The following is a 57,671-nucleotide window of genomic DNA, read 5'->3' on the forward strand; positions in this document are numbered from 1 at the left end:
ATGGCGTCTGCTGCCTCTACGGCTCCGATCAAACCCTTGGTCTCTACCATACCGAGTGCCTGTGTAATGTTGGACATCTTATCCTCCTGTTGTTTGCGTACCTATGTGTACGTTGTTGCCCTACTTAATAATCTGTACGACAGAACCATTAGCTATATGCAATGCATTTGCCTCTTCAGTGTCGATATGACAATCCAATGCTGAGTTTTCCGTCACACGTATAGCTACGTTGTCAAGCTGCCCTGCACGCTCTCCATCAAAACGTATGGAAACTATCTGACCGTCACGTAAACCACGCTCAGATGCCTCAGCGCAAGACATATGAATATGGCGTGCTGCCACAATGACACCTTCGGAAAGAACTACCGTTCCCTTAGGACCAACCACCGTAATGCCTGGGGTTCCCTTAAGCTTTCCAGAAAGACGAATCACTTGCGGTATGCCCAGTTTAAAAGTATCGCCAGCAAGTACTTCAACCTGCGTTTGCTTACGGGTTGGTCCCAGCACACGAACGTTTTGAATAACACCCTTGGGCCCCACGAGGGTTACACACTCTTTAGCGGCATACTGTCCAGGCTGAGAAAGCTCTTTTGCAACGTTTAGTTCGTAGTCCTTGCCAAATAACCGATCAAGATGTTCTTGAGACAAATGAATATGACGACCAGATACCCCTATGGTCACACTGTCTAAATCCACCTTGTTCGTTTTAGTCCAAAGCTGATGCAAACTTTCTTCAGTCCAAATACCACGCTTGAGACCAGCTGTTACAATGCGCTCGATTTCCTCAGCAGAAACGGCGGCTTCATTCTTGTTGTCATGCAAAGTAGCATGCTGGTTTGTATTGCTGGTGCAATCGCCTTGCTCTGCATGCACAAAAGCTACTCCACACTCTTTGGCAACATCTGCAGCCTGAGGTGTGACAATAGTGTTTGAATCCACCACGAGGTTCTCATGCTTTTTGGATGCCGTAAGCACATCCTGAGCGCAAATAAGCCTCTTCATCTCACTCTCCTTTCTACAGAGCCACATCTTCATCAATAATGCCAACGATAACCGCATCTACCGGCACGTTTTTACCAAACTCATCTTTAATAAAGTGATAGGCGGCGCTACCCGTAGTCACCAAGACCCTGTCGCCACAACCTGCGCTTATCGTATCCACACAGATGAGGTGATGTCCTTTTTTGTCTTCATCCAAGATCTCCACACGCATAAGTTTCATGCCTTCAAGTTCCTCATATTTACGCGTGGCCCAGATGGAGCCAATAAGCTTACCCACAATCATGAGTGCCGTCACCTCCGTTCTTGATGTTCGTAAGACAAGCCATAACCTCTGCAGTATTACCAGCAATAGCCAGTAGCACCATGTTTTGAGGACAAGAGCCTCGAATGTCGGTTACTACAACGCCCGCTGTTTTCTCGGCAATATCACTAGCCACTATCATTTCTATGAGCTTGCCTTGAATAAGTCCTACGGCAGCAGGTTTAAAATTTTCATCCCAACGTGCACCGCTTCTTTGGCGAATGATTGCCATAGTTCCAGCGGAGGGGGCTTTGATTATCTTGATATCAAGCATGATTAGCCTCCTCAAGCATGTGCAAACGGCAACCCAAGGCAATGCCTAAGGGTGTCACAAACATCGGATGATGAGGCTTATGCACCGGTATATTCAGGGTCTTCTCGATATGCCCTTCAATACCCGAAAGCTCGCTTGTACCACCTACGAGAATGATCTCAGGTACCTCACGGTTGCGGCATGCGCTCCGAATAATAGAGCTTACCTTGTCAACGGTTGGTGCAACGATGGGCAAAACTTCTGCATGATGAGCAGCATCTCTCTTATAGAGCTCAGCATCGTTAAATGACATGTTCTTAGCTCCGGCAAGAACGAGTGAGAAATGCGTTCCACCGGTAGATTCATCAATGCACTCAACAAGCTTGCCATGTTCAAAGATGGATATGCCAGTAGTGCCACCACCAATATCTACCACGGCACCATCTTGGGTATTGATTACAAGGTTAGCGGCTGTGGGCTCGTCAAACACAGCTACAACATTCATTCCGGTACTCTCGGCAACGTTTTTTACTGCACCGCCATCAAGCTGCTCAGTTCCTGGAGGAATGGCAACAGCACAGTGAATAAGCTCGGTACCTAAGACCTTTTCTAAGTTCTTTTTTAACGTAGCTGCTATGTCACATGCGCCCACATAATCCACCACAAGACCATCGCGCACAACATTGGCAAACTGATAAGCACAGGCCACGGGATCACCGTTACCGTTTATAACGGTAAGCACGATAAAAGCAGTACCCAAGTCTAAACCACAATAGAGCTCGTCAGTTTTAACAGGCTTGGGAGCATCTACCGTTTTAATAAGAGCGTCCAACAGCTTATTTGCGCATGTAATATTAATCACAGGACGTCTCCTCCTCCACCTGCTCCATACTTTCTTTGAGAGCATAAAAAACTGTAGAGGCCTGGCAGGTCCACGAGCTAATGGCTGAACAAACATGCTCGTCAGAACAAGTCATGTTCCAAAAATGAATAAAACGTAAAAGCTCACCACACATGACTGCCATTTCAAAATACACAGGATGAACGCACGCATTAAGAGGAAGTGAAGGAATTACCTCAGGCATTGTCTTACAGACAGATTTTTCCTGCTGATCATCAGAGCAACACTCTGCCTGCGCAAGCTTGCCTTTTTGCCAAGCACTACCAACACACTCCAAGAGATGTGCTGTATCGTTATTAATACCTAAGGCCTTGCGCGATAAAAGCCTAAGACGTGCACCCAAAATACGCATATCATCTTTAAGTGCCTGTGTTTGATGAGAATCTTCATGCGCAACGTGCTTCTCTTTATTTACTGCATTCTTTTTGTAATAAAGCGATTCGAAGTCAATCCTAAAATCTATGAGAAATTGACGAGCGCTCGGTGTAAGGCGCGCGCCAGCTGGAAGTTTGAACGTATCAAAATGCTCTTGCGCATATGACCTGCGTAGTTCTCCTTCTGTTATATAATGCATGGCTGCCTCCTCTCGTTTCCGCTCTGTTTCATGGTCAATTGCACATCTTGTTTTTGCTTTGCCACCCATTGTTTAAATTCACATATTCCTTCACCTGTTTTGGTGGAAAGGAATAACAGGTCTTGGCAGCCAGTGTCAGCTAAGAGCGCTTGGGCCTCTTTGCGCTGAGCTTCATTCAAAACATCAGCTTTGGTAACCACAGCCAAGCTAGGCTTTCTTGTTGCTCTTGCAAAACCACTCGAATAATACGAAAGACGCGTTTCTCCATCTAAAAGCAAGACAAATGCATGTGCTTGATTTTGTAAAAGCATGAGAATGACGTTGTGCATCCAGTGGTTTTCTACATAGCGTCCAGGAACCTCAAGGGTGTTTTGGCGGTAATAACAATCTTCTCTGTGCTTATGGACAGACGTGCAACCCTCTACTATGTCGGCAAGCGTACTTTTTCCTGCCCCATCAAGGCCTATAAATGCAAAGTAAGCAGACATTAGGATTTCGTCACCTCCACAACACAGAAACCAAGGTTGTCATGGAGCATGTCACACACAACATGGAGCGACTCTTCTACACTCTGAACATCGCCCATAATGACAACCGAACCGGTAAAACGATCTAAAAACCCAATCTCAACCGATGCTGCTTTAGCGGCAGCATCTGCTGCAATAATGGCTGTCTCGGAAGGGCTCAGGGTAAGAATACCAATGGCATCACCCGCAGCAACACCAATTCGCTCATTTACGCCAGGACCTGGCGAAGCAATAACATGAGCAAGTGTTACCTGCTTACCTGGGACAGACTCTTGTATTATGCGATCGAGTTTTTCCATAGTCCCTAATGCCTCACAAGATTAACCTTGAAGTCTGCAGCTTCAATCCATTTCTCAATACGATTCAAATCGTCATTGCTTAGAGATGGATCACCCTCAATCTCGTAATCTCGACCAAGGGATTTATATTTACCAACTCCCAACTTGTGATAGGGCAAAAGATCAACGCCATCAAAGTTTTTTTGATATCGGTATGGATGGAAGAAAGCAATAACAGCATCGATTTCTTCCTTTGAATCGTTCACATCTTTCAAGAGTGGCATACGCACGCGTACGTTATATCCGTTTTCAAGCAGCCACTTCACGTTAGCGAGAATAAGCTCGTTATTTACGCCCGTCCAAAACTTATGTTTAACAGGATCCATCTGCTTAATATCGTATAAAAACAAATCAACGTAGGGGGCCACTTTCTTGAGCGTCTCTGTAGGTGTATATCCACAGGTCTCAAGAGCTGTGTGGTATCCCTTTGCCTGACTTGCCATAAATATCGCTAAAGCAGCTTCACTTTGTGCTAGAACTTCTCCACCAGAAAGCGTAATGCCACCATCTGACATCCGATAAAAACCTTCATCTTGTTCAAAGAAACAGACAAGATCATCAACGGAATAATCTTCTCCCATAATTTGTAGGGCGCTGTGTAAACACGCTTCCTCACACTGGCGACAGCCAATACAACGAGTACTGCGATCTACCACATGTTTGCCATCCACCATCTTATGAATGGACACAGGGCAAACTTCAACACAAGCGGCACAGTCTACGCAGTTATCAGCTTTGAACATGACTTCATGTTCCCGCAGCTGACTTTCTGGATTTGAGCACCACTTACAGCGTAGGGGGCAGCCTTTAAGAAAGGCCATGGAGCGAACGCCCGGTCCATCGTACATGTTGTACTTCTGAAGATTGAAAATACGTACCTTACGTTCAACCTTTTCCTGTTGAGACTCCATCTGTGTTTTGCCCCCTTTCTGCTTATCTCATTGTGAGCGTGCTAAACCACGCAAAACCGTTTTTGCTTGTACTAATCGTGCTTGTATTACTAGCGACTAAAGCCTAGTGAGCATGGTGCGGCTAATAATCTCGTCTTGAACGTCCTTGCATAGCTCATTAAAGAACGCGCTGTAGCCAGCAACACGTACCACAAGATCACGATGCTTCTCTGGATGAGCCTGGGCATCGATGAGTGTCTCATTGTCAAGGTAGTTAAACTGCATCTCGCCGTTACCAAACATTGAGGCTGTACGAAGCAGCGTAATAAGACCACGCTCGCCTTCAGGCGTATCGAGAATACCGCTCATAAGCTTAAAGTTATGAACCATACCGATATTCATAGAGTCGTTGGGCAATTTGCCTACGGACTTAATAATGGCGGTAGGACCATTGTGGTCGGCACCTTGGCTGGGGCTAATACCATCAGACAAAGGTGTCCATGCCTTACGACCATTTGCAGAGGCACCGGTCATCTCGCCAAATGGCGTGTTATTGGAAATGGAAAGCGTACCAACAGACAAGTGGGAGTACAGCGTCTTATACTTCACATGAATGTGCTCGGTGTAATGCAGAATATCTGCTGCAATGCTATCGGCGTAATCGTCATCGTTGCCGTACTTAGGAGCGTTGATGCAATCCTGCTGAATCTTCTCGTATCCTACAAAGTCAGCCTTAAGCGCCTCATTAAGCTCATCGAGTGTGTACTTATGGTCATCAAAGACAAGCTTTTTAATGGCAGCCATAGAGTCGGTATAGGTGCCCAAACCTGTCCATACAACACCGGGGCCGTAGTTATACATAGCGCCACCAGCTGCAACATCCTTGCCCTTTTCCATGCAGCCCTCAAACATAATGGACATCAAGGGTTTAGGTGCAATATCGCGGGCAACACGCTGAGAAATAACCGTAGCGACATTAGTCCACTTAGTAACATACTGAATAGTCTTCTTGACTGCCGCATCAAACTCTTCAAAGGTCTTGTATTGAGAAAGGTCACCAAGGTCTGGAGTTACCTGTTTGCCATACCACAAATCAACACCATGATTGAGGGTAAGCTCAATACACACAGGCCATTGCGTGTATGACGTAGAAGTCCACTGATACAGACGGCCAGACTTTTGAGGCTCAACGCAACCCATCATGCAGTAGTCACGAGAGTCCTCAACCGAAACGCCCTTGGCAAGCATCATCTTGATATGTGTATCGTCAAAGTGGCAAGCTGGGAAGCCCATTCCTGAACGGACAAGATCTACAATCTTACGCATGTAACGCTCGGGCGACTTGTTGTGAATACGGCATGCAATCGTAGGCTGATAAATCTTTACATGACGGGCAGCATCCATGAGCAGGTAAGTTAAATCGTTGGTTGCATCGTCACCCCTACGAGTAATACCACCCAGGGTCATGTTGATGAAGGGCTGATAACCTGCAAAGAATTCGGATTGACCGCGTGAAGTAACCCACATAACTTCACTCAACTTAATGAGCATGCAGCCTGCAATATCAAAAGCCTGATAAGGAGTGATGCGACCAGCCTTAATGTCTGCCTCATAGAAGGGATACATGTATTGGTCTACACGACCAATGGACATACCGGTTTGGTTCTCCTCCACTGGCAACAAGGATTCAATCGTAAATACTGCCTGCATAGCCTCATAAAAAGTCCTTGGTGCGTGAGCAGGAACATAAGCCAGAATTTCAGAAATCTTCTCTAGCTCACTCTTACGCTTTGGATCATGCTCAGCCGCAGCCTTTTGTGCTGCATACTCACTCAGGCGCTTTGAATAAATCATGACGCCTTCGGTAGTGTCAATAACCGACTTATAGAAGTAAATCTTATCTAGATCATCTGGGTTAGCATAATCAAGCTCGGCAAGATGCTCTTTTGCCTCAGCCTGAATATCGAGCATACCCTTGCGCATAAGAATAACGTCAAAACCAGGGTTAGAGTCGCCACCACCACTCATGGCATGATATGAGCAGTCAGATACATAGGACTCGCCAGAAAGCTCCCATACGCCTGCCTCACGATACTGGTCCTCACAAACCTCGTCTTGAGACTTACCAGCCCAGAAGGGGAAAAGCACCTCACGGCAATAACGCTTGTCCTCATCAGAAATATAGAAAGGATCCTGAGGACGATCGCCAATGGTATCAAGCTCTTCCTCAAGCCAACGCCATGCAAGATCGGGAGAGAAGGCACCAGCACGTGGAGCGCCACAAGGAGCACCTACGATAAGCTCATCATCTTGAATAACCAAAGGAGCAGTTTCGCAGCAGCGGCGGAATGCCTTAGCACGCAGCTCAATCTTAGGCATGCCTGGGTTTTCCTTCATAATTTCGGTAACCGCACGAGCACGGAACGTGGTAATGCTAGGAACCTGCTTGAGGTAGTTTTCCTTTAGGCGGGCATGACGCTGAGTAGGTCCCTCAGGGATGTCGGTAGGACCATCCTCTGTGCAGGGCTCACTATGAAGTGGCATATCCAGCTGATCGGAAACTTTCGCAAACATCTCGCGTACAGCGTGCTTTTCCTCAGCGCTCATTGTTTTGGTGGCCTCGGAAAGTTCTTTTGCAAACTCCTTGATATCCATCCTTACTCCTTTTTTAGTTATCTCTCATGGACTCTAGCAAGCCAGAGAACCAATCAATCGATTCCGCACAGTTGTCTTGCGACATATGAGCCTTATCGCTTAAAGACTTTGTTTTTGTTGCTACTGTAGGTGCATGATCAGACGAACTTGCACGTTTTATAAGGTCATGCTGCTGCATATCCTTGCCTACACCTACCTGGCGTTTTCTTACAAAATCGCCATACGTAACGCCTAAAGCTGAGGTAGTAGCACGATCCCAGCCTGTAATGGTTAATGTCTTAGGAAGTTCTGTGTGACTGCCAATGCTGCCAAGAGCGGTACTGACATTTACAAGTACACGTCCAACAGGCTTTTTGAGAATGAACTGCTGAACCACTTCGGGATTATTCGAAAAAATTGACAGTGCATTACCATGTCCACTGTTAAGAATGAGCTCAATGCACTTCTCGCAAGCAGTACGCCAATTTTCCTCAACATAGTAGGAAAGCACGGGACCATACTTAGCCTTAGAAAAGAAGCTCTGCTCACTCACATAGGGCTTACGCACTATGAGCACTTTGGTATGAGTTGGCACTGCAATAGCAGCTCTGCGAGCAAGATCTTCTGCAGACTTAGCAATGAGTTCCGGATAGGGTTTGCCATCAGGCATGAAAAGCAGCGCGCCAAGACGATCTGCTTCTTCATCGTCTAAAAAGTAACAACCCTTTTGCCGAAGAGCACCTTGGAGCTGTTTGTCCACCTGTGCTTCAACAACAATCGATTGCTCAGCTCCTGGAAGCATGCCATAACAAAACGATTTACCCAGCACAATTTCTTGAGCGCAAGCATCAATATCAGCTGTTGACTCAACAAAAACAGGGTTATTACCCAAAGATGCATAGTAAACATCTTTGCCGTACGCATTGTATGGATTCTCGCGTGTATTTTCACGAGAATCTATCAAGACACTTACACAAGGCTGCGAACAAACCCAGTCCTCACCCTCAGGACAACCCACTTGCAAGAAACTCAAAGCCTCTTCGGGATAATGGCATGAACGTGCAATAGCAAGTACATCTGCCATAACACGACGACAACTCTCATGCACCCGTGTACGCGCTGAAAAAACAATGGGACTTTTGGAGCGTACCGCATACAACAGTTGCGAAAGCAACGTAGGTATTGCCAGCCAATCTGGAAGCAGTGATACCACAACTCCCTTGGACAAATACACTGCCGCAGATTTATTATCCCAAACAATTTTTTGTACCGGCGTTTGCTTGCATACATCATCAAGCACATCCGTAAGAACCCACTCTATAAGCTGAGCCTCTTCTTGAGGATTACCATAATCGCTCTCGTCAAAAGCAAGTTCTGCATAAGCATGAGCATTCTGGTATAAACCCTCACGTAAACGTACAAGAAAACTCTCAACCAAAGTCATGGGCAAGCAGTCCAAAGTCTCAACAGACTCAGCAGCGTGCTCAAGGAGGATACGCGCCTCCTGTATGGATAGAAGATCATTATCGATAAGAGACACGTGACACCTCCTTAATAGGGCAAGAGCTTCTCGATAGTGTACTTATCGGTAATCTTCTTAAGGCTTGGATGAGGACGAGGAATAACAACGGAGCTGTAAACCTCTGCGCCCAAATCCTCTACAGCTTTGATGCCTGCAGCTACTGCTGCTTTGCAGGCAGCGACATCTCCTTCTACTAAAATGGAGATGTAACCCGAAGCCGTATTTTCATAGCCAATGAGTGTAACGTCGCCTGCTTTACACATAGCGTCGCCTGCCTCAAGCACCCAGACCAGGCCAAAGGTCTCTATGGCGCCCAGTGCATTTATGCCTTCGTGAGCCATACGTACCTCCTAGTTGTAATCCACGTCATGAACAGAAATAACGTCACCAACAGGTGGAACAGGACGGCGCATAACGTTATGTGCCGTAAGCGTGCCAATACTGGATGCAGCTTCACAACCCGCTTTAACCGCAGCTTCACAAGCAGCTACGTCGCCTTTAACAACAATAGTTACAAGCGTCGAGCCGATATTCTCATAACTAATGAGTTCTGTATTACCTGCCTTGAGCATTGCATCTGCTGCATAAAGTGCAGGTACCATACCCGTTGTTTCGATAAGGCCTATGGCCTCTTCTCCCTTATAGCGCATGAATACTCCTCACTACTTGATGTAGGAATTGATGGTGTCTCGCTGCTCGGAATCTGCGGCATAAAAGACACGTAAGTCCCCTTTATCGTCAAGGTCAACGCGAGACTCCCCAACCAGTCCATTTTTCTCGGCAGTCATAAGCGCTTCTTGAACCTTGTCGTGCGTGAAGGCAGAAAAGCCCGAGTACTCACTTTTAAGTGCCATGATTACGTCATCGGCACTGGCTTCTTCAACCTCAGTAAAGTATTTGAGAATTGCATAGTTAAGTGGACGCATTATGCCTCCTCCTTCTTTCCTAGATACTCAAGGGGATCTACGGCAATAATGACAATGCCAACAATCATGACAAACGCTGCAGCCCAAGCAATAGGTGCCAAGGCATAGCCGTCGATGTTCATGATGACACCCACGATAATCCAGGTTGTAAGAGGAGCAACAAAGGTATAAGTACCGTTGCAGGCCATACCCAAAGCAGTACCACACATCGAGTTGCCGCGGTACCAACTGGCAAAAGATTTATAAGCTGCAAAACCAGCAACAATAAAGCATGCAATCGTAGGCAAATCTGTAAGAGCACTAGTTACATAACCAATAGTGTCACCCATTGGTACACCACCAATAAGCGCCATAGCTGGAAGCAATACAAACAATTCTGAGATACCCGAAACGCACTGACGAATGGTAATACCAATTTGGGTATCAATCATGCAGCTAGCATAACCTGCAATGCAGCCTTCGGCACCCCAGCCTAAAGCAGCGATAAACGCAAGCATGAGACCAAATCCCAAATTGGAAGACGCATCGCCAGTAAGGCTCGTAGAGCCAATCATAAGACCCGCAAAGACGCAGACAGCAATGCCTATCATTTTGCGAAGCCCAAGTTCCTGTTTAAACAGGATACGCGAAAGAATTGCTCCAATTGCAGGATTAAGTGCAGCAATAGGAACTACAATGGTTCCCGCCTGAGACAGAGCAATGATGTAGGCAACGGTTGCAATGGGACCGCCTACAAGGGCACTTACAATCATAATAATGCCAGGCTTGGTGGGAACAGTACGACCAAAATCTGCAAGTTTTCCCTGTTTTGCCGTGATACCAAGCGCCCAAAGAGCACTGCAACTATCATTGATAGCACTTGCCACGGTAGGAAGAATAAAAATTGCTAAGAAGCCCGCAGGATCAATACTATCGAGCCATCCAAGCCACAAACTCGTACTTCCACCTGCTGTAATAAAAGCAGTATAGATGCCATACATAAGGCTAGAGAAAAGAGCGATTAAAATACCTTTTCGAAAAAACTCCTGATCAAGGCTACGCTTCTTTTGCTCAGCAGTAGTGCTTGCCACGGTAGCTGTGGTTGATGCCATGTGTTACCTCCTATGCGTGATATACGACAACGTTCGTGAGATACAGCAAAGCGCTCTGACAATCCTAGGTTGTGGTTGAATTACCTCCTCAATGAATAAATTGTCGGGAGTGACACAATGTGAAAGTAAATGACTTAACAATTTTGGTAACGCAAATGGCTTTTTTGGGGCGGTGAGCGGATTATTTAAACCATTCACCGATTTATTTCTACCGATTAGCCGTTCTTATTTAAACAACCTTATTGGATAGCATGCAAATTGCTACTTCATTACTAATAATTCCTATTCGCAATTTTGAATAAATAGTTTTAAAAAATGTATGAGAATTTCTACTAAAAGAGAAATAGAGTCGCAGAAATTTTATAGAGCTACAGATAATAGCGTATATCTTTTAGAAAATGAAATTTAACCTATTTTAAAAAGTTGCATATGACAAACATTTACGTAGTGTCACACTCATAACAAAGCAAGACAGTGTAGCATACCTTTAAAAAACGCAGAAGAAATAGCTTTGAAGTCTACTTCTTCTGCGTTTATATGCGCTCTTTCTACTAGCCTATTTCCAGCTATATTGCGAGCAAGCTGCTAAAAACTCACCGTATCCTTCAGCTTCCATACACTCATAGGGAATAAACTTTAACGCTAAGCTATCAATACAATAGCGCAGTCCACCCTGCTCTTGAGGACCATCATTAAACACATGCCCAAGATGAGAGTCTCCTACACGGCTGCGCACTTCGGTTCTTACCATTCCATAGCTCGTATCTTTATATTCCTTAATAACATCAGGGTCTATTGGTCGTACAAAGCTTGGCCAGCCACAACCCGAATTAAACTTATCCTTTGAAGAAAACAGAGGTTCGCCCGTAACAACATCTACGTAGATTCCAGCCTCATGATTATCGTGATACTCTCCAGAAAAAGCGGGTTCAGTACCAGCTTTTTGAGTAACCTCATACTGCTCTGGTGTAAGCATACGCTTAATTTCACTATCGGAGGGCTTGTGATAACGCGCTGCATCCACCTTAGGAACAGTAGAACCATCCACGTCCTTATTGAGTTTCACGTCTTTAAGTGAGCTAAAGTCTATATGACAATATCCATGAGGGTTCTTCTTCAAATAATCCTGGTGATATTCCTCTGCTGGATAAAACTCCGCAAGCTTTGTGAGTTCTACTGCAAGCGTTGTGCCGTACTGTTTTTGCTGTTCATCAAACACCGCTTGCAAGGTAGGTTTATCGGCCTCATCTACAAAGTACATTCCTGTCCGGTACTGACTTCCACGATCATTACCCTGCTGATTAACACTAAGCGGATTGATAATCTTAAAATACTGCTGGGTAAGACTTTCCAGACTCACTATTGAGGGGTCATAGCGCACTTGTACGGTCTCGGCATGTCCTGTCTTACCCGAACATACCTCCTCATAGCTAGGATTTTTGGTCGTCCCATTAGCGTAGCCTGACACAACATCATATACACCTGGAATGCGCGAGAAATACTCTTCGACTCCCCAAAAACAACCCCCTGCAAAATATATTTCATGCAGGTTATTAGTATCGATTTTTGCCATTGCAGCCTCCTGCTTTTTCTCAAGTTCACTATCATGCATCTGAGGTGGCTTGTTCGTCACATATATGGCAATACCAACCACAACCACCGCAACTAACACCAGTATTGGCAGAGAAATGTGTTTATTCATAGCCTTATCGCCTTATCTACGTTAACGAACTAAGAATTTTTTCCAGCTCAGCTGTAGGAACATCGCCAATGCGCTTATCAACAATCGTTCCATTAGAGTTGATAAATACAGACGTTGGATATGCTTGTATATCAAAGTCCTTGAGCAGCGTACCCGTGTTATCCATCAAGATAGGCGCAGTAATCTTTTGCTTGGTTACCCAATTAATAATTTGATCTTCAGAAAGCTCCGATCCAAGACCCGGAGAAAGCACCGAGACAACCTCTATATCGCCTTTCTTTTCGTGTTCGGCAGCAACGCGAGTAAATTCGTCAAGACCGTTAAGGCAGGCGGGACACCATGTTGCCCACATCTTTACATACACAGGTTTTCCCTTAAGAGACTCGAGCGTCAGTGTTTTACCATCCAGCGTTTTAAGCGATGTTTGCTTCCATTCAGTCATAGACTGTGCCACTTCACTATCATTCATACCATCACCTTGCTGCATCTTACTGTGGGAATCTTGTGTTTGGGTGTCCATGCTTTTCATAGGCATACCAAGGCCACCTACCTGAGAAATCACCATCCACGCTCCCAAAAGGGCAATGCATACACCGCCAATCTTCTTGAGAAGCTCGGTATATTTGTTAAGTTGGCGTACTTTTTCTAAAAGCACTGAAGAGCCAAGAGCAAGTACTGCAAAGGGTACCGATAATCCCAGCGAGTACACCACTAAAAGCAGTCCTCCCTGCAAAGCATTTCCTTGCTGAGCTGCTAAAGCCAAAACTGTGGCAAGAACAGGACCAATACAAGGTGTCCAACCAAAGGAAAAAGCAAGACCCAACAAAAAGGCGCCACCCACATGTTTGGCATCAATGTGTTGCATATCAACGCGTTTCTCGGTATCTAGAGCAGGAATAACAAGAATTCCTGCAAGATGCAGGCCAAACAAGCAGATAACAAAGCCAAGTCCCACTGACAGAAGAGGATTTGAAAGCACACCGCCAAAAAATCCCGCTCCAAAACCTAGGGCAAAAAAGGTTATCGAAATACCTGCAATAAATGCAAGAGTATTTGCAATACGGCGCTGTATCACCAAAGCAACTGTTCCATCCTCGGTGAGTAAAAGACCAATATATACAGGTAATACAGGCAAAATACAGGGCGAGAAAAACGAAAGCGCGCCCGCAAAAAATGTTGATGCAAACATTCCAATATCAGCCATACGAGTTCCTCTCAATACACTTCTCACACGTCGACGTTTCTGGTGTGTGAAAGCTAAGTTTTATTTTGCCGTTTTGCTACAGCAGACTAACGACAACGAGAGACTCTTCAGGATTCTTCAGAAATAGTTATTTAAACAACGGCTGTAAAAGGAATAGTAACTATAGCACTATAGTGCTCTACATCCTGTGAAACTACCAGTTCCCAACCACAAGACGAGAAAAGCTGCATGGCAGTAGCAACTCCCAGTCCTGTTCCTGCAGTATTTTCAATCTCAGGTGCAGGGGTATTTGTTATTGATACCACAGCAGCAGTCTCCAAACAGGAACACTGTATGCAAACCGGAGCCGTACGATTAGCATGCTGGATCACATTTGAGAAAAGATTGGAAAATGCTCGGCGCAGTATCCTTTGGTTAACGTGCACGCCCTTTGTGCAAGTAACAGGCAATTCTTTATATTCAATCTGAAATCCCGCACTCGTAAGTTCAAGGATTCCTTCATCCAAAACCTTTGGAAGAAACTCGTAACATGACTGTTGTTCTGTCTGGTTTTTCTCGATAGGTACCTGGGCAGAACAAGAGCTATCCATATCACCAATATGCTGCTTTAACACATAATCAAACAAGTCATCAGAAAGTTCTTTGATTTGATAGGCCTTCTCGCGACTACTTTGCAAATAACGCTGAGCGTCCTGCTTGTTAGTACACTTTCCCAAGCTTAAGATATCGAGATACCCAATCAAAGCTGTAAGTGGCGAACGCAAGTCATGTGACATCTCGGTCACAAGCTTATACTCCCGATTGCGCAAACGTTCCTCTTCAACAAAACGTTGGCGTATTGCTAAACGCATATCATCAATACTTTGCGCTAAACTTCCTAGCTCATCATTACCTTTAACACTTATGGCATGATCGAGTTCTCCGCCCTCAAGAAGACTCAATTCATAATCAAGCAAACGAATATACCGTACGATACGACGCATAAGTACCAGTAAAGTGATTATGCACACCACAAAACCCAACACAATTGAGATAATTGTGGCAACAAAGCGTCCTTGTGCACCAATATTGTCAAAAAATACCGCTGAGGCCTCTCCATCAGCAAAAACAATAGGATAACTCCTTTGCCACTTTGCCATATCACCACTCGAAATATTAAGTGACGATATATCGGTACTCATACTTGAGTCATACAGCGTCATGCCATCGCGATATATCTGCAAAGCCACATATCCAGCATCCTCAACCCACGCATCCAAGGCTTTCTTATCGGAAACAGAAATGTTCTTCTCGTTTACATAGCTTTGGAGTGTCTGTGCATCAGACTCAAGTCGCTGACAATACACACATTCACGTGAAAAATACGCATCAAATGCGTGTGAAGCAAGTGCATACACCACAACATAGGTGACAATACCAAAAAGCAAAGCTATAGTTGCATAACCCACTAAACGCCAGCCCAAGCCGCTGCCAGCATGTGGTGAAAAACGCTCAGTCAGTTTTGTAAAAAGAGAATGACGCTGCATCTGGATTGGATCTTTAGCCAATGGTGTAGCCCCTTCCCCAAACAGTACGGATATAGCGCGGGTTCTGAGGATTATCACCTAGTTTCCGCCGCAAATTTCTTATATGTACCATAACGTTATTAGCGGACTGCTCCAAAAATGGTTCATTCCAAACCGCTTCATATATCTCGCGAGCAGAGAAAATCTTATCTTTATTTTGAGCCAGCAATAACAAAACCGAAAACTCAAAGTCTGTTAACGCAATGGCACCAGCAGGACCAAAAATGCGACGACCGCTTACATCAATCGTTATATCCCCCACCATAAGCTTTGTTCGATTCTCTTGTATTGGTGAGCCACCATAACGATGGTACCGACGCAAGAGTGCTTTTACACGCGCCAACATTTCAACTGCCGAGAAGGGTTTAGGAAGATAATCATCGCCACCCACGGTAAAACCACGGACCTTATCGGCATCTTGTGAGCGTGCCGTAAGAAATAAAACAGGGGTATTTGACTGCTCCCGTATGTACTTACACACCTCAAGACCAGACAATCCTGGCATAAGGACATCAAGAATGATGAGGTCAAAGAACGCGTATGGTTGGTTGTGCGCTTCGTCGTAACAAGCGTTTGTTTGCACATTTTTAAAGAGTTGAAGCGCCTCATTGCCATCCGCTGCAGTCTGCACGTCATAACCCTCACTGGTTAGTAAGACGGATACAACCTCACGGATATGCGCATCATCATCTGCTAATAAAATACGTGCTTGCATAGGCGTTACTTTCGATTGATGTATAAATTTGTTTTATACATCCTTACGCTTTACCGCTACCGCAAGTGCAGCAGCTCCTGTAGCAGCTAAAAAGGGTGGTTAAACCCACCCTTTTTAATACAACTGCACTATATCACAATAAAAAATTAGAGTTTGGCTCATTAACCGCCCAGATATGCCTGTTGTACACGTTTATCATGCAAAAGCTCATCCGCATCGCCGCTCATAGAGACACGACCGGTCTCTAATACGTACGCACGATGAGCAATAGATAATGCCATTTGAGCATTTTGCTCTACCAATAAGATGGTTGTACCCTGCTCATTGAGGCTCTTAATAATGTCAAAGATTTCTTTAACCAGCAATGGTGCCAAACCCATAGAAGGCTCATCCAACATAAGCAGCTTGGGTTTTGACATAAGTGCACGCCCCATTGCTAGCATTTGCTGTTCACCACCCGAAAGTGTGCCCGCAAATTGATGTAGACGCTCTCGCAAGCGTGGAAAACGCTCATAAATCATCTTAAGCGTATCCTGTGCTTCTGCATCATCTCGAGTAAAGGCACCCATCTCAAGATTTTCTTTGACGCTCATCTGTGTAAATACATGACGACCTTCAGGGCACAGAGCCATACCCCGAGGCGTAAGTTTATGTGTTGGAATGCCAACTAAAGATTCTCCCTCAAACTCAATAGATCCTAAGCGAGGGTGAAGTAGACCAGCCACAGTATTAAGCGTAGTAGATTTGCCTGCACCATTAGCACCAATAAGGGTTACAATTTCCCCCTCCTCAACCGTAAAGGAAATTCCTTTTACGGCATGAATTGAGCCATAGTACACCTGTACATCTTTAACTTCTAACATTGCCATAGCACTTACACCTCCTCTTGCTTGCCTAAATAAGCTTCAATAACTTGAGGATTATTCTGAATTTCTTCTGGTGTACCCTTGGCAATAATCTTGCCATAGCTCAAAACAACAATACCCTCGCAAATACCCATAACCAGATCCATGTCATGCTCAATAAGCATAACGGCAATCTGAAAGCGATCACGAATAGCCAAAATGTTGTCCATAAGCTCAGAAGTCTCTGAGGGGTTCATACCAGCAGCAGGCTCATCAAGCAAAAGTACCTTAGGATTGGTTGCCAAGGCACGCACAATCTCTAAACGACGCTGAGCTCCATAAGGTAAGGAACCTGCAGGTACATTTGCCATATTCTGCATGTCAAAAATGCCAAGTAACTCCTTGGCTTTGGTATGAAAATCGCGCTCAGACAGCCAATGTTGAGGCAAGCGAAAAATCCCGGAGAGCATGCCGCTCTTAACCTGATTATGCAAACCAACCATGACGTTCTCCTCAACCGTCATGGTTGAGAACAAACGAATATTCTGAAACGTACGCGCAATACCTAGCTGAGATGCCTTTGCAGGGCCCATACCAGCCGTATCTGTACCATCCAATAAAACAGTACCACGTGTTGGCTGATACACCTTAGTAAGCAGATTAAAAACGGTTGTTTTACCAGCGCCGTTAGGTCCAATAAGACCAGCAATCTCTGTCTTGCCAACGGTCAAGTTAAAATCATCAACTGCATGCAAGCCACCAAAATCAATACCTAGATGGCGACATTCCAGTGCAGGAGTTGCATATAAATCACGCTCAGGGACAATACTGTCCGATGGAAAAGGAACCATTTTGGTGTGTACACGACGTTTATTAGCCATGTAAATCGCCCCCTTTCGCAGTGCAAACAGCTATTTCGTCTTCACCCTTATGAAGTACCTTATCGCGCAATTGATAAAACCAATTCTTAAGATGCTCATTATTGCCAATAAGCATGGTGGCAATAAGAACAACGGCATACATCAACAGGCGATAATCAGACAGTGAGCGAAGTGCTTCAGGCAACACTGTGAGCAAAGTAGCAGCAATAATAGAGCCACGGATCTTACCCATACCTCCCAAAACAACAAAAACCAAAATCATGATGGAAAGGTTAAAGTCAAACTTCTTTGGCACAATGGACGAGAAGTTCATGGCATACAGCGCTCCAGCCATACCAGCCAAAGCAGCAGAAACTACAAATGCCATGAGGCGATACTTGGTAACGTTAATGCCAACAGATTCTGCAGCAATGCGGTTATCGCGCACAGACATGATGGCACGTCCAGAACGAGAGTTCTTAAGATTGAGCACTACCATCAAACAAAACAACACCAGCAAAAAGCCCATCACAAAAGTAGATGCCTTAGTAATACCTGCGGCACCTTGCGGACCATTAATCAAAATAGTGCCGCCCTCCATACCAAGCGCTTTGGTAGATTGCATTGAGAAGTGCAGACCGGCCTTATCCATGCCTACATATAAATTGTTGAGCACATTCTTGATAATCTCGCCAAACGCAAGCGTAACGATGGCCAAGTAGTCACCATGCAAGCGCATAACTGGAATACCAATAAGAACGCCCGTAAGCGCAGCCAACATACCAGCTACAACAATGGCAATAACCAGACGTACTATAGGACTGGCCACGGCACCAGAAAGCGCAGCCATAACAACTACACCACAAAAGGCACCCACACTCATAAAACCGGCGTGTCCCAAGCTCAACTCACCAGAAATACCCACTACAAGATTAAGAGATACCGCCATGACAATGTAGGCGCAGATGGGTACCATCATGCCCGCCAACGAATGTGAAATTGCCCTTGAAGAAATTAAACCCTGTACCACAAAGAAAGCAATGACCACCAGTGCGTACGTAAGCAGATTATCCTTGCCCGTACGGGACATCTTTTTGAAAAAACTCATGCGCTACACCTTCTCATGAATTGTCTTGCCCAGAAGGCCAGCGGGCTTAACCAGCAGAACAATAATCAAAACAGCAAATACAACGGCGTCGGAAAGCTGCGTAGAGATGTAAGCCTTAGCAAAAATTTCGATAATGCCCAGAAGAATACCACCCAACATGGCACCAGGAATAGAACCAATGCCACCTAAAACGGCAGCAACAAAAGCCTTAATACCAGGCATCTGGCCTGTAGTTGGCATAAGCGTGGGATAGGCAGAACATAGTAAAACGCCTGCAATAGCAGCCAAGCCAGAGCCAATTGCAAATACCATAGAAATGGTCGAGTTTACATTGATGCCCATAAGTTGCGCTGCTGCTTTATCCTCAGACACCGCACGCATGGCCTTGCCCATTTTGGTGCGAGTAGTAAAGAAGGTTAAACCCAGCATGATAAAAATATTGGCCAAAACCGTCACAATGGAGACGGCGCTGATTACTAACTGACCACCAAAAAGACTAACAGACGGCAGGTCAATAACCGATATAAACGACTTAGGATCAGACTTCCAGACAATCAAAGCCATATTCTGCAGTAAATAGCTCACACCAATTGCCGTAATAAGTACATCAAGTGATGGTGCATTACGCAATGGTTTATATGCGAGTTTCTCGACCACTATTCCTAACAAGGTACAAACTACAATAGAAATAAGCACGGCAATAAGAGGGTTAAGCCCCAGATATGCCATAGCACAATAACTGGTATATCCGCCAACCATGATTACATCGCCATGAGCGAAGTTAAGCATTTTAGCAATGCCATAAACCATGGTGTAGCCCAGCGCGATGATGGCGTAAATGCTGCCCAACGAGATTCCATTTACCAGGTTGGAGATAAATCCCATCCCGCACTCCTTTCACCACAGAGGCTGCCTTAGATGTGCAGCTCTTTTCATATAAACAAATACATGCGCGGCACATATAATCGCGCCTTACAAGAAGCGGAGACTGCTCATGAGCAATCTCCGCTGTTCATCGGCTCTTACGTGAAACTACATTCCCACGTAAGCGCCGTTCTTAATGACCATACCCTTAGGCTGCTTGGAAACCTCACCGGTATCAGACCACGTCATACCAGTGCCCGTCAAGCCATCATAACTAAAATCGGATGAGGTAATAGCTTCAACCAATTTGTCACAGATATCCGAGAAAGACATATCGGCTGTTACGCCGCTTTTCTCGATAGCCTGCTTGATAACGTAAATGCAGTCATATGCATCGGCAGCAAACTGATTAGGGATTCCACCGTACTGCTCTTTGTATGTCTTTACAAAGGTCTGGGTCTTCTCGTCTGTTGCATCTGCCGTAAAGGGCGTAAGCAACATAACACCCTCTGCCAAAGAGGTGTCAAAACCTTCGAGGGTAAGCAAACCATCCAGACCGTCAACACCAAAGAACTTAGGAGCATATCCCATCTGATTTGCCTGGGTAAGAATCAGTGAAGCGGGCTGATAATAGATGGGCAAGAATACAAGATCTGCCTCGGCAGACTTAGCTTTATTAAGCTGTACCGAGAAATCCGTTGCGGAGTCATCTGTAAATGTAGACTCTGCCACCACGGTCAAACCAATCTCCTTGGCTTGAGACATAAACTTTTTGTATACACCCGTAGAATATGCATCAGAATTGTTGTAGATAACAGCAATTTTGGTACCCAAGCTTTGATCGCTTACATACTTTGCTGCAGCGGTACCTTGGTTAGGGTCTGTAAAACACATCTGAAAGACATTCTTCTTGCGTTGCACAGAAACATTGCCATCTACATCAGGCTGACCACCAATAACATCGGTAGCAGATGCAGAAGGCGTGAGCTGAAACAAGTTGTCGGCATTGGATTCCGAAGTAACAGCAATGGTAGGAGCTGTGGTAGTACAACCTGCCAAGATTTGCATACCCCAGTCCTTAAGATTGTTATATGCATTGATGGACTTCTCGGAATCGTTCTCGTCATCCTGATAGTTAAAGTCAAACTTTACGCCATCACCTTTATTGATCTCATCGATAGCAATCTGAGCACCAGCCTTGGTAGCATTGCCATAAATAGCAGCAGCACCCGTTACAGGACCAACGGAACCAATTTTAAAGGCACCATCCACACTTGCAGAAGAAGAGCCAGTATCAGAGCAGCCAGCAAGACCTAACCCGGTAATGCTAATGACGCTCGAAGCCCCAACTAGTTTGACGAAATTCCTTCTTGATACATTACTAAAATCCATCTCTTCCTCCTTCGAACGTCATGCACCCTATCTCTGTGAGTGCGTAGGTGACATTTTTAAGCGAAAGCGAGCTGAATTTATCGACATTAGGCGTTTTGAAACAATTACGTAACCAACAAGATACACAAATTGTAATAAAACTCATCAAATGCAGGTAAAAAGGTGTATTTTTACTCCGTAGAGCTACGCAAAGATGGAATAAGACGACCTAAAAGTGTGCGAATCATGTGTGCTTCTGGGAACTTAAACACAATTGCCAAGCCAAAGGTAAGGAAAAGTGCAGGCAAACCTCCTGCTACAGTAACTATGAGCGCTGATACAGTTCCAGTAATAAATCCCATATGAGAAGCAGTAAGAAGTATTGCCATACCCACAGCAGAGCCTAGAGCACCAACTACTAAAGAACGTACACAAGACAGTGCAATGCCCGTAAGACCAATACCCTGTAATTGCTTGCGAAGACTCCAAAACGTTACAACATCTACCACAACAAAGAATACCAGCGAACTCAAGGCAACATTGAGAAGACCAAACTGCTCGGTCAGAAGCAGACACTGAGCCACTTGGATAGCACTAGCCACAATAGACGACCATGCTAAAACACCCATCTTACGCAAGGAAGAGCACGCCTTTTGTAGGTAGGTGCATACACCATATAAAGGAAGTGCTACCGATAAAGCTGCAAGATACTCTGCTACATGAACAAGATCTTGTGGATTAAATCGTCCTGCACCAAGCAACATGGAAAGCGGACGAGAAAACACAATCAAGTACATGGCAAAAGGAATCAGGAAGAATAAAATCTGACTCGTTCCAGCCGCCACTCCACGCTTATATTGATCCATATTATGGTGAGCAACTGCCTCAGAAAGCTCGGTAAACATAGCTGTGGTAATAGGAATTGCCAAAATAGCATACGGCAAGGTGTACCACAGACGAGCATAGTATGCGATAGAGGCGCCCGTTGCTATAACAGACAGTACGCTTGAAGTTTGCACCGAATAGGTAACAAAATTGCATCCTGTAAGCACTAAAGAAGGAATACCAATGGAGAGGGTTTCCTTAATACTCGGATCTTTAAGATCCACATAAGGACGAATGCGTACACCCATTTTACGCAATGCTGGGATTTGTATTACTACCTGCACAGCTACACCCAAAGGATTGCCAATTGCTAGGCAGAGTAATGCCAAGTTTGGATGAGAGCTTTGCAGCACAGCATACAACACAAACGATGCCGTACAAATAAAGTTATTAAAGATGGGAGCAGCATTACTCCAAAAATACTCACGCTCTGCGTTGAGGATACCTGACAAAATAGAAGAAAGCGCATACAACACAACTTCAATAACAAAGAATCTAAAGAATAACGTTGTAAGGTCAAAATCAAAATCCGACTTAGCACTAAAGGATTGAGTCCAAATAACTTGACTTGCAAAAACAAATCCTAAAAGTGCCACAATACCCATAAGCAACACCACTAGTGATGCCAAATTGGATGCGTACTTACTTGCGCCTTCTCGACCAGCTTTCTCTTTAACCGACATATACACTGGCAAAAATGCCGTAATAAGCATGCCACCCATAACCAGCTCATATAACTGATTAGGCAAATTATTAGCAACGGTATAAGCACTTGAAACAAGCGTTACACCCAGCGCATAAGCCTGTCCCCAAGTGCGAAAAAATCCCGTAATTCGACTGAGAATAACTAAGCCGCTCATTAATGCTGCAGACCTACCAATACCAGCGGTTGAGTTTGAGCTTGAGTTAGAAACGGATGCTTTTTTGGGTACAGACACACCCTTCATATGCTTAGGAGTGTACATGTTACTCCTCGTCTCGGGTGATATCTGCAAAGGTAGCATGAATAAAGTGAGCGAGTTTTTCCGGATGCACCTGTAAGGAAAGACCACGCTTACCACCAGAAATACCAATCTCATCAAAGAGTTGAGCGGTCTCATCCAACAAAGTTGGGAATTGTTTTTTCATACCCACTGGCGAACAGCCACCACGCACATATCCTGTAGTGGTTTCTAAGTCTTTCATGGGTAGCATGGCTAAGTTCTTCTCGCCCGCCGCTACAGCTGCTTTTTTAAGATCAAGTTCACAGACAACAGGAATGCAACATACAACGCAGTTACCTGATGGAGTTGTGGTAACAAGGGTTTTAAATGCAGCATGAGGATCTTCTCCCAAAAACTCAGCGATGCGAACTCCAACACCCGTAGAAAGATCTTCATTATTTGCGTCATAGCAAAGCGTGCGATATGCCACGCCACCCTGTTCCAGCTCGCGCATGGCATTGGTTTTGGAAACCTTTTGCTTGCGTGCCACCAACTACTCCTTTGTCATCTGCTGTGCTCGTGCTCGATCACGCGCCAAGATGGGCGCAAGGTATTTACCTGTTTGACTCTGCTCAATCTTAACAATTTGTTCTGGTGTGCCATACCCAACAATGGTACCGCCACCGGCACCACCTTCAGGTCCAAGATCCAAAATGCGATCGGCCATTTTAATGACATCCAAATTATGCTCAATAACTAAAACCGTATTACCAGCATCTACCAGCTTTTGAAGCACACTCACCAGCTGACGAACATCCTCAAAATGCAGTCCTGTTGTAGGCTCATCCAAAATGTAAAAGGTCTTGCCTGTTTGTTGACGATGTAGTTCCTTAGCAAGCTTTACACGCTGAGCTTCTCCGCCAGAAAGCGTAGTAGCAGGTTGACCCAGGTGCACATAGCCTAAACCCACATCATACAACGTTTGCAACTTATTCTTGATGCGAGGAATATTAGCAAAGAACACCAGCGCTTCATGCACCGTCATTTCCAACACATCAGAAATGGACTTGCCGTGATAGAGCACTTCTAGGGTTTCTCGGTTATAACGCTTGCCATGACAAACCTCACAGGGAACATAAATGTCTGGCAAGAAGTTCATCTCGATCTTAATTTGGCCATCGCCCTTACAGGCCTCACAACGGCCTCCCGATACATTAAATGAAAAACGACCAGGACTATATCCACGGGCACGAGACTCTGGTGTAGAAGCAAACAGTGCACGCAAATCATCCCACAAGCCAATATAGGTTGCAGGATTAGAGCGTGGCGTACGACCAATGGGAGACTGATCAATATCAATGACTTTATCGATTAACTTATGCCCCTCGGCATCCGTAATGCCCGTAATCTTTTTATAAGGACCAACAGAACGTTTAGAGCGCTGTACGTCATTGGTAAGCGCCGGAGCGATAGTATCTGTTACCAACGAAGACTTACCTGAACCAGAAACACCCGTTACCACAGTAAGTGTGCCATATTCAATCTTTGCCGAAACATTCTTAAGGTTGTTAGCTGTAGCCCCTGTAATCTTAAGCGCACCGCGGTGAGGATTGCGGCGTTTGTCTGGCAGTGCAATCATCTTCTGACCCGTAAGATACGCGCCAGTGAGTGATTGAGGACTATCCATGATCTGCTGAGGTGTACCCGCAGCAACCACCTTGCCACCCAACTCACCTGCACCAGGACCCATATCAATAACGTAATCTGCTGCACGAATGGTATCCTCATCGTGCTCGACCACAATCACAGTATTGCCCATATCACGTAAACGCTGCAGCGTTTGAATGAGACGATCATTGTCACGTTGATGTAAGCCAATAGAAGGCTCATCCAAAATATAAAGCACACCCATAAGGCCTGCGCCAATTTGAGTAGCTAAGCGAATACGCTGAGCTTCTCCACCAGAAAGTGTAGAAGCAGCACGACTAAGCGTTAAATAGTCTAAGCCAACATTTACCATAAAGCGAAGACGAGCTACTATCTCGCGTACGATAGCAGCGCCAATAAGCTGTTGACGCTCGGTCAAGGTAAGCTTTTCAAAGAACTCAAGAGCATCTGCACAAGAAAAGTCACATATCTGTTGGATGTTCTTATCGCCCACCGTGACTGCAAGATACTCCGGCTTAAGACGTGCTCCGTGGCAGGTAGTGCACACGGCTTCGGTAATGTATCTTTCCAGATGCGTCTTCATAGTTTCTGATGACGTTTCCTGGTATTTCTCAAACAAAATATGGCGTACACCAGAAAATTTAGTAAACCAATGAGTATCACGACCATCACGCGTGTGATAATCCACGCGAATTTTTGTCTCACCTAAGCCATCAAGCAACGCGTGCTGGGTTTTTGCCTTAAGCTTCTTCCAAGGTGTCGTATCTTTCTCGCCCATATGTGTACATACTGCTGATAAAATCTGCGGATAATAGTTTGAGTTACCAAAGATAGAGCCAAAAACTCCCTCAGAAACAGATAGCTTGGGGTCCTCAATAAGTGCTTCTACATCCACTGTACGTCTAGTGCCCAAACCATCGCAGTCGGGACAGGCACCATACGGTGCATTAAAAGAAAAATCACGTGGCTGTAAATCATCAATTGAATGACCGTGATCGGGACAGGCAAGTGCCAATGAATAACTTAGCAGCTCACCTTCTGTATCTTCAGGAGCTCCGCGATCTGGAAGCACATAAAAACTTACACGACCAGCTGCTAAACGTGTAGCATTTTCCACGGCTTCTGCAATGCGACCAAGTGAGTTTTCACGGATAACAATACGGTCTACCACAACCTCAATGGTGTGCTTAAACTTCTTATCAAGCTTGATTTGCTCTTCAAGCTCACGCACTTCTCCATCAATACGGACGCGAGAAAAACCTTCTGCACGCAGATCTTCAAAGAGCTTGGTGTACTCGCCCTTACGACCCAACACTACAGGAGCCAGCACCAGTGCACGACGTCCTTGACCAGCTACAAGCACCTTATCAGCAACCTGATCGGTGGTTTGACGTTCAATAATACGGCCGCACACAGGACAATGAGGCACTCCTATGCGTGCAAACAATAGACGAAGATAGTCATAGATTTCTGTAACGGTACCCACAGTAGAACGTGGATTGCGGCTTGTTGTTTTTTGATCAATAGAAACCGCAGGAGAAAGACCATCGATAGAATCGAGATCTGGCTTATCCATCTGACCCAAAAACATGCGGGCATAGCTGGATAGAGACTCTACGTAACGACGTTGGCCTTCTGCATAGATAGTATCAAATGCAAGGCTTGATTTACCCGAACCAGACAAACCAGTAATAACCACCAGTTTATCTCGCGGAATGGTAACATCCACATCACGTAAATTGTGCTCGCGAGCGCCACGAATAACAATGGAATCTGACGACATTGGTTTCCTAACTAAAGAACGTAACAAGCCATACATCAGTACGCATGACTTGCATCATATGCTAGTTCTTTAGTCTACCCATCGAACAGTATTGCTTTGCAAACATTACTCGCTTACAAGAACCTTTACACACACTTTTCGTAGTGGCTTGGGACTCTCCAAGGCACAGCCAGGTTTGTGAGCATCCTCGGGCATGGTAATAACATATTCTCCCGCATGGAGTGGCACCCAAATGCGTGATTTTGGCTCACCATACAAGCAAAAGTCTGCCTGGTCATCAAATTCCTGCAAAGGCTTAACCTCACTAATATGAGCCACGCCTACCAGTTCTTCTCCCGAAACAACATAGTGAATATCTGCATACCGACGATGCGCCTCATAGGCTTTCTCACTACTCAAAGCAGTAGTAAATTCCTGGACATTTGCCGTAATACGATTGCCGTCTATCGTATGCACACCCAACTCCAAATGAGCCAAATCTGCAGAACGTAACCATGCAAGAGCCTGCTCAAAACGAGCGGCATATTCTTGATATTTGTGCGAATCCTCAAGCCTTGACGCGATCATGAAACACTCCTTTTATGGTGAGCTCATAGTACTGTGTTGCTACGCACAGAGAAGCGCATAATTTTTCACATCGCATTGTACTCCACCATGTCTTACTAATTTCCAACACGTTTCTCAATTTTGGTTAAACGTAAAAAGAGGTGCTGGTTTAAACCAACACCTCTTCAAGAAGCTATATGTATAAAAACTTCTTTAGGCAATTGCTTCATTAATAGCAACTGCACATGCAACCGTAGCACCAACCATGGGGTTATTACCCATACCAATAAGACCCATCATGTCTACATGTGCTGGTACCGAGCTAGAACCAGCAAATTGAGCATCGGAGTGCATACGGCCCATGGTGTCGGTCATGCCATAAGAAGCAGGACCAGCACCCATGTTATCGGGATGCAAGGTACGACCGGTACCACCACCGGAAGCTACCGAGAAATACTTCTTGCCAGCAGCCAAGCGCTCCTTCTTGTAGGTACCAGCTACAGGATGCTGGAAGCGCGTAGGATTGGTGGAGTTACCCGTAATGGAAATATCAACATTTTCCGCCCACATAATGGCCACGCCCTCACGAACATCGTCAGAACCGTAGCAATTTACCGCAGCACGAGGACCATTGGAATATGCGATTTTCTCTACAACCGTGAGCTCACCGGTGTAGTAGTCAAACTGGGTCTTTACGTAGGTAAAGCCATTAATACGAGCAATGATCTGCGCAGCATCTTTACCAAGACCATTAAGAATAACGCGCAAGGGCTTCTTGCGAGCCTTATTTGCATTATTGGCAATACCAATAGCGCCCTCCGCGGCTGCAAAAGACTCATGACCAGCTAAGAAAGCAAAGCACTCGGTATCTTCACCCAACAGCATGGCACCTAGATTTCCGTGGCCCAAGCCAACCTTACGATCATCTGCTACAGAACCAGGAACACAAAATGCCTGTAGACCAATGCCAATGGCAGAGGCTGCCTCAGAGGCATTGGTTACCTCGCCCTTCTCGGCCTTCTTAAGTGCAATTGCACAACCCAGAGTATATGCCCAAGCGGCATTCTCAAAAGCAATGGACTGAACGCCCATTACAATCTCACGAGGATTAAAACCCTTATCCAAGCAAAGCTGCTCTGCCTCTTCCAAGGAAGCAATGCCATACTCAGCCAAGGCTTTGTTAATAGTGTCAATACGACGCTCATAGCCTTCAAACGTAACTGCCATATTCTTGCTCCCTTCTTACTCTTCGCGAGGATCGATAACCTTGGCGGGATTGTCCCACTGACCATAACGACCCATAGCATCGTCTACAGCCTGCTTGGGATCCACACCCTTCTTGAGGGCATCGGTAAATTTGCCCAGGTTAAGGAACTCAAAACCAATAATCTCGTTCTTCTCGTTAAGAGCGAGGTGCGTTACGTAACCCTGAGTAAGCTCAAGGTAGCGGGCACCTTTCTCCTTGGTACCATAGGTAGTACCAACCATGGAACGAAGGCCCTTGCCCAGGTCATCCAAACCGGTACCTACAGGAAGACCACCTTCAGAAAAAGCGGTCTGGGTACGGCCATAAACAATCTGCAAGAACAGCTCGCGCATGGCAACATTAATTGCATCGCACACCAAATCCGTGTTAAGAGCCTCAAGAATGGTTTTGCCAGGCAAAATTTCTGCTGCCATGGCAGCAGAGTGAGTCATACCAGAACAACCGATTGTCTCGACCAGTGCCTCCTCAATAACACCGTCTTTGACATTCAAGCTGAGCTTGCAGGCACCCTGCTGAGGCGCGCACCAACCAATGCCGTGCGTATAACCCGAAATGTCACCAATTTGCTTGGCCTGTACCCACTTACCCTCTTCAGGGATTGGGGCGGGACCGTGGTATGCACCCTTAGCAACGGGGCACATGTGCTCCACTTCCGCTGAATATTGCATGGAACTCCTCTCGTTCGTTCGAGATAACGTTATCGCTATCCCCCTCCTTCGAACTTCTTCTATCATAACCAAAAAATGACCGCTTTTATAAAAACAATCCCTCATATCTGACAAATTTATGCATGTAGAGTGCATAGTTGCACAGTGTTTCCTAGTCAATCAAATCACTGCTTTTTGGTAGGAAATAGGTCTGTTTACAAGAAACATGGGAGAAGTTGTTTGTTGGGGGTAGAATGCAATCTATAGATAAAGAATGCGCGTGCAAAGCTGCACTCCTGACGGGAAGGAACCTATATGGCTGAGTGCTCAGATGATCATCCCATTACTATGACTGGCAGCGATGGCAAGCCATCTGATATGTATGCCGAGAATGACCTATCCCATGTAAAGCATGTCATTGGTATTGTGTCTGGTAAAGGTGGCGTTGGTAAATCTATGGTTACCGGCATTTTGGCAACCAATCTTATGCGTGCAGGTTATCGCGTGGGTATTTTAGATGCAGACATTACTGGTCCTTCCATCCCTAAGATGTTTGGCATGTCTGGTAAACACGCTACAGGCATTGGGAACCTCCTTTTGCCTAATGTTTCCAAACATGCCATCAAAGTCATGAGCGCCAACTTGGTACTCAAAAATGAATCTGACCCCGTCATTTGGCGAGGCCCTGTTTTGGCAGGTGCCATCCGTCAGTTCTGGAGTGAAACCAGCTGGGGCAGCATAGACTATCTGTTGGTAGATATGCCCCCTGGAACAGGCGATGTTGCACTTACCGTATTTAAATCATTACCCATTGAAGGCGTCGTAATTGTAAGTTCACCGCAAGATTTGGCACGCATGATTGTAGGCAAAGCTGTACGTATGGCACAAATAATGGACATTCCCGTATTAGGTCTGATAGAAAACATGAGCTACGCTACCTGTCCTGACTGTGGTAAGAAGATTGAAATTTTTGGTAAAAGCCATGTGGACGAGACTGCTGCTGAATATGATATTCCTGTTCTAGGTCGCCTCCCTATTGACCCAGCTATTGCTGCAGCAGTAGATGATGGCAGCTTTGAGGATAACCTCCCCGAAGGACTCTTGCCTCAGGCTGTAGAGCTCCTTACCCAGATGCCTGAACCTGCATCCCCATCTTCAGATTCCTAGGAGTAAGCGTGGCCACTTCCAAAGCAGCTACTCGTAAAAAAATTCGTGCACAAGCACTACGCACTGCTCGATCGCTTAGTCTCTTACCATCCTATGACGTAGTGGTGCTGGGAGGTGGTGCAGCCGGTCTTGCTGCAGCAATTACTGCTGCCGAAGCAGGGGCTTCCACTCTCATTATCGAGAAAGACTACGAGTGTGGACGCACTATCCTGGCTACCGGCAATGGCCGCTGTAACTTTACCAATCTCTACCTCGAAGCAAAACATTTTAACAATCCTTCCTTTGTAGAAGCTACGCTTGGTCATACGCCCTTAGAAGACATTCTGAGCTTTTTTCGCGCAAGCGGTCTTATGTGGACCCAAAAGGAAGGCAGACTCTATCCACGCAGTTTATCAGCGGCATCTGTACGCTCTGTTTTGCTCAAGCGCGCCCAACGAGCTGGTGTTGTTATGGCATGTTGCCGAGAAGCTCAGTCAGTCAACTACGATGCCAAAAACGATACATATCAGGTTGACGTGCGAGAAAACTTTGCTGAAGATGAACACGTTACATACACAACACTCAGTGCTCGCAAGCTTATTGTGGCAAGTGGCGGTGGCTCCAACGAACTTCTCGATAGCTTTAAAATGCCCCGGATAGCAACACGTCCTGGCCTTTGTGCTCTTAGCTGTGAGTCCAGTTTGCTTAATAAACTAGATGGCAAGCGCAGTCAAGCAAACCTATCTCTCTTTAAAGGCATGTTCCCGCACATGGTTGAGCATGGTGAGGTATTATTTCGTAGCTATGGGCTATCTGGTATTGCCGTATTTAATCTGTCGCGCATAGCCGAGCCAGGAGACAAGATTGAAATTGACCTGGTACCCGAATATTCTGAGGGAGAAATTGGCCAACGCCTTTTTGAGCTAGGAATGGACAATGCCACCTACGATGGCATATTAGACCCAGAGCTTGCACAGGTTGTTCTTGATATGGCACGTAGCTGTCATGAGCAAAACATTGCGCATTTTATTAAACACCTACCTCTGGTGGTTACAGGTCTAGCAGATACCGCTCACGCACAGGTCACACGTGGCGGTTTTGATTGTGCATCTTTTTGTGCTACTACTCTTGAAGCGCTCGAACAACCTGGCTTATATTGCATTGGCGAGGCCTTGGACATTGATGGAGAATGTGGCGGTTTTAATCTGTCATGGGCATGGAAATCTGGTATGGTTGCTGGCGCTTGCGCTGCTAGTACTTGCGCATAACCCTTTTACCTGTGAGGAGCATCATGATTCAAGTTTCTAACCTGCGTGTTGATCCTCGTACGGTAGACGGCACAGAACAGTCCGAACTACGGGCTGCAACACAGGCGCTTCTTAAACGCCTACATATACACCAAACAGATATCCAAAGTATAGAGTTAGTTCGTCGCTCCATTGATGCCCGTAAGCGTAACAACGTTCACCTCCTCTATACCGTGCGCGCTCAATTGGTTGGCAGCACCAATGCCGAACGTGCACTGCTTACCAAACTTACGGCTCGTCATGACGAGAAAAACGTTAGTCAGATAACCCCTGCGTATCCTCACTATCCTCTACGCAAAAACAACCCGCTTGAACAGCGTGTCGTTGTTGTGGGCGCAGGATGTGCGGGTTTGTTTTGTGCACTCTCACTCGCAAAAGCAGGCCTGGAGCCGATCCTTATTGAACGCGGAGACAACGCCGCACGTCGCACACAGGTAGTGGACCATTTTAATCACAGTGCACAGCTTGATCCTGAATCCAATATCCAATTTGGCGTGGGTGGCGCTGGTACCTTTTCTGATGGCAAACTTGCTACGGGCACCAAAAGCCCCCTACATCGCCTCATAATGGAAACATTGGTAGACAGTGGTGCTTCTCGAGAAATTCTATGGGATTCACATCCTCATGTAGGAAGTGACGTGCTCCCCCAAGTGGTAGACACCCTATGTGAACGCATTACTGCACTTGGTGGCGAAGTACGCTGCCGCACCAAACTCGTAGACCTAGTACTCACAGACAACAAAATTACAGGAGTTCGTGTACTTACTACAGATCCCTTATCTGGTCTTACCACAGAGCAAAGCATTCCCACGCGTCATGTAGTATTAGCTAGTGGACATTCTGCTCGTGATGTATTTGAGATGCTTTATCAAAAACAAGTCTTTCTTGAGCGCAAAACATTTGCCATGGGTGTGCGCATCGAACACCTGCAAGCAGATATTGACCACGCACAATACGGCACTGCCGCAGGATTGCCTGGTCTTGGAGCTGCTCCCTATAAGCTGGTATCCCATCTCAAAAATGGACGCAGTGCATTTTCTTTTTGCATGTGCCCCGGTGGTTATGTTGTTGCTGCAGCAAGCGAACCTGAAGGGGTGGTTACCAACGGCATGAGTTTATCGGCACGCAATGGCACCAACGCTAACTCTGGACTACTTGCTAATGTCTTTGCAGAAGATCTTCCAGGTGACAACCCCTTAGAAGGCCTTAAGCTTCAGCGCGCCTGCGAACATACGGCATTTGAGCTTGGCGGTGGAGACTTTGTTGCACCTGCACAACTGGTAGGAGACTTCCTTGCAAACCAGCACTCAAGTAACCACGGTAAAGTAGTACCCACCTATTCTCGTGGCGTAAACTGGGGCAAGGTTGATGCATGCCTTCCCAGCTACATTACAGACACTCTACGTGCCGCCCTTCCTCAAATGGATAAACGACTCCATGGTTTTGCTGCTGCAGATGCTGTGCTCACAGGCGTAGAATCACGTTCTAGCTCCCCCATTCGCATTACGCGCAATGAACACTGCCAAAGTATTGGTTGTGAAGGTCTTTTTCCTTGCGGAGAAGGTGCTGGCTATGCTGGTGGCATTATGAGTGCAGCCACTGATGGACTACGTGTTGCTCAGGCACTTATCGACAGCGTACTAAATTTGACTTAGTGCTTTGGGCGTTTGTTGTATCGGCGTCGCGTTGCATGTGCGCTACCCTTTCGAGCTCCAGCCTTCAGACGACGCATAACTTCGTCCTCCGAGGTGCCTTCCACCAAAGCCTTAAGCTCTACCAACTGATCTCGAACCGCTGCCGCTCGTTCAAAGTCCATATTACCTGATGCAGTAACCATTTCTTCCTCAAGAGACGCAATGAGCTTGTAGACCTCATCATCAGAAAGCTCACTCATTTCATCCGCAACTTGTTCTGCTGTTGTGGTGCTTGGCGTAAAGAATTCTCCGTCCTTGCGCGAACGCTTGCCTACATTCTTATTAGCGTCCTCAATAAAGCTCGATACATCAGTCAAAGACTTTTTTACAGTTTGTGGTGTAATACCATGTTCTTTGTTGAACTGCTCTTGCAAGGCTCGACGACGACGCGTCTCGTCAATGGCAATGCGCATAGAATCCGTCATGGTATCTGCATACATAATGACCTGGCCTTTTACATTGCGCGCAGCACGACCCATGGTCTGAATTAACGAGCGACGATTGCGTAAAAACCCTTCTTTATCGGCATCCAAAATTGCTACCAAAGATACTTCGGGAATATCCAGTCCCTCACGCAGGAGGTTAATGCCCACCAATACATCAATTTTACCGCGGCGTAAATCTCCAATAATTTCTACGCGATCGAGTGTATCGGTATCAGAGTGCATGTAATTAACCTTGATGCCCGCATCCAGCAAATGATCCGTCAAATCTTCTGCCATGCGCTTAGTAAGCGTAGTTACCAGCACACGCTCTCCTTTAGCAACGCGACTGAGAATCTCTTGCTCCAAGTCATCAATCTGACCGCGAATAGGACGAACATCAATCAGTGGATCGAGAAGACCAGTTGGCCTAATAATTTGCTCTACTTTTTGTTGTGTGACAGTCTCTTCATAGTCTCCTGGTGTAGCGGAAACATAAATGAACTGCGGAATACGCTGTTCAAACTCATCAAAACGCAGGGGACGATTATCCAAAGCAGAAGGAAGACGAAAGCCGTGTTCTACCAAAGTAACTTTACGAGAACGGTCTCCTTCGTGCATACCACGAATCTGTGGAAGAGTAACATGGCTCTCGTCAATGATACACAACATGTCTTCAGGGAAATAATCAATAAGCGTAAAGGGTGGTTCACCAGGAAAACGACCATCTAAATGCCTTGAGTAATTCTCGATACCATTACAGTACCCCATATTCTCAAGCATTTCCAAATCATAGGCAGTGCGTTGCTGTAAACGTTGAGCCTCCAAGAGGCGGTCGTCTGCTTTTAATTCATGCAAACGCTGTTCTAGCTCATCATTAATGCTGGTCAACGCCTGATTCACCTTAGGACGCTCGGTAACGTAATGCGATGCAGGCCAAATGGGCACTGCATCAAACTCACGCAAAATCTCACCCGTTACATTGGAAATCTCACCGATAAATTCCACTTCATCGCCAAAGAATTCCACACGCAAGGGATTCTCGGCATAAGGTGGATACACATCTACGCTATCACCACGCACGCGAAAGGTGCCACGGGACAAATCATAATCGTTACGGTCGTACTGCACATCAATAAGCTCGCGAATAAAATCATCACGCTCAAGCGGTGTTTGCTTATCTACCGTAGGTGCCAAACCAGCATAGTCTTCAGGGCTACCAATACCATAAATGCAGGATACGGAAGCAACCACAATTACATCTCGTCTAGACAAAAGGCTGGATGTTGCTTGATGACGGAGCTTCTCAACCTCCTCATTAATGGATGAGTCTTTTTCTATATAGGTATCAGACGCAGGAACGTAAGCTTCGGGCTGATAATAGTCATAGTACGAAACAAAATACACAACAGCATTGTGGGGAAAGATTTCCTTCATTTCGCTTGCTACCTGAGCAGCAAGCGTTTTATTGGGTTCCATAATAAGCGTAGGACGATTGAGTTTCTCGATAGTCTTAGCCATAGTAAAGGTCTTACCTGAGCCAGTAACACCAAGCAGCGTCTGATAGCGCAAACCATCCTCTATACCTTGAGAAAGCTTGGCTATAGCTTGGGGTTGATCTCCCGCAGGATCAAACCGAGAAACCACCTCAAGCTTAGAATTAGAATGAGCCACCCCAAAACGACGTAGTTGACCACCAAACTGATGATGCTTTTTAGCGTGTAGTACCTCTGCACGCAGCCGCTCTTGTGACTCTGCCATAGTTGCAATCCCCTTTTAAGCACCTATGCCTTCCGGCCAGAGGCGCTGATAATCCGCATAAGCCAAATGAACACGTTCTAGATACAAAGCAGTCTCAGGATATGAAATAGTTTGACTAAAATCCGACTCTGCATTTGCCTGTGATGACCACTGGTGTACTGTTCCTATACCCGCATTGTAAGCTGCAATTACCTTATCTGTACTGCCAAGCTGTTTTTGTAAATATGCCAAATACGCGCAACCGTACTCTATGTTAGTTGTAGGGTCATGCAGATTATTTGCATCATATTTTGAAGCATTTACCAGACCAAACTCTGCCAATTCACGTGCTGTTGCAGGCATAAGTTGCATAAGGCCTTGCGCCCCCACTGGACTGGTGGCTGTTTCATTCCAGCCAGACTCACACTTAATAACCGCACAGACTAAATAGGGATCCACGCCATGCCGCGCTGCACAGTCCGCTACCTGAGCGGGGTACGGCACCGGAGCAATAACCTGTCGCGTAAGTTTTGCAGGTAATGCCTTATATCCTGCCGAAAAAAGTCCTAATACCGCCATAATTACCAGCGGCACCACGCGAAACCAGCGCAAGAAGCGCAACCGGCTATGAAACAACATCTAAGCGCTCCTTCCACCATAACGCTATCGCGCTTGTCAGCGCATCCTCACTCGACGTATTGACCACTATCGTATCTGCATGGACACGCAACCACTGATCGTCTGCCTGCTTGGATGCACGCGCCCAAAAGTCTTTCTCGCTCATCCCACGCTCAAGAGCCCGCTTACAGCGCAACTCAACAGGTGTATCTATCAAGAGTACCTCATCCGCTAAGTTTAAAAACTCTTCCATGCGGTCTAATAGTGGTACTTCAACCACACAAATACGCGCGGCACATACAGGTGTGCCTGATATTGTCATAGCAACTGGTGGAACACTCATAGCATACGTTTGCGCCTGCTTTAAACGCTGCATAAGCTCAGCTTTAATAACCGGTAACTCGAGTTTCTCAAGAAGAGCTGTGGACGCAGTACTATCAAACGCGCGGTGCGCCAAGAGCGCTCTATCAATACGACCGGTTTTGTCGTCCAGTACATCTTCACCAAATGCTCGAGCAATATTGTCCTTAAGTTGCTCGTTGATGTCCAATACATGACGAGATAGCTGGTCTAAATCTATAATCTGGGCACCTAAAGATGCAAGTTGCCTCGAGACACTAGATTTTCCCGAGGCAATTCCACCAACTAAAAATACTATGTAAAGAGGTTTGTACACCTGCTGCTTGCACACCTGCTTTTACTACTTCATCGTTGCCTTAACGGCAGAAATATATCCATCCCAGAGTAACTTGTCCGTTGCAAAAGATTGCCACGTATACTCAGGATGCCATTGTACGCCTAAGCAGAAGCGCTTGGTAGGCACTTCAATAGCTTCAACAATACCATCTGTTGCCTCTGCAACGAGTACAGCCTCCTTACCCAGCAGCTCAAGGGCACAATGATGGCACGAATTAACTTGCAAATTAGTAGTGTGTACACAACCATACAGCAAAGAGTCTTTATCAACAATCACAGGATGTGCAGCTTGCTTAAGCACTGCTGTATGGCGCCAGTGCACCATATCTTCTGGGGTATCCAGCTCAAGATAATTCATACTCAGCGTACCACCCAAGGCAACATTGAGAAGCTGAACACCACGGCATACTGCAAACAAGGGCTTATCCTCATCAAGAGCCAACTTCATAAGAGCTAACTCATATGCATCTCGCTCAGGACAGAGCAAGCTCTTATCGTAATTTGGATCTCCACCCCATAGAACAGGATCTACATCTTGACCACCTTGAAACGCTAAACCATCGCACATATCAAAATAACTGCGTATGCTAGCCTCATCCATGGTGATGGGCAATACAATAGGCAAGCCACCCGCAGCTAAAATGGAATCTGCAAAGACCTGATCTATGTACTCACGTTGAGAGATATACTCGCCTGTTTCTTGATCAAAACCAGGATCAATATACCGTGAGGGAACACCAATAACAGGGCGCTTGTCTACAGACTTTGCACCACGAGCACTCTCGCTGTTTGTTGCACGGTCCTTCTTTCCAAAAAGCATGGATAACCCTTCTCTTAGTGACCCTTGATAGAGTTAAGGAACTCACGTGCACGCTCAGTTTGAGGGTGCTCAAAGAACTCATCAGGCGTACCTGCCTCAATAATGCGTCCATCTGCCATAAAGACCACACGGTTAGCCACACGACGTGCAAAGTTCATCTCATGTGTAACAACCACCATGGTCATACCCTCATTGGCAAGCTCAACCATAACTTCCAACACCTCGTTGATCATCTCGGGATCAAGGGCAGAAGTTGGCTCATCAAACAACATTGCCTTAGGATGCATGGCTAAAGAACGTGCAATGGCTACACGTTGCTGCTGGCCTCCAGAAAGCATGGCAGGCACTTTTGCAGCTTGCTCCTCCACGCCAACACGACGCAGTAGGTCCATAGCCTCTTTTTTGGCCTGTGTTTTATCACGCTTTAGCACCTCAATGGGACCCATAGTGACATTTTCCAAAATAGTCTTATGCGCAAACAGATTAAAAGACTGGAACACCATGCCAACCTCAGCACGAATACGAGCAAGTTCTTTGCCCTCCTGAGGAAGCGGCGTACCATCAATAAGGATTTCTCCTTCATCAATGGTTTCCAGACGGTTAATGGTACGACACAAGGTAGATTTACCGGAACCAGAAGGTCCAATAATGACAACTACCTCGCCCTTCTCGACAGACAAGTTAATGTCTTGCAAAACATGCAAGTTACCAAAGTGCTTATCTACACCACGCAGCTCAATAATGGGCTGAGTTTTAGAAGTCTGCTCTGCCATAATTCTCCGATCAAATAATTACACGGGCTCTTCGTTAGAGCGACCCAAAACCTGTGTACCGCTGCGACGCGCCAAGTAAATGGACAGCTGGTTAATAACGTAGTTGAGCAAAATATAAATGAGCGCCACTACAAAGTATGTGGACACCAGTGCATCGTAATTGGTGATAAGTACACGCGCATTTTGCAACAGGTCAGGATAGCTCACAATGTACGCCACCGTGGTGTCTTTTACTACAACAACCAGCTGCGAAATAAGCGAAGGAATAACAAATTTAATTGCCTGTGGTAGCACAATCTTAAACGTTGTTTGCGTACGACTCATACCTAAAGAAATGGCTGCTTCCCGCTGCCCCTTAGGAACTGCATTCATGCCGGCACGGAGTACTTCTGCCAAAACGCCAGAGGCTGCAAATGCAATAGGAAGGGTAAGCATCCAAAACGTAGGCAATCTCAAACCATACTGTGGAATAACAAGAAAGAAAAAGTAAATCAAAAGCAGGCTAGGAACACCGCGGAAGAAGTTAATAATCACGCGAGAAATAGTGCTAAGTACAGCAATCTTGGAGCGACGACCCAACATAAGCACCAAGCCCAAAAATAGGGCAAGAATACCTGCAGTGATAGAAACTTCTAACGTACCTACAAAGCCTTCGGCCAAAAAACGCCACGTGGTCCAGTAGGTAAAGAAGCGCCAGTAGGAAGCAGATAACTGACCAGTAACATAAAAACGATGTACAATTGCCAGCACACCAAGCGCAACCAATATAGACGCAACAATGGTACCTATAAGAATCTTACGCTGTGTCTTTGGACCAGGCTGCTCGTAGAGGACATCGCGCATGGATGTGGTATCGCTATGAGCATTCATCGCTTAATCCTCACTTTCTTGTCGAGCTTATCGCCAGCAAAACCAATGACAAACGCCGTAAGGGCATATCCTAAAGCAGAGATCATAAAGGGTAAAATACCACCAACAGAACGTGTGTTAATAAAGGAAACCAAGCCCGTAAGCTCATGGGGAGACAGAGGAACCTGAGAGCCAAGCGCCGTAGTAAGCATAACGGCAATAAAAAGGTTGGTCATAGGCAAAATGGCCGAACGCAGTGCTTGGGGAATCACTACAAGGCGGAGCATTTGCATAAACGACAAACCCAAAGAGCGCGAAGCCTCAATCTGACCTACACCAATGGTATTGATGCCACTCATAAAGTTTGCAGAGCCAAATGCCGATGCAATAAGCACCGTGGTTACAATAACGCATTCACGATAATCAAGCACTACCTTGAGGTTCGGCAGCGCATACACACAAATAACCAGCAAAGAAATGCCTGGGATGTTGCGAAATATCTGTACGTATAAGTCTCCCACCTTGCGCAAAGGCGCAATAGGGCTTACGCGCAGTACGGTAATAAACATTGATAAAAGCATGACAAAGGCAAACGAAACCAACGTCATAGACCAGGTAGTAAGTAAGGCCTGAACATACATATCACCATAAGTAGAAATAAGCTCCGAAAAACTCAAGGTACACCTCCCCAAAATGTAATAACGGCCCTCCGTGCATAGTAGCGTCACGAAGGGCCATTGCTTACTTAAACAGAGATTCTCTTGTGCTACAAAAGAAACCGAACTGTCTTAGCCTTCAATAACAGGAACATCAGGAGTTTCTGAAATGCCAGCACGATCACCAATGCAAATCTTCCAGAGCTGAGCCCAAGTACCATCTTCAATAACCTTCTTAAGGAAGCTATTAACAAAGGCTACGCCATCAGAGTTAAGAGGCAAACCAACGCCATAGTTATCCTTAGGACCAAAGGCATCACCAGCAAGACGGTACTTGCCAGGATTCTTGACCATGGCACCAGTCTGCATGGTGATATCAATAACATAGGCATCTACACGACCCTGCTCCAAAGCAGTGCGCGCTTCCTCATCCGTACTGAATTCTTGGATGGTTGCCTTAGGAGCAACATCTGCCAAGATGGAAGGACCAGTGGAGCCAGACTGAGCTGCTACGGTCTTGCCAGCCAAGTCATCCACGCTGTTGATATCCTTGTTATCAGCCTTTACCAAAATACCTTGCTGTGATGTGTAGTAAGGACCTGCAAAGGAAATAACCTTCTTACGGTCATCATTGATGGTATAGGTAGCAAATACTGCATCTACCTGATCATTTTGAAGTACAGACTCACGAGTATCAGAGGTTACCTGCGTTACCTCGTTCTTAGTCTGATCGCCCAAGATATAGCGAGTAAGCAACTGATAAAGACCAGCATCAAAACCACGAACCGTGTTGTCCTTCTCATTGAGCAAAGCAAACAGAGTTGATGTCTTTACACCACCAACACGAAGAGTGCCTGCAGACTTAACCTTCTTTGCCCACTCAGAAGCATCAATATCGGTATCAGAAGCAGTGGTACCCTTAGCGATAAGCTCATCGTATGCCTTTGCATCAAGCTCGGGAGAAGCAGACTTTACCTCATCGTCCTTCTTAATTTCTTCGCCCTCACTGCAACCAGCAAGTGTCAAAACAGCAGCTGTTGCTGCACTGCCAAGGCCAAGAGCAACAGCTTGACGCCTATTCATCATAAAATTTGAAATCTTCTCCATGAGGTGTCCTCTCAAGAATAAAACTGGATATACCAGACCCTTTACACCATGCGTAAATGTATTGGGTTATATTCCCCAAATTCGGGAGTATTTACAATCATTATAGAAAGGAGACCAACAAAATTGGTCTCCTCCACTATCATGTAATTGCTATTTTACAAAATCAACACGTAATAGTTACAGTTAATTTTTGTAATATAAGGTAGATGGCTTACTTAGCATGTTCATCCATGACATAGGCACGAGTAAGCTTGGCGGTTTGCACCAATGCATCCACATGACAGCGTTCACGACCGTGTGTGTTAAGACAAGCCATACCAAAAGCGCCGCTCTTTATATTGTTGCCCAAACAATACGCAGCAGCCGCATCCGTAGAGTAACGGAAACATACTTGTGTATTCCACTTACCTTCATCACATACCTGTTGAGCTGCAGTAATAAGTTGGTTAGAAAGCTCCCAATCGTATGGTCCACGTGCATCAGAAACAATAACGCCTACAGAATGCTCATCGCCATCATAGTCAGGACCAATCAGCGTAATATCTAAAGCAACATACTCGCTTACCTCGGCAGGCACAAAAGCTCCACCATGGCCAATTTCCTCAAAGATAGGAAATGCAAAAAGCGTATCAAATGCAGGTTTCTTACCCGTAGCCTTCATCCACTGTAGAGTATCTAAAAGCACAGCTACAGCGGCCTTATCGTCAATATAACGGCCAACTATATAGCCGTTATCATATGACACAAAGTGAGGATCAATAGCAACAATCGCACCAGGAGTTACACCCAGTGCGCGAGCATCATCCACTGTAGAAACGTCACCAATAATGGAAATGGACATGTGATCTTCATCACGGGGAGCTTCTTTGCAATCTTCAAAAACGTGTACAGAATGCTTATTGCAAATTACCTGACCATCAACCACATTACCATTGCGGCAGTGAATGCGTACGGTTTCCCCTTCGATGGAATGATAGTTAATACCACCTAGCTGGCGAACACGCAAAGTGCCATCATCATTAAAGCCACGGACGATAAGACCAATGGTGTCTAAGTGGGCACCTAAACAGACCGTTTTACTGGAATCATTACCAGCCACTCGCACATACGCAGTAGACTTGTTGTCCGTATACATGCTATAGCCCATATCATCAAGCAGTTGCTTAAGATAGGCATGAATTTCTGGGTAGTAACCAACGGGGCTATCTACCTCAATAAGGTTACGTGTTGTGTCAATCAAATACTGAGCATCAATGTCATATGTCATGAGTTTCTCTTCCTCCTCATACGGTATATATATTTAAGCTACCTGGGGTTTTGCGTACAATGCAACCAACTCTTGCAACATGTCTACCATTGCCTCTAACTCTGGCACAGGTACAAACTCGCGCACGCCATGAGCATTGTAGTAACATGCGGATAAATTTGCACAGGCAAAACCACGGAAAGATAGCTGGCTGCCGTCAGTACCACCACGCATAGGAATGCAGGTCATCTCGGTATTAATACTTGCATAGGCACGACGTGCGTTATCAATCAGGTGCTTGTACTCAGGCTTAGTAACAATGTCCGCTAGGTTGTGATACTGATCATGTACCTCAACTGTCAGAACCTCTTGTTCAAATTGAGTATTTATAAACGCAGCAGCATCGCGCATGGTTTGCTTGCGCTTCTCTACCAAAGCTTGGTCATGATCACGAATAATATAGTCTGCTGCAGCCTGCTCACAGTCACCACTCATACGCTCAAGATAATAAAAACCATCATAGTCCTGAGTATATTCAGGACGTTCTTGCGCAGGAATCATCTGATGAAACTTCATGATAGTCTCAGCTGCGTTAATCATAACGCCCTTGGCGGTACCCGTATGGACAGACAACCCCTTAGCACGCACATTTACCTCAGCAGCATTAAAGGTTTCGTAGCAAAACTCACCCAAAGGACCACCATCAATGGTGTAGCCAAAACTTGCACCAAACTTTTTAATGTCCAGCAAAGCGGCACCATGCCCAATTTCCTCGTCAGGCACAAAAGCTATTGAAATGCGAGGATGGGGCAAAGAAGGATTGTCCTTAAGGCGTGCAAGAAGCGAGACAATCATTGCTATACCAGCCTTGTCGTCACCACCTAACAGTGAGGTGCCGTCTGTGGTAATAAGGTCCCAACCAATCATGTTGGCAAGATGGGTATTGGTTTGAGGAGAAACGTAAACTTCTTTACCGTCACGATCTGTACCAATCACCAACTTACCGCCCTCATAATGCTTAATCTGAGGGTGGACGGGATTACCATAACTTTGCCAAGCAGTATCCAAATGACAGCACAAGCCAAGTGCAGGAAGATCTTCTGCACCCTCAGAAGCAGGCCAATAGGCCGTAAGATAGGCATGTTCATCTACCACAACATCCTGTGCACCCAACTCTTTCAAGTCATCAGCAACTACGCGAGCAGCCTCAAATTGACTGGGTGTAGAAGGAACGGTATCCGCTGTCAAAGGATTAGACTGTGAAGCAACCTCGCAGTATTTTATAAAGCGATCAACAACATCACTCATAACATGCCTTTCATAACGGTAGGGCCCGCTACCTGTGCGGACCCTACAAATTCACAATTGACGTAACTATTACACCACCGCATTTTCAGCCATACTTGCCACCAACACGGAATTAAGCGAAAGTTCACGCTCTGCTTCAGACAAAGTCTTGTCATACAGATGGCAAGCGCACATATGACCGCTTTCCACCTCAAAAAGCTTAGGTTCTCGCTCAGTGCATACCTTCATACATTTGGTGCAACGCGTATTAAATACGCAGCCCTTGGGAGGATTGGTGGGGCTTGGAACATCACCTTGTAAGATTTGCTTATCTTGAATGCGTTCATGTGCAATCCGAGGAATAACATCCAATAAGGCCTGGGTATAGGGGTGTAAGGGTTTCTCAAAAAGCTCGTCCTTGCTTGCCAGCTCCATCTCGTGACCAAGGTACATAACCATAACAGTATCGGAAATATGTTTTACAACCGAAAGGTCATGACTAATAAAGATATACGAGAGGCCCAATTTTTCTTGTAGCTCTTCTAATAAGTTAATAACCTTTGCCTGAACCGAAACATCCAAAGCAGAAACTGGCTCATCGCATACCACAATCTCTGGAACTAGGGCAATGGCACGAGCAATGCCAATACGCTGACGCTGACCTCCAGAAAACTCGTGTGGATAGCGGTATTTGTAAGACAAATCCAAATTTACCGCTTCCATGACCTCCTCAATACGGCGGTCACGATCTTCCTTGGTCTTACAAACGCCTGCAATATCCAAAGGCTCGGCAATGATGTCGGCAACTGTCATGCGAGGGTTAAGTGAACTATAGGGATCTTGGAAGATGAGTTTGAGCTTCTGTCGAGCCTCAGTTAGCTCATTGCCACTCAAACTTGTAAAATCTGTATCTCCCACATAGACCTTACCGCTGGTAGGTTCGGTTAAACGCAAGATACACTTACCGGTGGTAGATTTTCCACAGCCGGACTCACCTACAATGGCAAAAGTCTCGCCACGGTGCAGTTCAAACGATACGTCCTCCAAAGCATGAACGGTCTGAGAAGCCTTGCCAAAAAAACCCTTCTTAATGGGATAACGCTTGGTAAGATGTTCTGCCTTTAAAACCACATCGTTGGAATCAAAATTTTTGCCCATGCCTATTCACCCCAGCTATCTGTATACATCCAGCAGGCAACCCTATGGTTCTTATCGCCCTTAACCGGCTCAAACTCAGGAGCATGTCTGCGGCAAATATCCTTTGCAAAGGGACAACGAGGATGGAAAGGACAACCATGAGGCATCTCTGCCAGCATGGGAACATTACCAGGAATTGCATAGAGGGTATCTACAGCAGAATCCAGAGAAGGAATAGAATCAATAAGACCCTTGGAATAAGGATGTAAGGGATTGGTAAACAGCTCTGGCGCTACGGTATACTCCACTTTGTGACCAGCATACATTACCAAAACCCAGTCTGCCATCTCGGATACAACACCCATGTCATGCGTAATAAGCATGACAGCCATGCCTAGTTCCTCTCGCATGCGATCAATAAGCTGCAAAATCTGAGCTTGGATAGTCACATCCAAAGCTGTGGTAGGCTCGTCACAAATAAGCAATTCTGGTTGACAAGCCAAAGCCATAGCAATCATGATGCGCTGACGCATACCACCAGATAACTCATGCGGATAGCTTTTGAAGATCTTCTCGGGAGCAGGGATACCAACCAGCTTAATCATCTGAAGTGCACGGGCATCTGCATCCTTTTTGCTCATCTTGGGATTATGAACCAAAATGCCCTCGCGAATTTGCTTTCCCGCTGTCATAACAGGATTGAGCGAAGTCATGGGTTCCTGGAAAATCATACCTAGCTTATTACCACGGTATTGACGCATCTCATCAGCTGTCAGTTTGGTCATGTCTACACCGGACAGCTCAATAGAACCATTGGTAATCTTTGCTGGAGGCGTAGGCAACAAGCCCATTACAGCCAACGCCGTCATAGACTTACCACAGCCGGACTCACCTACAACTGCCAGAGTTTCTCCCTTGCGCATGATGAAAGACAAATCCGTAATAGCAGGCAATGCACCATCCTCAGTAAAGAGGGTGACACTCAAATCCTTTACGCGCAAAAGTACTTCTCGGCGGTCGCCTTCTTTAAGACGAGCGCCTACCAAGTCTTCTGCCAGCTCTGCATATTCCTGAGCAACAACATCGGAATTGGTCACATGTTTAATTTCTTTCTCGGTCATGTTTCCTCCTCCCTTATGAACGCATCTTGGGGTCAAGTGCATCACGCAGTGCATCGCCCAAAAGATTGAATGCCATTACCGTAATGATTACCGCCAAACCAGGCACAATAGAATAGTTAGTATTGGACTGGATATAAGGTTGCGATGCAGAAATCATCTGTCCCCAAGAAGCCATAGGAGGTTGAACACCCAAACCCAAGAAGGACAATGATGCCTCGGACAAAATGGCATTAGGAATACCTAAGGTCGAGACAATAATGAGTGTGGACACGCAGTTAGGAAGCAAGTGCTTCATAATGATGCGCCAACTTTTACCACCACTCAAAATACAAGACTGAATGTATTCAGAGCTCTTTAAGCGCATCACGTCACCACGCACTAAACGTGCAGTACTAGTCCACATAAGCAGACCCAATGCTACATACAGGTTAGTCAAGCCAGGACCCATTACAAACATCACAACGATGGCAAAAAGTAAGAAGGGGAATGACGAGAAGACCTGGATGATGAAGGAGATAACGGCATCTACCCAGCCACCAAAATAGCCAGCGCAAACACCAGCAAAGAAGCCAATGAGAAGTGCAAGTAACTGAGATACTACGCCTACAGACAAAGAAACACGGCAACCATAGATGATGCGCGATAAAATATCGCGTCCAAACTCATCTGTACCAAAGAGGTGTGCAGCAGAAGGATTCTGCAACATATCTCCCAAAGATTGAGCATCAGGATCGTAGGGAGCAAGCAAAGGAGCAAAAATAGCCACTACTACCAATACCGCAACTATACCTAGACAAAACATGCCCAGTTTATTTTTCTTAAAAATGTTCCAGCTTACCGCCCAATAGCTCTCTGCGCGCTTCTTTGATGAAGCAATGCGCTCGACTGTTTGAGCTTGAGCGGCAGACGCAGCAATACGCTCAACTTCCTTGGTTTTTTTGGAAGTATTGTCATTTGTTAACAGTGCCATTATTCTGCTGCCTCCCCTCCGAGTCGAATGCGCGGGTCTACTACTGCATAGAGAATATCTACAAGCAAGTACACGACAACGCAGATAAATGCAATGTACATAACGCCACCCTGAATGAGAGGTAGATCGCGTGCATTAATTGCATCCAACAAAAGCTTGCCCATACCAGGTATGCCAAAAACGGACTCGATAAGCAATGAGCCGGTAAGGATGTTACCCAACTGCGTACCAGCAATGGTAATGATAGGAATCAGAGCATTACGCAAACCATGAACCAAAATGATGGCACGAGGCTTTAGTCCCTTAGCTTCTGCCGTACGCATAAAGTCTTGGTTAAGCACATCCAACATGGAAGTACGTGTAACGCGAGCAATAGATGCAGCATATTGCGTACCTAATGCAATAACGGGAAGAACGTAGCTGGCAGGCGTTTTAACACCTGAAAGAGGGAACCACTTGAGGGTAAGAGCAAAAATAATTTGTACAATAATTGCCACCCAAAAAGAAGGTGCAGAAATACCCAAAATGGAAAGCGTCATAAGTGTGCGATCTGGCCATTTACCATGGAAAACAGCAGCAAGTACGCCAATTACTAAACCAAAGACTAACGCAAACAAATAGGCTAATCCTGCAAGCGTACCAGTAATGGCAATTGCTTTACCAATCAAAAAGATAACAGGCTTTTTTTGCGTATAAGATGTACCAAAATCGCCGCCAAGCATTCCGGTAAACCAATTGGCATACTGTTCGGGAATAGGCTTATCAAGACCCATGTTGTGTCGTACTTGAGCAATAGTTTGCTCATCGGCCATGTCGCCCATCATGATGCGAATGGGATCTCCAGGAACAATATTAAGTACAAAAAATGTAATAAGCGAAATACAAAAAATAACGCCCAATGCCTGTAAAACCCTCTTTGTGAGGAAGCTCCTCATCTGGCCCCTCCTATCCTTTACGAGACACACTATTCATATATGCAATGCATCCAAACCACCGTAATTTCTTCCTTATGCATTGAAAAGATGAAACAAAGGCGCTGCTTTTTGCTGCAGCGCCTTTTAGTGTGTTATACCTTAGACTTTGCAGGTAATTTAACCAGCGTAATCATCCTTAGTAGTATCAATGTCAATATCAATAGCATGGTAAATCAGGTTGCCAACCTTTGCATTCAGGACATAGTCCTTCGCAACAAAGGCGCCCTTCTGCCAATACAGAGGAAGCGTTGCATAGTCTTCACGCGTAAGCAGATTATCTGCCTGCTTATAGTTTTCTGCGCGCTTATCGGCATCCAAGTCTACACGAGCATCCGACACCAGCTTATCAAACTCAGGATTGTTGTAGAAGGAAGACTTCTTAGCAGCGTTACCGCTATAGAAATAGGTATACATGTGATTATCTGCATCTGCATACAGTGGGAACCAACCTAAAGCAGTAATCTGCAAGCTACCATCTGCCCAATCAGATGACCAAACGCCAGCATCCTCAACCTGTACATCAAGCGTAACACCAATTTCCTTCCAGTAAGACTGGATGGCAACAAGCTGCTTTTGATTAAGACCAGCACGAACCTTAGCAGAAAGCTTAAGATCGGAAACACCAGCTTCCTTAAGCAATTCCTTAGCCTTATCTACGTTGTACTCAAATGCAGGAGCATCCTTGTCATAACCAGGAGTTGCAGGAGCAAGCCAACCAGAAGCAACGGTTGCGTTACCTGCAATAAGGGTATCTACCAGCTCTTGGCGATTAATTGCTAGGGAAAGCGCCTGGCGAACGCGCTTATCGGTAAGTCCCATGCCATCCTTAAGGTTAAGATTTATAAACTGGGTACCCAGCATGTCATAACTCGTAATAAGGTCCTTAACCTCGGCATCTTTGGAATACTGTGCATACAGCGTAGCATCCAAATCACACATATCAATGTCGCCATTCTTAAAAGCGAGCATCTTGGTATTAAGATCGTCATAGTATACGTAGTGGACCTCGTCCAATGCAGGAGTACCATCGTGGTAGTCCTCAAACTTCTCAAGAATAACCTCATTGGTATCATCGTTGGACTTTACCTTGTATTTACCAGTACCAATTACATCTGTACCAGTACCCCACTTTTCGCCAGCCTTCTCACACGCATCTTTGGGGAAGATATGAGCATAGGAAATACCCAGGTTATTAACAAAAGTAACCATAGGAGTAGCAAGCGTAAAGGTAAAGTGGGTGTCATCCTCAACAGTAAGGCCTTCAAGCTCAGTGGCAGTACCAGCCAGCATCTCTGAAGCGCCCTTAATCACGTCATACATATAGGTAGACTTAGCACCCGTAGCAGGCAAAAACATACGCTCGAAGGTATACTTTACATCATTGGCGGTAAGGGTCGTGCCATCGTGGAACTTGATACCCTCTTTAAGCTCACACTTAAGGGTAAGGGCATCAGACTCAAACGTAGGAATTTCCTTGAGCAAGCAAGGAACAAGCTCGTTGTCCTCAGTCCAGCGCAAAGGTGCCTCAAAGATAGAGTCTGCGATGGAGGAGCTACCAGAAGAAGTGGACTTTTGCATATCAAGGCCCATTTTTGCATTGGACTGACCAAATTTAAAAATCTTCTTCTTGGAATTAGAGCTGGAACCAGTACCAGCACAACCTGCAAGACCTGCGGTTGCGGCGGCACCAGCTGCGATGGCAGAGCCCTTAAGGAAACTGCGGCGGCTAAAGGAATTCTCCAACATGTGCACACCCTTTCTTAGTAAACAATAGACTTCACTGTCAAGATAACCAAGATAAGAAATCTCAACTAGTGTTGCCCTTGTACTATGAAGCATCTTGAGCTGCACAACAAGCGAGTTCATCAACTAGAAATAGTAATGTTACTTAGACGATAAACAAGAAGCCCGTCTCCATATGCGAAGACGGGCTTACATCAAACTTTATAAAAAACTAGAAGAGTCTACTCCTCGGTAGTCTGCTCAGCAGTTTGTTCTGCAGAAACCTCTGCCTCAGTTGCCTCAGCTACCTCAGCCTCAGCTTCAACTACAGGAGCAACCTCACCCTCGAGAGGTTCTACATCAATGTCAATACCCAGAGTCTCGGCAGCTGCCTTCATGGACAGAGAGATACGACGACGATCAAGGTCAATCTCCATTACCTTAACCTGTACTGTATCGCCCACCTTGCATACCTGTGCAGGAGCATCAACGTGCTGCTTTGCCATCTCAGAGATGTGTACCAAGCCCTCAATGCCGTCACCAAGATCAACAAAGGCACCAAAGGTAACAAGCTTGGTTACGCCACCCTCAACGATTGCGCCAACGGGATATTTCTTAACAAGGGTGTGCCAAGGATCCTCGGTGGTCTGTTTAAGACCAAGGGAAATGCGCTCGCGGCTCAAATCAACATCGAGTACCTGAACCTCAACCTCTTGGCCAACCTTAACAACCTCAGATGGATGGTTAACGTGGTTCCAAGAAAGCTCAGAGATGTGGATAAGACCGTCAATACCACCAAGGTCAACAAAGGCACCAAAGTCAACAATGGAAGATACGTTGCCCTTAAGACGCATACCAGACTGAAGCTGGGTAAGAATCTCGGAACGCTCAGCCTTACGAGCTTCCTCAAGAACAACGCGACGAGAAAGAACAACGTTGTTACGATTGCGATCCATCTCGATTACACGAGCCTCAATACGAGTACCCATGTATGCGGTAAGATCCTTAACGCGACGAAGGTCAACCAAGGAAGCAGGCAAGAAGCCACGCAGACCGATGTCAAGAATCAAGCCGCCCTTAACAACCTCAATAACCTCACCCTCGACATTCTCGCCACCATTGAACTTCTCTTCAATGCGATTCCATGCGCGCTCATACTCAGCACGCTTCTTGGAAAGGATAAGACGACCATCCTTGTCCTCCTTCTGGAGAACCAAGGCTTCAATTTCGTCGCCCATGTTTACAATGTCGGCAGGGTTAGCATCCTTGCGAATGGACAGCTCGCGAACAGGAATAACGCCTTCAGACTTAAAGCCGATGTCCAGCAGGACCTCATCGCGCTCAATCTTAACGATAGTACCAGTTACCAGGTCATTCTCGTCAAAGTCGGTAATAGTACCGTCGATGAGGTTGTTCATCTCCTCGTCAGAAATATCGTCGAGAGAGAAGATGGACGAGTTCTGAATCTCACTCAAAGGTGGACCCCTTTCAAAAGCGGGGCCCCGATTGCCATGGTCATCGCCTGCAGTGTGGGAAAAATGCCTGACACCAACTACGGAAAATTACATGCTCGGGGGCCAACAGATACGGATGTATGTCCGTCCTAGACATACGTTTGAAAGAATAACTGTTTTGTGCTAGTTATTTCAAGTTAAAAGCGCACTTTATTGAGGAAAAATTGAGGAAAAATCATGTATTCCATCATTTATTGCCAAAGCTATGGAAGACGCAGCCTCTCACAAAAATTGAAACAATAAACGATACAATGCAGTTTACATACAGCTAGTAATTTAATTTTCAATTTGTATTGAACTCTAAGATTATCACAGACATGCAGGGGGAACTGTGAATACAACTGCTTATGCTAATCACCTATCTATCCTTAAAGAGGAGCTTGTTTGTGCACTTGGCTGTACCGAGCCTATTGCCGTTGCTTTTGCTGCAGCACTTGCGCAAGGTGCACTCCCCTGTCGCGCCGAGAAACTCAGTGTAGTGTGCAGTGGCAATATTATTAAGAATGTCAAAAGCGTAACCGTTCCCAACTCCGATGGGATGCGTGGTATTGAAGCAGCAGCAACCTTGGGTTGTATTGGTGGTGACCCCACTCGTGTACTGGAAGTACTTCAAGCTGTTACCCCTCATGACATCATGCAAACCCGCAATCTACTTACTCAAAATTATTGCGAGGTTGAGCTTGCAGAAGGCGTTCCCAACTTGTATGTACGCATAACCGCTCAAGGTAAGGGACATACCTCAGTCGCTTGTTTGGTGGAACGCCACACAAACGTAACAGAACTAACTTTGGATGGAACTCCCGTTGAGGTGGCTGGTTTTGGTGTGGGCATATCTAACTGTAATGACATCAATGCGGCTAGTGCCGAGCGCTCCGCTTTGTCCCTCAACTCCATTTGGGAGTTTGCTCACGAGGTACACCTTGATGACATTGAAGAACTTATCAACAACCAAATTAAACTAAACCGTGCCATTTCTGACGAAGGCCTCAAAAACTCATGGGGAGCCAACATTGGCTCTACGCTCCTAGCAAGTCGTCCTCATGATATTTCTTGTCGTGCACGTGCTGCCGCTGCTGCTGGTTCTGATGCTCGCATGAGCGGATGTCCCATGCCCGTTGTTATTAACTGTGGCAGTGGCAACCAGGGCATTACTTGCTCTCAACCCGTTGTAGAGTATGCCGCTGATTTAGGTGTAGATCACGAGAAACTCATGCGTGCTGTTGCCATGTCTGATTTAGTAGCAGTACATGTAAAGCACTACATTGGTGAGCTTTCTGCCTTTTGTGGTGCCGTATCCGCAGCATGCGGTGCGGGGGCTGCTATTACCTATCTACGTGGTGGTTCGCTTGCCCAGTTTGAGGCAACCGTTGTCAATACGCTTGCTAATGTAGGAGGTATTGTATGTGATGGCGCTAAACCCAGCTGTGCTGCTAAGGTTTCCGCCTCAGTTGATGCCGCCATTCTTGGCTGCGATATGGCCTTATCTGATCACAACTTTAAGGCTGGCGATGGCCTCGTTGGAGAAAACGCTGAGGAAACCATTCGCTCAATGGGCTATGTTGGTCGTGTAGGCATGCACCCAACTGACGTAGAAATTCTTAATATCATGATTGGTAAAACAGACGTTAATGCTCAAGCCTAAACATTCAAATCTAGGCTTGAGTGAAACCTGGATCTTCTATAAGAGAAGTTCCATCTGCAGCAGTAGTTGCTAGCTCATCACAGCGCTCATTGAGTTTATGGCCGGCATGTCCTTTGACCCATACCCAACGAACAGCATGATTGTGTGCCGCCGCAATTAGACGCTGCCATAAGTCCACATTTTTAACTGGCTGCTTGTTGGATGTTTTCCAGCCACGTTTAATCCATCCTGCAACCCAACGCTGATTAAAGGCATTAACTACATATTGAGAATCACTATGTAGTTCCACATTACAGGGACGCTTAAGTGCCTCAAGTGCCACAATAGCTGCCAAAAGTTCCATACGATTATTGGTGGTTTTGTAATACCCCTGAGAGAGCTCAAGGGTTTTAGTTTCTCCTGCTGAGTTGGTATACCTAAGCACTGCACCATACCCTCCACGCCCAGGATTTCCCCTTGAAGCACCATCCGTATAGATAAGTACCTGTGGACCCTGAAGCGCCACCGACGAAGGAACTTCATCTGTTTTAAAGGAAAAGTCATCAAAGCTTGCCATGGTAGATACCCTACTTTGCTTCAGCCCAGTTATTACCATACGAAGGTTCTGCAATTAGAGGAACACTCAGATGACACACGCTTTCCATCTGCTCTTTAACCAGCTTAGATACTATCTCAAGCTCGTTTATGGGAACCTCAAGGTCCAATTCGTCGTGAATCTGCAAGACAAGCTTTGAGCGCAAGCGCTTCTCGACCAACGTATCTTGAACACGCACCATAGCAATTTTAATAATATCTGCTGCGCTACCCTGCATGGGATGATTCATAGCGGTGCGCTCGGCAAACGAACGAAGCTGGAAGTTACGATTGTTAATATCTGCAGTATAACGACGACGGCCATACATAGTACTTACAAAACCCTGCTCATGGGCCAACTTAATTTGCTGCTTAAGATATGCGTCTACACCTGGATATGCTGCAAAGTAACGGTCTATCATCTGCTGAGCCTCTGCACGCGGAATACCCAATGAGGTGGCAAGTCCATATGCCTGTTGACCATACACAATGCCAAAATTAACAGCCTTAGCACGGCTTCGCAATGCCGGTGTTACCTCTTCTACGGGCACCGCAAACACACGTGCCGCCGTAGCTGCATGAAAATCTGCACCACTATTAAAGGCTGCAATCAAATGCTCATCATTGGACAGATGCGCCAACAAGCGCAGTTCAATCTGAGAATAATCACATGCCAAAAACACGCTATCTTCTGGCACCGAGAAAGCCGTACGAACACGATGCCCCAGCTCAGAACGCGTGGGAATGTTTTGTAGATTTGGATCGGAGCTAGAGAGGCGACCCGTTGCCGCCACCGTCTGATTAAAGCTTGTATGAATGCGCCCATCACCACGAATAAGCTCTGGTAAAGCATCTAAGTAGGTGGATTTAATCTTAGTGCGCTCGCGATACTCCAATACCTCAGCTACACGCGTGTCCTCATGTGCAAGCTCGCTAAGCACCTTCGCATTTGTGGAATAGAAACCTTTTTTAGTCTTCTTAAGACCAAAGGTTGGAAGTCTCCACACATCAAACAACACGTGAGATAGTTGCTCGGGCGAATTTACCTTGAACTTTTCTCCAGCTTCTTGTTGAATGTGCTCGACCATGCGGTCAATTTCTACACCCAGCTCCTGTGACTGATTACGAAGAACCGCTGCATCTACGCCCAGACCATGGCGCTCCATTACAGCCAATACCGCCAATAAGGACATCTCTACTGTGGTAAAAAGCTTATCTGAACCTGTCTGCTTAAGTTGCTCGACTAGTACATCTTGCAGCGCATGGACAACCCATGCATCAATTGCCTGCTCAGAGAAGTTTTTGTCTTCCTGAGGCAAGGTGGTTTTAAGGTAATGCTGTGCTAAAGCAGCCGTTGAGAAACTCGGCTTATCTGAATCAAGCAAATATCCCGCAACACCTGTATCAAAAATACGCGCAGGGTCAATTTTGTCATACGTTAAGGTGGCTACTTGTGCAGAATCAGAAGGCATCAAAGCATGAACCAGCTGCTTAACATCAGAGCTTACAATCTTGCCAGCTTCAAACAATTGCTGCAATGTTACTAATGCTTCATCTCCATCAAAGCGTGCAAGTGCATGATTTGTGGCCACCCACAACACTTTGTTATTAGCGTCATCCAAATCCAAGGTGAGTTGACCAGCAGTGCTTCCCTGTTCAAGTGCTACACCAACCCATTGATTGTTACTAATGGCAGAGGCAACTAATGCAGAAGCATCCTTTGTATCCACAGGTTTAGGGAGTTCAAAACAAGCTGCTTGAGGAGCTTTGACCGTACCTCCTGCCAACGCAACAATTCGCTGTAGTACCCCAGTAAAACCTAAATCAGAAAATGCCTGAGAGACTTCTGCTAGAGCCTCCTGAGAGGTAAAAGCGGGAAAGTGCGCATCAGATAACTCCAACTCAATAGGAGCATCTGTACGAATAGTTGCCACCTTACGACTCAGTAATGCATCGTCCTTATGAGCACGTAGATTTTCTCCCATTTTGCCTTTTACCTCATCGGCGTGGGCCAAAACTTCATCTAAGCTGCCATACTGCAAAATAAGTGCAGCTGCTTTTTTAGGACCAATGCCAGGGACGCCAGGAATATTATCCGAGCTATCACCCTTAAGGCCATAAAAGTCAGGAACCAGCTCAGGAGTGATACCGTTATACAAATCACTCACGGTATCTGGTGTCATAATTGACACATCCGTAATGCCCTTGCGCGTAGAAACAATGTGAATCAAATCCGTAGATAGCTGATACATATCACGGTCACCTGTCACTAACAGCATGGTATAGCCTGCTTGTTCGCCACGACGGGCAAGCGTACCTAAAATATCATCGCCTTCCCAACCTTCGCATTCCATTACAGGTACACGCATGGCCTTGAGCAGCTCTTTAACCATGGGAAATTGTGCGCGCAAATCTGGATCCATAGAAGGACGCTGGGCCTTGTATTGTGGAAGCATCTCCATGCGAACCCGAGGACGGCCCTTGTCAAAAGCGCAAATCATTCCATCTGGCGAGAAGCTCTCGTAGAATTTAACAAACATATTAAAAAAACCAAATAAAGCATTGGTTGGACGCCCGTCAGGTGCTTGCATGGGCTGAGAAATAGCATGAAATGCACGATGCATAAGTGAGTTACCGTCAATAACAGCAATGGTTTTCCCGTTAGGGGTGGCTTGTGGCATAGTTTCCTCTTTATAAAGTGAAGTAACATCACTGTGATGTTCTGAACCTACGCTCTTAATTGTACCCATCGCTTGGACATGACTGTAAACCGGATAAGAAGGCAACAAAACACACGTAGTTACATCATGCCACCACAAAATATTTTATTTTTTTATGTGTATGTCACAAAAATGAACTTTTTTGTTACAAATTAGATTTAATCCTTAAAAGTGGGTTATAAAGACCTTATCACAGACCGTGTGATAAGGTTCATAGCCCGATCGCTATGGTATGTAGAGAGGCATTTTGGCATGGCTGATCAAGAAAAAGTAATCATTTCCGACGCATTGCGTTCCATCATTTCCGCTAAGGGAACTACGCAGTCAGAACTAGCTAAGGCACTTGGCGTAAGCCAACCTGCAATTGCTTCTGTTTTGGCTGTTGGTAACCCCCAGACCCGTGTTCTTAACAATATTTTGAACGTACTTGGCTATCGTCTGCTCATCCAACCTAAGGGTGCAGCTCTTCCAGAGAACGCCATTGAAATTACCCCTCGTCCTGACGAGAAGTAATACGTAACACGCAAATACGTACACTACGTACAACAACAAAAAATATAACGCATGAAGAGGAGCTCGACGAGTGGAATGTAACCACATAACGTCGAGCTCCTGCGTTGCAATTGTGAACCCACCTCTCATAAGGTGGGTGCCCTACTTGCCTGTTCCGGCTTCCTCAACAACGAAGGATCCTCGTACTAAGAACAAGAAACAGGCTCCCTGAAAAAACTTGTCGGTTCACCCAGTTAGCTCGCAGAAGCTCGACACCTTTACTATACGGGATAGATAAATTGATACCAGTCTTGACTTAGTCGAAGTTATAGCGTGTACTTAAACTTATCGTGTAAACATGCGTGCACCCGCCCGTGTTCGCTCCATCATAGGAGTAGTACCACGTGAGTTCTTACATTCCGTACATGTGCTTATACCTTGTTGCACTTATCGCAACCGTTGTTACTACCCCACTGGCAAAGCTTATTGCTCGTAAAGTTGGGTCTATCGATAAGCCCAGTAAACGCCGTATTAATAAAACACCCATTCCACGTATGGGCGGCATTGCTGTTTTTATTGGTCTGGTCGCCGCCGCTGCAACACAGTATATGGGGACCACATACTATCTATGGCCTGTAGTGCTTGTTCCCCACCCTGGCATGACTGTTAATTACTACTTCCTTGCAGCATCCATTACCTGCATCTTTTTTGTTGGTGTATTGGATGATATATTTTCGCTCAAGCCACTGGTTAAGCTTACCGGACAAATCATTGCAGCCATTATTGCAGTATGCGGTGGTCTTGTTATTGGCAATATTTACAATCCACTTACCGAGAGTGAAATTGCTCTTAGTTTCTTCACGTATCCCATAACCGTTGTATATTTGGTTGCTTACTGCAATATTATTAATCTGATTGATGGACTTGATGGTCTTGCCTCCGGTATTACCTGTATTGCAAGCCTTACCATGTTTGTGCTTGCAGCCGCAGCAGGACGCTTAGATGCAGCTGCTCTTTCTGTTGCACTGGCTGGAGCAACTCTCGGATTTTTACGCTTTAATTTCAATCCAGCAAGTATCTTTTTGGGAGACTCGGGCTCGTTGCTCCTAGGCTTTACACTAGGTGCCATTTCTTTGCTTAATGTTACCCGTGTAGCTGGTCTTACAACCATGATTATTCCTCTATTGGTAGCTAGCATTCCTATCATAGATACGCTATCCGCCATTGTGCGTCGTAAACGCGCACACGTAAGCATTGGTCAGGCTGATAAAGGCCATATCCATCACAGACTTATTCAAAGTGGCTTTGACCAGCGTCAGGCCGTATTACTCATTTATGCATGGACTGCCATGTTGTGTATTGGCTCTTTTGTCATGACTAAAGTCCCGGTTTGGCCACGCATGATTATCTTTATCATTTTGGTTTTTGCGTCGGGTAGCTTTGCTTCCAAGCTTCATCTCTTTGAGCCTGTACTACTTCATCATTATGATCCGGACACAGATGATGATGTACTCATTACACCCGATAATCCCG

The 57,671-nt window shown here is 45.8% G+C and carries 53 protein-coding genes (1 of these 53 only partly in view); 6 read left to right on the top strand and 47 right to left on the bottom strand.

The genetic code is table 11. The annotated features are described in order from the left end of the window. Window positions 1-120 precede the first annotated feature (120 nt). The 29 genes from pduL to G469_RS0107260 form a co-directional block, all read right to left on the bottom strand. Window positions 121-1,002 carry a phosphate propanoyltransferase gene (pduL, locus tag G469_RS0107120; protein WP_084522338.1) on the bottom strand — a complete coding sequence of 294 codons (882 nt, stop codon included), beginning with the start codon at window positions 1,000-1,002 and terminating at the stop codon, window positions 121-123. A 13-nt stretch (window positions 1,003-1,015) separates the two neighbouring features. Further along, window positions 1,016-1,285, bottom strand: a complete 270-nt coding sequence (locus G469_RS0107125) for a EutN/CcmL family microcompartment protein (RefSeq protein ID WP_028264463.1) — start codon at window positions 1,283-1,285, stop codon at window positions 1,016-1,018. Next, window positions 1,272-1,577 carry a BMC domain-containing protein gene (locus G469_RS0107130; RefSeq protein ID WP_028264464.1) on the bottom strand — a complete coding sequence of 102 codons (306 nt, stop codon included), beginning with the start codon at window positions 1,575-1,577 and terminating at the stop codon, window positions 1,272-1,274. Before G469_RS0107130 ends, G469_RS0107125 begins: the two co-directional genes overlap by 14 nt. Next, entirely contained in the window at window positions 1,570-2,418 is an 849-nt protein-coding gene (gene eutJ, locus G469_RS0107135; protein ID WP_028264465.1) for an ethanolamine utilization protein EutJ, read from the bottom strand. The genes G469_RS0107130 and eutJ overlap by 8 nt, the downstream gene beginning before the upstream one ends. Further along, window positions 2,411-3,031 (bottom strand): hypothetical protein, encoded by a 621-nt coding sequence (locus G469_RS0107140; RefSeq protein ID WP_028264466.1) that lies wholly within the window; start codon window positions 3,029-3,031, stop codon window positions 2,411-2,413. The genes eutJ and G469_RS0107140 overlap by 8 nt, the downstream gene beginning before the upstream one ends. Further along, window positions 3,019-3,519 (bottom strand): EutP/PduV family microcompartment system protein, encoded by a 501-nt coding sequence (locus tag G469_RS0107145; protein ID WP_028264467.1) that lies wholly within the window; start codon window positions 3,517-3,519, stop codon window positions 3,019-3,021. The genes G469_RS0107140 and G469_RS0107145 overlap by 13 nt, the downstream gene beginning before the upstream one ends. Continuing rightward, on the bottom strand, window positions 3,519-3,857 hold the full coding sequence (gene eutS / locus G469_RS0107150) for an ethanolamine utilization microcompartment protein EutS (protein ID WP_028264468.1): 339 nt from the start codon (window positions 3,855-3,857) through the stop codon (window positions 3,519-3,521). The genes G469_RS0107145 and eutS overlap by 1 nt, the downstream gene beginning before the upstream one ends. Window positions 3,858-3,862: 5 nt before the next feature. After that, window positions 3,863-4,807 (bottom strand): choline TMA-lyase-activating enzyme, encoded by a 945-nt coding sequence (gene cutD, locus G469_RS0107155; protein ID WP_028264469.1) that lies wholly within the window; start codon window positions 4,805-4,807, stop codon window positions 3,863-3,865. Window positions 4,808-4,903: 96 nt separating this feature from the next. Further along, window positions 4,904-7,441, bottom strand: a complete 2,538-nt coding sequence (gene cutC, locus G469_RS0107160; RefSeq protein WP_028264470.1) for a choline trimethylamine-lyase — start codon at window positions 7,439-7,441, stop codon at window positions 4,904-4,906. A 13-nt stretch (window positions 7,442-7,454) separates the two neighbouring features. Continuing rightward, window positions 7,455-8,960: an aldehyde dehydrogenase family protein gene (locus G469_RS0107165; protein WP_028264471.1), complete on the bottom strand. Its 1,506-nt coding sequence runs from the start codon at window positions 8,958-8,960 to the stop codon at window positions 7,455-7,457. Between the two features lie 11 nt (window positions 8,961-8,971). Then, the gene (locus tag G469_RS0107170; RefSeq protein ID WP_028264472.1) at window positions 8,972-9,283 is read right to left on the bottom strand and encodes a BMC domain-containing protein; all 312 of its coding nucleotides are present in this window, start codon (window positions 9,281-9,283) and stop codon (window positions 8,972-8,974) included. A 9-nt stretch (window positions 9,284-9,292) separates the two neighbouring features. Then, a complete protein-coding gene (locus G469_RS0107175; protein ID WP_028264473.1) occupies window positions 9,293-9,592 on the bottom strand; it encodes a BMC domain-containing protein in 300 nt (99 codons plus the stop codon). Window positions 9,593-9,604: 12 nt separating this feature from the next. Further along, window positions 9,605-9,868 (bottom strand): hypothetical protein, encoded by a 264-nt coding sequence (locus tag G469_RS0107180; RefSeq protein ID WP_028264474.1) that lies wholly within the window; start codon window positions 9,866-9,868, stop codon window positions 9,605-9,607. After that, complete coding sequence (locus G469_RS0107185) at window positions 9,868-10,959, bottom strand: membrane protein (protein WP_035425443.1); 1,092 nt, start codon at window positions 10,957-10,959, stop codon at window positions 9,868-9,870. Before G469_RS0107185 ends, G469_RS0107180 begins: the two co-directional genes overlap by 1 nt. 556 nt (window positions 10,960-11,515) lie before the next feature. Further along, window positions 11,516-12,661: a peptide-methionine (R)-S-oxide reductase MsrB gene (gene msrB, locus G469_RS09240; RefSeq protein ID WP_028264476.1), complete on the bottom strand. Its 1,146-nt coding sequence runs from the start codon at window positions 12,659-12,661 to the stop codon at window positions 11,516-11,518. A gap of 16 nt (window positions 12,662-12,677) precedes the next feature. Then, a complete protein-coding gene (locus G469_RS0107195) occupies window positions 12,678-13,865 on the bottom strand; it encodes a cytochrome c biogenesis protein/redoxin (RefSeq protein WP_035425444.1) in 1,188 nt (395 codons plus the stop codon). 131 nt (window positions 13,866-13,996) lie between these two features. Beyond that, window positions 13,997-15,412, bottom strand: coding sequence for a sensor histidine kinase (locus G469_RS08715; RefSeq protein ID WP_051353824.1), 1,416 nt, complete (start codon window positions 15,410-15,412; stop codon window positions 13,997-13,999). Further along, window positions 15,405-16,145, bottom strand: a complete 741-nt coding sequence (locus G469_RS0107205; RefSeq protein ID WP_028264478.1) for a response regulator transcription factor — start codon at window positions 16,143-16,145, stop codon at window positions 15,405-15,407. Before G469_RS0107205 ends, G469_RS08715 begins: the two co-directional genes overlap by 8 nt. 161 nt (window positions 16,146-16,306) lie before the next feature. Continuing rightward, on the bottom strand, window positions 16,307-17,014 hold the full coding sequence (locus G469_RS0107210; RefSeq protein ID WP_028264479.1) for an ABC transporter ATP-binding protein: 708 nt from the start codon (window positions 17,012-17,014) through the stop codon (window positions 16,307-16,309). A gap of 5 nt (window positions 17,015-17,019) precedes the next feature. Then, window positions 17,020-17,871 (bottom strand): ABC transporter ATP-binding protein, encoded by an 852-nt coding sequence (locus G469_RS0107215; RefSeq protein WP_028264480.1) that lies wholly within the window; start codon window positions 17,869-17,871, stop codon window positions 17,020-17,022. Continuing rightward, window positions 17,864-18,958, bottom strand: a complete 1,095-nt coding sequence (locus tag G469_RS0107220) for a branched-chain amino acid ABC transporter permease (protein WP_028264481.1) — start codon at window positions 18,956-18,958, stop codon at window positions 17,864-17,866. Before G469_RS0107220 ends, G469_RS0107215 begins: the two co-directional genes overlap by 8 nt. Before the next feature lie 3 nt (window positions 18,959-18,961). Then, window positions 18,962-19,843 carry a branched-chain amino acid ABC transporter permease gene (locus tag G469_RS0107225; protein ID WP_028264482.1) on the bottom strand — a complete coding sequence of 294 codons (882 nt, stop codon included), beginning with the start codon at window positions 19,841-19,843 and terminating at the stop codon, window positions 18,962-18,964. 147 nt (window positions 19,844-19,990) lie between these two features. Beyond that, window positions 19,991-21,214, bottom strand: a complete 1,224-nt coding sequence (locus G469_RS0107230; protein WP_028264483.1) for an ABC transporter substrate-binding protein — start codon at window positions 21,212-21,214, stop codon at window positions 19,991-19,993. A gap of 170 nt (window positions 21,215-21,384) precedes the next feature. Continuing rightward, on the bottom strand, window positions 21,385-23,043 hold the full coding sequence (gene murJ / locus G469_RS0107235; RefSeq protein WP_084522339.1) for a murein biosynthesis integral membrane protein MurJ: 1,659 nt from the start codon (window positions 23,041-23,043) through the stop codon (window positions 21,385-21,387). Window position 23,044: 1 nt separating this feature from the next. Continuing rightward, window positions 23,045-23,551, bottom strand: a complete 507-nt coding sequence (gene ybaK / locus G469_RS0107240; protein WP_028264485.1) for a Cys-tRNA(Pro) deacylase — start codon at window positions 23,549-23,551, stop codon at window positions 23,045-23,047. 3 nt (window positions 23,552-23,554) lie between these two features. Beyond that, window positions 23,555-26,452 (bottom strand): excinuclease ABC subunit UvrA, encoded by a 2,898-nt coding sequence (gene uvrA, locus G469_RS0107245; protein WP_028264486.1) that lies wholly within the window; start codon window positions 26,450-26,452, stop codon window positions 23,555-23,557. A gap of 105 nt (window positions 26,453-26,557) precedes the next feature. Next, the gene (locus G469_RS0107250; RefSeq protein WP_028264487.1) at window positions 26,558-27,019 is read right to left on the bottom strand and encodes a YhcH/YjgK/YiaL family protein; all 462 of its coding nucleotides are present in this window, start codon (window positions 27,017-27,019) and stop codon (window positions 26,558-26,560) included. 192 nt (window positions 27,020-27,211) lie between these two features. After that, complete coding sequence (locus G469_RS0107255; RefSeq protein WP_028264488.1) at window positions 27,212-28,225, bottom strand: GGGtGRT protein; 1,014 nt, start codon at window positions 28,223-28,225, stop codon at window positions 27,212-27,214. A gap of 15 nt (window positions 28,226-28,240) precedes the next feature. Next, window positions 28,241-28,933, bottom strand: a complete 693-nt coding sequence (locus G469_RS0107260; RefSeq protein WP_028264489.1) for an iron-sulfur cluster assembly scaffold protein — start codon at window positions 28,931-28,933, stop codon at window positions 28,241-28,243. A 294-nt stretch (window positions 28,934-29,227) separates the two neighbouring features. On the opposite strand from G469_RS0107260, the gene G469_RS08720 reads away from it, so the two are divergent. Genes G469_RS08720 through G469_RS0107275 form a run of 3 tightly spaced genes read left to right on the top strand, consistent with a single transcriptional unit; the run spans window position 29,228 to window position 33,020 of the window. Continuing rightward, on the top strand, window positions 29,228-30,079 hold the full coding sequence (locus tag G469_RS08720) for an Mrp/NBP35 family ATP-binding protein (protein ID WP_035425446.1): 852 nt from the start codon (window positions 29,228-29,230) through the stop codon (window positions 30,077-30,079). Window positions 30,080-30,087: 8 nt separating this feature from the next. After that, window positions 30,088-31,326, top strand: a complete 1,239-nt coding sequence (locus G469_RS0107270; protein WP_028264490.1) for an aminoacetone oxidase family FAD-binding enzyme — start codon at window positions 30,088-30,090, stop codon at window positions 31,324-31,326. 23 nt (window positions 31,327-31,349) lie between these two features. Further along, complete coding sequence (locus G469_RS0107275) at window positions 31,350-33,020, top strand: NAD(P)/FAD-dependent oxidoreductase (protein ID WP_028264491.1); 1,671 nt, start codon at window positions 31,350-31,352, stop codon at window positions 33,018-33,020. On the opposite strand, the gene uvrB is transcribed toward G469_RS0107275, so the two are convergent. The 16 genes from uvrB to rpsA form a co-directional block, all read right to left on the bottom strand. Then, window positions 33,017-35,242 (bottom strand): excinuclease ABC subunit UvrB, encoded by a 2,226-nt coding sequence (uvrB, locus tag G469_RS0107280; RefSeq protein WP_051353825.1) that lies wholly within the window; start codon window positions 35,240-35,242, stop codon window positions 33,017-33,019. The genes G469_RS0107275 and uvrB overlap by 4 nt on opposite strands. 15 nt (window positions 35,243-35,257) lie before the next feature. Then, window positions 35,258-35,860 carry a lytic transglycosylase domain-containing protein gene (locus G469_RS0107285; protein ID WP_028264493.1) on the bottom strand — a complete coding sequence of 201 codons (603 nt, stop codon included), beginning with the start codon at window positions 35,858-35,860 and terminating at the stop codon, window positions 35,258-35,260. Beyond that, on the bottom strand, window positions 35,847-36,515 hold the full coding sequence (coaE, locus tag G469_RS0107290) for a dephospho-CoA kinase (RefSeq protein ID WP_035425660.1): 669 nt from the start codon (window positions 36,513-36,515) through the stop codon (window positions 35,847-35,849). Before coaE ends, G469_RS0107285 begins: the two co-directional genes overlap by 14 nt. Window positions 36,516-36,539: 24 nt before the next feature. Beyond that, window positions 36,540-37,355: a gamma-glutamyl-gamma-aminobutyrate hydrolase family protein gene (locus G469_RS08725; RefSeq protein WP_035425447.1), complete on the bottom strand. Its 816-nt coding sequence runs from the start codon at window positions 37,353-37,355 to the stop codon at window positions 36,540-36,542. 14 nt (window positions 37,356-37,369) lie between these two features. Next, window positions 37,370-38,128 (bottom strand): amino acid ABC transporter ATP-binding protein, encoded by a 759-nt coding sequence (locus G469_RS0107300; protein WP_028264495.1) that lies wholly within the window; start codon window positions 38,126-38,128, stop codon window positions 37,370-37,372. An 18-nt stretch (window positions 38,129-38,146) separates the two neighbouring features. After that, window positions 38,147-38,998 carry an amino acid ABC transporter permease gene (locus G469_RS0107305; RefSeq protein WP_028264496.1) on the bottom strand — a complete coding sequence of 284 codons (852 nt, stop codon included), beginning with the start codon at window positions 38,996-38,998 and terminating at the stop codon, window positions 38,147-38,149. Then, window positions 38,995-39,654 carry an amino acid ABC transporter permease gene (locus G469_RS0107310; RefSeq protein ID WP_028264497.1) on the bottom strand — a complete coding sequence of 220 codons (660 nt, stop codon included), beginning with the start codon at window positions 39,652-39,654 and terminating at the stop codon, window positions 38,995-38,997. The genes G469_RS0107305 and G469_RS0107310 overlap by 4 nt, the downstream gene beginning before the upstream one ends. 111 nt (window positions 39,655-39,765) lie before the next feature. Next, window positions 39,766-40,740: a glutamate ABC transporter substrate-binding protein gene (locus G469_RS0107315; RefSeq protein WP_028264498.1), complete on the bottom strand. Its 975-nt coding sequence runs from the start codon at window positions 40,738-40,740 to the stop codon at window positions 39,766-39,768. Between the two features lie 211 nt (window positions 40,741-40,951). Continuing rightward, complete coding sequence (locus G469_RS0107320; protein WP_028264499.1) at window positions 40,952-42,007, bottom strand: M20/M25/M40 family metallo-hydrolase; 1,056 nt, start codon at window positions 42,005-42,007, stop codon at window positions 40,952-40,954. A 33-nt stretch (window positions 42,008-42,040) separates the two neighbouring features. After that, window positions 42,041-43,294 (bottom strand): peptidase T, encoded by a 1,254-nt coding sequence (gene pepT / locus G469_RS0107325; RefSeq protein ID WP_028264500.1) that lies wholly within the window; start codon window positions 43,292-43,294, stop codon window positions 42,041-42,043. A gap of 69 nt (window positions 43,295-43,363) precedes the next feature. Next, window positions 43,364-44,431, bottom strand: a complete 1,068-nt coding sequence (locus G469_RS0107330; protein ID WP_028264501.1) for an ABC transporter ATP-binding protein — start codon at window positions 44,429-44,431, stop codon at window positions 43,364-43,366. A 2-nt stretch (window positions 44,432-44,433) separates the two neighbouring features. After that, window positions 44,434-45,531: an ABC transporter ATP-binding protein gene (locus G469_RS0107335; RefSeq protein WP_028264502.1), complete on the bottom strand. Its 1,098-nt coding sequence runs from the start codon at window positions 45,529-45,531 to the stop codon at window positions 44,434-44,436. A gap of 13 nt (window positions 45,532-45,544) precedes the next feature. Then, window positions 45,545-46,501: an ABC transporter permease gene (locus G469_RS0107340; RefSeq protein WP_028264503.1), complete on the bottom strand. Its 957-nt coding sequence runs from the start codon at window positions 46,499-46,501 to the stop codon at window positions 45,545-45,547. Next, window positions 46,501-47,436 carry an ABC transporter permease gene (locus G469_RS0107345; protein ID WP_028264504.1) on the bottom strand — a complete coding sequence of 312 codons (936 nt, stop codon included), beginning with the start codon at window positions 47,434-47,436 and terminating at the stop codon, window positions 46,501-46,503. The genes G469_RS0107340 and G469_RS0107345 overlap by 1 nt, the downstream gene beginning before the upstream one ends. Before the next feature lie 156 nt (window positions 47,437-47,592). Continuing rightward, on the bottom strand, window positions 47,593-49,221 hold the full coding sequence (locus G469_RS0107350; RefSeq protein ID WP_028264505.1) for an ABC transporter substrate-binding protein: 1,629 nt from the start codon (window positions 49,219-49,221) through the stop codon (window positions 47,593-47,595). 218 nt (window positions 49,222-49,439) lie between these two features. Further along, a complete protein-coding gene (gene rpsA, locus G469_RS0107355) occupies window positions 49,440-50,672 on the bottom strand; it encodes a 30S ribosomal protein S1 (protein WP_028264506.1) in 1,233 nt (410 codons plus the stop codon). A gap of 370 nt (window positions 50,673-51,042) precedes the next feature. Between rpsA and G469_RS0107360 the strand changes: the two genes are divergently transcribed. Further along, complete coding sequence (locus tag G469_RS0107360) at window positions 51,043-52,353, top strand: L-cysteine desulfidase family protein (protein WP_028264507.1); 1,311 nt, start codon at window positions 51,043-51,045, stop codon at window positions 52,351-52,353. A 10-nt stretch (window positions 52,354-52,363) separates the two neighbouring features. Here the strand turns inward: G469_RS0107360 and rnhA are convergent, their stop codons facing one another. After that, window positions 52,364-52,909: a ribonuclease HI gene (gene rnhA, locus G469_RS08730; RefSeq protein WP_245579135.1), complete on the bottom strand. Its 546-nt coding sequence runs from the start codon at window positions 52,907-52,909 to the stop codon at window positions 52,364-52,366. Between the two features lie 10 nt (window positions 52,910-52,919). Next, on the bottom strand, window positions 52,920-55,607 hold the full coding sequence (gene polA / locus G469_RS0107370; protein ID WP_028264508.1) for a DNA polymerase I: 2,688 nt from the start codon (window positions 55,605-55,607) through the stop codon (window positions 52,920-52,922). Between the two features lie 291 nt (window positions 55,608-55,898). Here polA and G469_RS08735 point away from each other — a divergent pair, with 291 nt between their 5' ends. Together G469_RS08735 and G469_RS0107380 are read left to right on the top strand one after the other, a co-directional pair. Continuing rightward, a complete protein-coding gene (locus G469_RS08735; RefSeq protein WP_035425449.1) occupies window positions 55,899-56,159 on the top strand; it encodes a helix-turn-helix domain-containing protein in 261 nt (86 codons plus the stop codon). A gap of 383 nt (window positions 56,160-56,542) precedes the next feature. Next, window positions 56,543-57,671: the 5' portion of a glycosyltransferase family 4 protein gene (locus G469_RS0107380; RefSeq protein WP_028264509.1), read on the top strand. Its footprint extends 92 nt past the window's final position; only the first 1,129 of its 1,221 coding nucleotides appear in the window; its start codon is at window positions 56,543-56,545; its stop codon lies off the right edge, out of view.

Origin of the sequence: Atopobium fossor DSM 15642, from assembly GCF_000483125.1 — a bacterium.
Lineage (GTDB): Bacteria > Actinomycetota > Coriobacteriia > Coriobacteriales > Atopobiaceae > Atopobium > Atopobium fossor.

Excerpts from the sequence above, each read along its gene's own strand:
- G469_RS0107220 (WP_028264481.1), bottom strand. The coding sequence starts at position 18,958 with ATGAGTTTTTTCAAAAAGATGTCCCGTACGGGCAAGGATAATCTGCTT.
- G469_RS0107260 (WP_028264489.1), bottom strand. The coding sequence starts at position 28,933 with ATGCAATATTCAGCGGAAGTGGAGCACATGTGCCCCGTTGCTAAGGGT.
- G469_RS0107315 (WP_028264498.1), bottom strand. The coding sequence starts at position 40,740 with ATGGAGAAGATTTCAAATTTTATGATGAATAGGCGTCAAGCTGTTGCT.
- G469_RS0107195 (WP_035425444.1), bottom strand. The coding sequence starts at position 13,865 with ATGGCTGATATTGGAATGTTTGCATCAACATTTTTTGCGGGCGCGCTT.
- G469_RS0107130 (WP_028264464.1), bottom strand. The coding sequence starts at position 1,577 with ATGCTTGATATCAAGATAATCAAAGCCCCCTCCGCTGGAACTATGGCA.
- cutD (WP_028264469.1), bottom strand. The coding sequence starts at position 4,807 with ATGGAGTCTCAACAGGAAAAGGTTGAACGTAAGGTACGTATTTTCAAT.
- G469_RS0107180 (WP_028264474.1), bottom strand. The coding sequence starts at position 9,868 with ATGCGTCCACTTAACTATGCAATTCTCAAATACTTTACTGAGGTTGAA.
- msrB (WP_028264476.1), bottom strand. The coding sequence starts at position 12,661 with ATGAATAAACACATTTCTCTGCCAATACTGGTGTTAGTTGCGGTGGTT.
- G469_RS0107335 (WP_028264502.1), bottom strand. The coding sequence starts at position 45,531 with ATGACCGAGAAAGAAATTAAACATGTGACCAATTCCGATGTTGTTGCT.
- G469_RS0107210 (WP_028264479.1), bottom strand. The coding sequence starts at position 17,014 with ATGGCAATGTTAGAAGTTAAAGATGTACAGGTGTACTATGGCTCAATT.
- G469_RS0107250 (WP_028264487.1), bottom strand. The coding sequence starts at position 27,019 with ATGATCGCGTCAAGGCTTGAGGATTCGCACAAATATCAAGAATATGCC.
- G469_RS0107300 (WP_028264495.1), bottom strand. The coding sequence starts at position 38,128 with ATGGCAGAGCAGACTTCTAAAACTCAGCCCATTATTGAGCTGCGTGGT.
- G469_RS0107330 (WP_028264501.1), bottom strand. The coding sequence starts at position 44,431 with ATGGGCAAAAATTTTGATTCCAACGATGTGGTTTTAAAGGCAGAACAT.
- G469_RS0107175 (WP_028264473.1), bottom strand. The coding sequence starts at position 9,592 with ATGCGCTATAAGGGAGAAGAGGCCATAGGCCTTATCGAAACAACGGGT.
- G469_RS0107205 (WP_028264478.1), bottom strand. The coding sequence starts at position 16,145 with ATGCAAGCACGTATTTTATTAGCAGATGATGATGCGCATATCCGTGAG.
- G469_RS0107350 (WP_028264505.1), bottom strand. The coding sequence starts at position 49,221 with ATGTTGGAGAATTCCTTTAGCCGCCGCAGTTTCCTTAAGGGCTCTGCC.
- G469_RS0107340 (WP_028264503.1), bottom strand. The coding sequence starts at position 46,501 with ATGGCACTGTTAACAAATGACAATACTTCCAAAAAAACCAAGGAAGTT.
- G469_RS0107185 (WP_035425443.1), bottom strand. The coding sequence starts at position 10,959 with ATGGCATCAACCACAGCTACCGTGGCAAGCACTACTGCTGAGCAAAAG.
- uvrB (WP_051353825.1), bottom strand. The coding sequence starts at position 35,242 with ATGGCAGAGTCACAAGAGCGGCTGCGTGCAGAGGTACTACACGCTAAA.
- G469_RS08720 (WP_035425446.1), top strand. The coding sequence starts at position 29,228 with ATGGCTGAGTGCTCAGATGATCATCCCATTACTATGACTGGCAGCGAT.
- G469_RS0107320 (WP_028264499.1), bottom strand. The coding sequence starts at position 42,007 with ATGACATATGACATTGATGCTCAGTATTTGATTGACACAACACGTAAC.
- murJ (WP_084522339.1), bottom strand. The coding sequence starts at position 23,043 with ATGTACACTCCTAAGCATATGAAGGGTGTGTCTGTACCCAAAAAAGCA.
- G469_RS0107285 (WP_028264493.1), bottom strand. The coding sequence starts at position 35,860 with ATGTTGTTTCATAGCCGGTTGCGCTTCTTGCGCTGGTTTCGCGTGGTG.
- uvrA (WP_028264486.1), bottom strand. The coding sequence starts at position 26,452 with ATGTCGTCAGATTCCATTGTTATTCGTGGCGCTCGCGAGCACAATTTA.
- G469_RS0107230 (WP_028264483.1), bottom strand. The coding sequence starts at position 21,214 with ATGGATTTTAGTAATGTATCAAGAAGGAATTTCGTCAAACTAGTTGGG.
- polA (WP_028264508.1), bottom strand. The coding sequence starts at position 55,607 with ATGCCACAAGCCACCCCTAACGGGAAAACCATTGCTGTTATTGACGGT.
- G469_RS0107145 (WP_028264467.1), bottom strand. The coding sequence starts at position 3,519 with ATGTCTGCTTACTTTGCATTTATAGGCCTTGATGGGGCAGGAAAAAGT.
- G469_RS08725 (WP_035425447.1), bottom strand. The coding sequence starts at position 37,355 with ATGCTTTTTGGAAAGAAGGACCGTGCAACAAACAGCGAGAGTGCTCGT.
- cutC (WP_028264470.1), bottom strand. The coding sequence starts at position 7,441 with ATGGATATCAAGGAGTTTGCAAAAGAACTTTCCGAGGCCACCAAAACA.
- G469_RS0107215 (WP_028264480.1), bottom strand. The coding sequence starts at position 17,871 with ATGGCTAATAAACGTCGTGTACACACCAAAATGGTTCCTTTTCCATCG.
- G469_RS0107275 (WP_028264491.1), top strand. The coding sequence starts at position 31,350 with ATGATTCAAGTTTCTAACCTGCGTGTTGATCCTCGTACGGTAGACGGC.
- pepT (WP_028264500.1), bottom strand. The coding sequence starts at position 43,294 with ATGAGTGATGTTGTTGATCGCTTTATAAAATACTGCGAGGTTGCTTCA.
- pduL (WP_084522338.1), bottom strand. The coding sequence starts at position 1,002 with ATGAAGAGGCTTATTTGCGCTCAGGATGTGCTTACGGCATCCAAAAAG.
- eutS (WP_028264468.1), bottom strand. The coding sequence starts at position 3,857 with ATGGAAAAACTCGATCGCATAATACAAGAGTCTGTCCCAGGTAAGCAG.
- G469_RS08735 (WP_035425449.1), top strand. The coding sequence starts at position 55,899 with ATGGCTGATCAAGAAAAAGTAATCATTTCCGACGCATTGCGTTCCATC.
- G469_RS0107140 (WP_028264466.1), bottom strand. The coding sequence starts at position 3,031 with ATGCATTATATAACAGAAGGAGAACTACGCAGGTCATATGCGCAAGAG.
- G469_RS0107345 (WP_028264504.1), bottom strand. The coding sequence starts at position 47,436 with ATGAGGAGCTTCCTCACAAAGAGGGTTTTACAGGCATTGGGCGTTATT.
- G469_RS0107125 (WP_028264463.1), bottom strand. The coding sequence starts at position 1,285 with ATGATTGTGGGTAAGCTTATTGGCTCCATCTGGGCCACGCGTAAATAT.
- G469_RS0107255 (WP_028264488.1), bottom strand. The coding sequence starts at position 28,225 with ATGGCAGTTACGTTTGAAGGCTATGAGCGTCGTATTGACACTATTAAC.
- G469_RS0107170 (WP_028264472.1), bottom strand. The coding sequence starts at position 9,283 with ATGGCTCACGAAGGCATAAATGCACTGGGCGCCATAGAGACCTTTGGC.
- G469_RS0107225 (WP_028264482.1), bottom strand. The coding sequence starts at position 19,843 with ATGGGATTTATCTCCAACCTGGTAAATGGAATCTCGTTGGGCAGCATT.
- rnhA (WP_245579135.1), bottom strand. The coding sequence starts at position 52,909 with ATGGCAAGCTTTGATGACTTTTCCTTTAAAACAGATGAAGTTCCTTCG.
- G469_RS0107305 (WP_028264496.1), bottom strand. The coding sequence starts at position 38,998 with ATGAATGCTCATAGCGATACCACATCCATGCGCGATGTCCTCTACGAG.